The organism is Bacteroidales bacterium (genome assembly GCA_013141385.1).
GTDB lineage: Bacteria > Bacteroidota > Bacteroidia > Bacteroidales > Tenuifilaceae > UBA8529.
In genome coordinates this window covers 1-57,671 of the sequence record JABFRB010000038.1, presented here as the reverse complement: position 1 = coordinate 57,671, position 57,671 = coordinate 1, and the positions used below count along the sequence as shown (strand labels likewise).

At 33.2% G+C, this 57,671-nt stretch carries 54 protein-coding genes (1 of these 54 running past the window's edge); 13 read left to right on the top strand and 41 right to left on the bottom strand.

Annotation, left to right across the window (positions count from 1 at the left end; genetic code table 11):
* The 18 genes from HOO91_18735 to guaB all read right to left on the bottom strand — a co-directional run.
* A protein-coding gene (locus HOO91_18735) for an amino acid adenylation domain-containing protein (protein ID NOU19598.1) crosses the window boundary here: on the bottom strand, positions 1-83 show its 5' end (the start). Its footprint begins 3,184 nt before the window's first position; the window shows 83 of its 3,267 coding nt (coding positions 1-83); it begins with the start codon at positions 81-83; its stop codon lies beyond the left edge, outside the window.
* Between the two features lie 62 nt (positions 84-145).
* Positions 146-1,249, bottom strand: coding sequence for an acyltransferase domain-containing protein (locus HOO91_18730; GenBank protein NOU19597.1), 1,104 nt, complete (start codon positions 1,247-1,249; stop codon positions 146-148).
* Between the two features lie 439 nt (positions 1,250-1,688).
* Complete coding sequence (locus tag HOO91_18725; protein ID NOU19596.1) at positions 1,689-2,450, bottom strand: hypothetical protein; 762 nt, start codon at positions 2,448-2,450, stop codon at positions 1,689-1,691.
* Between the two features lie 144 nt (positions 2,451-2,594).
* Complete coding sequence (locus tag HOO91_18720; protein ID NOU19595.1) at positions 2,595-8,393, bottom strand: SDR family NAD(P)-dependent oxidoreductase; 5,799 nt, start codon at positions 8,391-8,393, stop codon at positions 2,595-2,597.
* 74 nt (positions 8,394-8,467) lie between these two features.
* Positions 8,468-10,069 (bottom strand): radical SAM protein, encoded by a 1,602-nt coding sequence (locus HOO91_18715; protein ID NOU19594.1) that lies wholly within the window; start codon positions 10,067-10,069, stop codon positions 8,468-8,470.
* Positions 10,070-10,349: 280 nt separating this feature from the next.
* Complete coding sequence (locus tag HOO91_18710) at positions 10,350-11,345, bottom strand: Gfo/Idh/MocA family oxidoreductase (GenBank protein ID NOU19593.1); 996 nt, start codon at positions 11,343-11,345, stop codon at positions 10,350-10,352.
* An 11-nt stretch (positions 11,346-11,356) separates the two neighbouring features.
* Complete coding sequence (locus HOO91_18705) at positions 11,357-11,722, bottom strand: DUF3795 domain-containing protein (protein ID NOU19592.1); 366 nt, start codon at positions 11,720-11,722, stop codon at positions 11,357-11,359.
* An 83-nt stretch (positions 11,723-11,805) separates the two neighbouring features.
* Positions 11,806-12,891, bottom strand: a complete 1,086-nt coding sequence (locus HOO91_18700; GenBank protein NOU19591.1) for a radical SAM protein — start codon at positions 12,889-12,891, stop codon at positions 11,806-11,808.
* Positions 12,892-12,967: 76 nt separating this feature from the next.
* Positions 12,968-14,053, bottom strand: a complete 1,086-nt coding sequence (locus HOO91_18695) for a UDP-glucuronosyltransferase (GenBank protein NOU19590.1) — start codon at positions 14,051-14,053, stop codon at positions 12,968-12,970.
* An 8-nt stretch (positions 14,054-14,061) separates the two neighbouring features.
* On the bottom strand, positions 14,062-15,408 hold the full coding sequence (locus HOO91_18690) for a hypothetical protein (GenBank protein NOU19589.1): 1,347 nt from the start codon (positions 15,406-15,408) through the stop codon (positions 14,062-14,064).
* Between the two features lie 5 nt (positions 15,409-15,413).
* Positions 15,414-15,680 carry an acyl carrier protein gene (locus tag HOO91_18685; GenBank protein ID NOU19588.1) on the bottom strand — a complete coding sequence of 89 codons (267 nt, stop codon included), beginning with the start codon at positions 15,678-15,680 and terminating at the stop codon, positions 15,414-15,416.
* Positions 15,681-15,725: 45 nt separating this feature from the next.
* Positions 15,726-16,343, bottom strand: coding sequence for an adenylyl-sulfate kinase (cysC, locus tag HOO91_18680; protein NOU19587.1), 618 nt, complete (start codon positions 16,341-16,343; stop codon positions 15,726-15,728).
* A gap of 632 nt (positions 16,344-16,975) precedes the next feature.
* Positions 16,976-17,545 carry a UpxY family transcription antiterminator gene (locus tag HOO91_18675; GenBank protein NOU19586.1) on the bottom strand — a complete coding sequence of 190 codons (570 nt, stop codon included), beginning with the start codon at positions 17,543-17,545 and terminating at the stop codon, positions 16,976-16,978.
* Between the two features lie 962 nt (positions 17,546-18,507).
* Complete coding sequence (locus HOO91_18670) at positions 18,508-20,097, bottom strand: hypothetical protein (protein ID NOU19585.1); 1,590 nt, start codon at positions 20,095-20,097, stop codon at positions 18,508-18,510.
* A 24-nt stretch (positions 20,098-20,121) separates the two neighbouring features.
* Positions 20,122-21,480 (bottom strand): peptidylprolyl isomerase, encoded by a 1,359-nt coding sequence (locus HOO91_18665; protein ID NOU19584.1) that lies wholly within the window; start codon positions 21,478-21,480, stop codon positions 20,122-20,124.
* 177 nt (positions 21,481-21,657) lie between these two features.
* Positions 21,658-22,521: a hypothetical protein gene (locus tag HOO91_18660; protein ID NOU19583.1), complete on the bottom strand. Its 864-nt coding sequence runs from the start codon at positions 22,519-22,521 to the stop codon at positions 21,658-21,660.
* A 23-nt stretch (positions 22,522-22,544) separates the two neighbouring features.
* Positions 22,545-24,518, bottom strand: a complete 1,974-nt coding sequence (locus tag HOO91_18655; protein ID NOU19582.1) for a peptidylprolyl isomerase — start codon at positions 24,516-24,518, stop codon at positions 22,545-22,547.
* A 62-nt stretch (positions 24,519-24,580) separates the two neighbouring features.
* The gene (gene guaB / locus HOO91_18650; protein NOU19581.1) at positions 24,581-26,050 is read right to left on the bottom strand and encodes an IMP dehydrogenase; all 1,470 of its coding nucleotides are present in this window, start codon (positions 26,048-26,050) and stop codon (positions 24,581-24,583) included.
* Between the two features lie 264 nt (positions 26,051-26,314).
* Here guaB and HOO91_18645 point away from each other — a divergent pair, with 264 nt between their 5' ends.
* The 6 genes from HOO91_18645 to HOO91_18620 all read left to right on the top strand — a co-directional run bounded on the left by HOO91_18645 (position 26,315) and on the right by HOO91_18620 (position 34,495).
* The gene (locus HOO91_18645; protein ID NOU19580.1) at positions 26,315-28,228 is read left to right on the top strand and encodes a RecQ family ATP-dependent DNA helicase; all 1,914 of its coding nucleotides are present in this window, start codon (positions 26,315-26,317) and stop codon (positions 28,226-28,228) included.
* A gap of 130 nt (positions 28,229-28,358) precedes the next feature.
* Entirely contained in the window at positions 28,359-30,407 is a 2,049-nt protein-coding gene (locus HOO91_18640) for a tetratricopeptide repeat protein (protein NOU19579.1), read from the top strand.
* Positions 30,408-30,642: 235 nt separating this feature from the next.
* A complete protein-coding gene (locus tag HOO91_18635) occupies positions 30,643-31,257 on the top strand; it encodes a DUF5063 domain-containing protein (GenBank protein NOU19578.1) in 615 nt (204 codons plus the stop codon).
* Between the two features lies 1 nt (position 31,258).
* A complete protein-coding gene (locus HOO91_18630; GenBank protein ID NOU19577.1) occupies positions 31,259-31,831 on the top strand; it encodes a 3'-5' exonuclease domain-containing protein 2 in 573 nt (190 codons plus the stop codon).
* Between the two features lie 33 nt (positions 31,832-31,864).
* Positions 31,865-33,049: a class I SAM-dependent rRNA methyltransferase gene (locus HOO91_18625; GenBank protein NOU19576.1), complete on the top strand. Its 1,185-nt coding sequence runs from the start codon at positions 31,865-31,867 to the stop codon at positions 33,047-33,049.
* A 225-nt stretch (positions 33,050-33,274) separates the two neighbouring features.
* Entirely contained in the window at positions 33,275-34,495 is a 1,221-nt protein-coding gene (locus tag HOO91_18620) for an ABC transporter substrate-binding protein (protein NOU19575.1), read from the top strand.
* Positions 34,496-34,537: 42 nt separating this feature from the next.
* Here HOO91_18620 and HOO91_18615 read toward each other — a convergent pair whose 3' ends face one another.
* The 17 genes from HOO91_18615 to HOO91_18535 all read right to left on the bottom strand — a co-directional run bounded on the left by HOO91_18615 (position 34,538) and on the right by HOO91_18535 (position 43,813).
* On the bottom strand, positions 34,538-34,759 hold the full coding sequence (locus tag HOO91_18615; protein ID NOU19574.1) for a DUF2132 domain-containing protein: 222 nt from the start codon (positions 34,757-34,759) through the stop codon (positions 34,538-34,540).
* Between the two features lie 105 nt (positions 34,760-34,864).
* Positions 34,865-35,434, bottom strand: a complete 570-nt coding sequence (locus tag HOO91_18610; protein ID NOU19573.1) for a DUF4256 domain-containing protein — start codon at positions 35,432-35,434, stop codon at positions 34,865-34,867.
* 188 nt (positions 35,435-35,622) lie between these two features.
* The gene (locus HOO91_18605; GenBank protein ID NOU19572.1) at positions 35,623-36,159 is read right to left on the bottom strand and encodes a GNAT family N-acetyltransferase; all 537 of its coding nucleotides are present in this window, start codon (positions 36,157-36,159) and stop codon (positions 35,623-35,625) included.
* 162 nt (positions 36,160-36,321) lie between these two features.
* On the bottom strand, positions 36,322-36,693 hold the full coding sequence (locus tag HOO91_18600; GenBank protein ID NOU19571.1) for a DUF1801 domain-containing protein: 372 nt from the start codon (positions 36,691-36,693) through the stop codon (positions 36,322-36,324).
* Complete coding sequence (locus tag HOO91_18595) at positions 36,694-37,200, bottom strand: DUF998 domain-containing protein (protein NOU19570.1); 507 nt, start codon at positions 37,198-37,200, stop codon at positions 36,694-36,696.
* A 96-nt stretch (positions 37,201-37,296) separates the two neighbouring features.
* Entirely contained in the window at positions 37,297-37,713 is a 417-nt protein-coding gene (locus HOO91_18590) for a DUF1761 domain-containing protein (GenBank protein ID NOU19569.1), read from the bottom strand.
* Between the two features lie 118 nt (positions 37,714-37,831).
* The gene (locus HOO91_18585; GenBank protein ID NOU19568.1) at positions 37,832-38,989 is read right to left on the bottom strand and encodes a putative glycolipid-binding domain-containing protein; all 1,158 of its coding nucleotides are present in this window, start codon (positions 38,987-38,989) and stop codon (positions 37,832-37,834) included.
* 28 nt (positions 38,990-39,017) lie between these two features.
* Positions 39,018-39,536, bottom strand: coding sequence for a hypothetical protein (locus HOO91_18580; GenBank protein NOU19567.1), 519 nt, complete (start codon positions 39,534-39,536; stop codon positions 39,018-39,020).
* 219 nt (positions 39,537-39,755) lie between these two features.
* Positions 39,756-39,935 (bottom strand): HTH domain-containing protein, encoded by a 180-nt coding sequence (locus HOO91_18575; protein ID NOU19566.1) that lies wholly within the window; start codon positions 39,933-39,935, stop codon positions 39,756-39,758.
* Positions 39,936-40,040: 105 nt separating this feature from the next.
* A complete protein-coding gene (locus HOO91_18570) occupies positions 40,041-40,475 on the bottom strand; it encodes a VOC family protein (protein NOU19565.1) in 435 nt (144 codons plus the stop codon).
* A 123-nt stretch (positions 40,476-40,598) separates the two neighbouring features.
* Positions 40,599-41,150 (bottom strand): dihydrofolate reductase, encoded by a 552-nt coding sequence (locus HOO91_18565; GenBank protein ID NOU19564.1) that lies wholly within the window; start codon positions 41,148-41,150, stop codon positions 40,599-40,601.
* A 135-nt stretch (positions 41,151-41,285) separates the two neighbouring features.
* Positions 41,286-41,861: a dihydrofolate reductase gene (locus tag HOO91_18560; GenBank protein ID NOU19563.1), complete on the bottom strand. Its 576-nt coding sequence runs from the start codon at positions 41,859-41,861 to the stop codon at positions 41,286-41,288.
* A 35-nt stretch (positions 41,862-41,896) separates the two neighbouring features.
* Positions 41,897-42,106 (bottom strand): hypothetical protein, encoded by a 210-nt coding sequence (locus HOO91_18555; protein ID NOU19562.1) that lies wholly within the window; start codon positions 42,104-42,106, stop codon positions 41,897-41,899.
* A 43-nt stretch (positions 42,107-42,149) separates the two neighbouring features.
* Positions 42,150-42,641 carry an SRPBCC domain-containing protein gene (locus HOO91_18550; GenBank protein ID NOU19561.1) on the bottom strand — a complete coding sequence of 164 codons (492 nt, stop codon included), beginning with the start codon at positions 42,639-42,641 and terminating at the stop codon, positions 42,150-42,152.
* 184 nt (positions 42,642-42,825) lie between these two features.
* On the bottom strand, positions 42,826-43,278 hold the full coding sequence (locus tag HOO91_18545; GenBank protein NOU19560.1) for a VOC family protein: 453 nt from the start codon (positions 43,276-43,278) through the stop codon (positions 42,826-42,828).
* 27 nt (positions 43,279-43,305) lie between these two features.
* Complete coding sequence (locus HOO91_18540; GenBank protein ID NOU19559.1) at positions 43,306-43,671, bottom strand: nuclear transport factor 2 family protein; 366 nt, start codon at positions 43,669-43,671, stop codon at positions 43,306-43,308.
* The gene (locus HOO91_18535) at positions 43,646-43,813 is read right to left on the bottom strand and encodes a hypothetical protein (GenBank protein NOU19558.1); all 168 of its coding nucleotides are present in this window, start codon (positions 43,811-43,813) and stop codon (positions 43,646-43,648) included. The genes HOO91_18540 and HOO91_18535 overlap by 26 nt, the downstream gene beginning before the upstream one ends.
* Before the next feature lie 137 nt (positions 43,814-43,950).
* Here HOO91_18535 and HOO91_18530 point away from each other — a divergent pair, with 137 nt between their 5' ends.
* Positions 43,951-44,922 (top strand): helix-turn-helix domain-containing protein, encoded by a 972-nt coding sequence (locus HOO91_18530; GenBank protein NOU19557.1) that lies wholly within the window; start codon positions 43,951-43,953, stop codon positions 44,920-44,922.
* Positions 44,923-45,274: 352 nt separating this feature from the next.
* Here the strand turns inward: HOO91_18530 and HOO91_18525 are convergent, their stop codons facing one another.
* From HOO91_18525 to HOO91_18500, 6 genes are all read right to left on the bottom strand, one after another.
* On the bottom strand, positions 45,275-45,583 hold the full coding sequence (locus HOO91_18525; protein NOU19556.1) for a helix-turn-helix transcriptional regulator: 309 nt from the start codon (positions 45,581-45,583) through the stop codon (positions 45,275-45,277).
* A complete protein-coding gene (locus tag HOO91_18520; protein ID NOU19555.1) occupies positions 45,567-45,908 on the bottom strand; it encodes a type II toxin-antitoxin system RelE/ParE family toxin in 342 nt (113 codons plus the stop codon). Before HOO91_18520 ends, HOO91_18525 begins: the two co-directional genes overlap by 17 nt.
* Positions 45,909-46,242: 334 nt before the next feature.
* Complete coding sequence (locus HOO91_18515; protein ID NOU19554.1) at positions 46,243-47,289, bottom strand: RES family NAD+ phosphorylase; 1,047 nt, start codon at positions 47,287-47,289, stop codon at positions 46,243-46,245.
* 1 nt (position 47,290) lies between these two features.
* Entirely contained in the window at positions 47,291-48,229 is a 939-nt protein-coding gene (locus tag HOO91_18510) for a sce7725 family protein (GenBank protein ID NOU19553.1), read from the bottom strand.
* Between the two features lies 1 nt (position 48,230).
* A complete protein-coding gene (locus HOO91_18505; GenBank protein ID NOU19552.1) occupies positions 48,231-49,097 on the bottom strand; it encodes a sce7726 family protein in 867 nt (288 codons plus the stop codon).
* 265 nt (positions 49,098-49,362) lie between these two features.
* On the bottom strand, positions 49,363-50,094 hold the full coding sequence (locus tag HOO91_18500) for a hypothetical protein (GenBank protein ID NOU19551.1): 732 nt from the start codon (positions 50,092-50,094) through the stop codon (positions 49,363-49,365).
* 271 nt (positions 50,095-50,365) lie between these two features.
* Between HOO91_18500 and HOO91_18495 the strand changes: the two genes are divergently transcribed.
* From HOO91_18495 to HOO91_18470, 6 genes are all read left to right on the top strand, one after another.
* Positions 50,366-51,751, top strand: coding sequence for a histidine--tRNA ligase (locus HOO91_18495; protein NOU19550.1), 1,386 nt, complete (start codon positions 50,366-50,368; stop codon positions 51,749-51,751).
* A 339-nt stretch (positions 51,752-52,090) separates the two neighbouring features.
* A complete protein-coding gene (gene hutH / locus HOO91_18490; protein NOU19549.1) occupies positions 52,091-53,587 on the top strand; it encodes a histidine ammonia-lyase in 1,497 nt (498 codons plus the stop codon).
* Positions 53,588-53,697: 110 nt separating this feature from the next.
* The gene (locus HOO91_18485) at positions 53,698-53,847 is read left to right on the top strand and encodes a hypothetical protein (protein NOU19548.1); all 150 of its coding nucleotides are present in this window, start codon (positions 53,698-53,700) and stop codon (positions 53,845-53,847) included.
* 381 nt (positions 53,848-54,228) lie between these two features.
* Positions 54,229-55,074: a caspase family protein gene (locus tag HOO91_18480; GenBank protein ID NOU19547.1), complete on the top strand. Its 846-nt coding sequence runs from the start codon at positions 54,229-54,231 to the stop codon at positions 55,072-55,074.
* Between the two features lie 242 nt (positions 55,075-55,316).
* Positions 55,317-56,276, top strand: a complete 960-nt coding sequence (locus HOO91_18475) for a hypothetical protein (protein ID NOU19546.1) — start codon at positions 55,317-55,319, stop codon at positions 56,274-56,276.
* Between the two features lie 421 nt (positions 56,277-56,697).
* Complete coding sequence (locus HOO91_18470; GenBank protein NOU19545.1) at positions 56,698-57,543, top strand: caspase family protein; 846 nt, start codon at positions 56,698-56,700, stop codon at positions 57,541-57,543.
* The last annotated feature ends 128 nt before the right edge of the window (positions 57,544-57,671 follow it).

Here is a 57,671-nt window from a genome sequence, read left to right as displayed (position 1 = left end):
AGAGGTGCAATTTTCATGATCTTTTGATCAGAAACAGTTAACTCGCTGAATTCTTTATTGATATCTGACGTACTATTATGCATGTAATTACTATTTAAGTTCGAACATTAAAATAAGGTCATCAATTTATTGATTTTCAGCAATATTAATCTTTTACTTTATATAATTTCTCCCAGTTAATATTAATTCCAATTTGAGCCAATTGCTTAAGAGTTGTAATAAAACAGTCTAAATCAGATTCAGAATCCGGCAAGTGGGGCAAAGAAGATAGCACCATTTGCTTCTCTTGTTTTCCTGGATGATTTTTCAATAGTAAACCAAGAGTCTGACGAGGTCCTACTTCAAGCAATACCTGATAGGATTTATTTAATATCTTCTGAATACCTTGTTCAAAAAGAATTGGTTCCCTTAATTTACGTGCCCAATAATTAGAATCAATAAGTTCGTTGTCTGATATCCAATCGCCTGTTAAACTCGAAATATACTTTATTTTCGGTGTATTAATTTTTATTTTACCTGCTAATTGAGATACTTGACTCATAATTGGTTCAACCAAATAAGAATGAAATCCATAGGTTGAATTGAGTATCAGACTCTCTACATGTTTATCTTTACGAATAATAGCCTTAGTTTTTTTTATGGCTTCTAGGGTACCCGATAAAATGCAGACTTTCGAACTATTTATTGCAGCAAGATCTATTTCGTTTGGCACCAGATATTTCCGAGCCTCGTTTTCTGAAAGTGGAACAGCCATCATGCTGCCAGACGGCAATGTTTCGATATATGACGCTTGCTCTAAAATGAAAAATATAGTGTCTTCAAGTGAAATTGAACCGGCTATACAGGCTGTTGCCCATTCACCCATACTATATCCAATCATTGCTGAGGGTTTAACACCTAATTCGATATAGGTATAAGCAAGTGAATATTCAATTGCAAATAATGAAACTCCAAATAATGAATGTTTCTCTAATTGATTTTTAGAATCCTGACTATCTGATGAATAATAAAGAAAATCAATAAAACTAACGGACTTTGTTGCTTTAACAATCTTATCGCATTGGTTCAAAGTATCATGAAATATCTGTATGTTTTCATAAAGTTCTTTTGCCATACCAATATAATGTTCCCCATAACCTGGAAACATGAAAACAATCTCGGATCCTTCATTTGCAATTATTTTCTTTTCAGTAAATATATTTGTCTCGCTAAGTTCTCCAATGATGTCTTTGCTATTTTGAATAACCATATAATTGTGTTTGATTTAAATCTTCATTAAGAAATGACTTCCCCTTTGCATATTATGTGTAAATCTAAACTCAACTTGACAAATTACTTACTAATCCAACTAAAATAATTGTAGTATCTAATAGATAATACAAATCCCATTATTTGGATGTAACTTTTAATGTAAAACTTATGGATTGATCTTTAGATCTTGCATTCTCCCTTTTGAATTCTAAATACTTACTTTATCAATTAGAAGTCATTTTCTCTAGGATTTATTACAATTACATTTGCCTGATATTGGAAATTATGTAAATTGTAATTGAAGTGTAGTTTTATTTATATTATGCTGACTTACTCAACTTATTCTCCAATATAAATGAGTAAAACCTGAAACTAATCTTTTTCAAGTCTTATCTCACAAAATATCTTACAACATTTATTTTGTCCATAGTTTTAACTTACAAAAATCTTTCAAAGAAGTTGACATTATTCCCAATTTCATCAAAAACTATATTCTGAGCTTCCAAATTTCTTACAAACTCAACTGAACCTATAAATTCATCCTCATCAATACTTCCATTTTTTAAATCTAATCTGGATATTGGCATTCTATATCCAGCTCCATGATGATATACAACATCATCGTATACCCCAAACCATAGAGGATGAATATTTGTTCGATTAGTTCTATTCAAGGGATACCAGTTTACTTTATGGTCATCTAGAATTTTCAACAAATTACCTCCAGTATCGCTAACCTCTGAACCATGACAGTTTTTCCACGAATAACCAGGATACCAGTCTCCTTTTATTTTTTCCCAAAAACCTACAGTTGTTGCCGCAAATGAGGGGTGAGGGTTCATGTCTCCATCATTCTCTTTTCTTTGAACGGCAATTAAAGCATATTTATTTAGTTTTTCTTCTAAATATCTACCAATTGGTTTAATAGGAAAAGCATCTCCATCTAAAAAAATTATCACATCTGTAGGCTTCGCTTCTAAACATACAACTTTTGACAAATAATTTAATTTATCTGCATGATTATAACTAAGAATTGAATCATTCTCATAGCACGATTCAAGATAAAAATCCTTGCAGTTCCGAGTTTCCGGAACACACGCTACTATTTTATACGGTCTATCAAAATTCTTTTTAATGTATTCTAATTGGGGTTTTATCCACACTTCTGTTTGGTAATGCACCGTGCAAATGTAAATCATAATGCTTATGTTTATATTAACAACACAAACAATTACGATTATGCAATATTTTTGTTTCGTTATTTTATGGTTTTTTATTCGTACTTTATATTGATATTTTTATTCAACAAAGACAATATCTAAAAAGTATTCTAATTCGTCCTATTAATGGTTGTTTATTTCTATTTTTTCAATACTTCTATTTGAATCAAGGGCATCAAAAGGTAATTCGTAATTAAATTTGCCTGCAAGGAGTTTAGTCTCTTCACTAAGTTGGATTGGTAATTGTATATTTCTCCAAACATCTGCTAATTCTGGATTAATATCATCATGATTAAAAATATTTGGATCACCATCTCCATCAATCATGCGTTTCCCTTTATACGGATACAACATATCCTCTTCAAAATCTATTTCTAAAAAGTCACAGATGTTAGTAATAATTGGTTTAGGACTCTGTACCAAATCTTCATAACGGACTAGCATAAACTTTTCGCTATTTATGCTATTAAAAAAATTCAATAGATTAGAATTAAATGCGTACCATGTCTCTTCTGCAACTTTATATGGATCAGTGACCTTCTGCATATGCATTGTATATGTCCTATTGCGAACTATTGAATCAATAACTGAATATGGGTGACGAATAAGAAATATGTATTTAGGGTTTTCAAATATTTTTTCGGCACGGTTTAAAATTACCTGGCTTGATGAATATTCGGGTGACTTATCAACTAACATACGGGCACCCAATTTATCCTGAATAATACGGTACACTTCACTAACAGGGGTATCTTTCTCAATTAAACTATTCAAGTATTCTAAAGCTTCTTTTTGGCTATAACCAAAAAGTTCAATAAAAGATCTCAAAACTCCACCGTGTAAAATAGTATGTTTATGCCTTGCTTCAGCCCATTCTTTAACAGTATTATACATCAAAATTTTCATCTCCGGAGGACTGAATAAATTACTATTACCAGCCAATATAAGCCGCATTAATGTTGAGCCAGACCTCACAGCAGAATAGACAAATGCCATGCTTTTATTCTTGGATTTTATTTTATCATCCGAAAAATTCTTCGCATCAAAATTCTCTGTAAAAACTGATTTTTGAACCTCCTCTTTTTTATTTTCATTATTTAAAATGCTAATTGATTCTTCTATATAAATAGCTAATTCATTTATCGATTTTTTACTCAAAATTTCAAATTCATAAACTGGTAAATTAAAATCCCTTTTTAAATCTAAATATAATTGACCCGTAACAGATTTGATATCAATATCCTCAAAACATACATCCGTATTTTTTTCAATATTGATATTTAGCGCATGAGATATTTTATCCCTCAGGTATTGGCCTATCTCTTGCAAAACTGGCGAATTATCTGTCCCACTTTGCAATTCCGAAGCTAAAATGGCTTTCCTTTCGTCTAATAAACCCTTTATTAAACGAGTCATCTTTTCGATTGTGAGATTATCAAATAAATCTTGTAGTGAAATTTCAATGTCATCAAATATATTTCTGATCCTGTTCAATAACATTGTAGCTAACAAGGAATGTCCACCAATTTTTATAAAATCATCATGAATGCTAATTTCATTTGTCCCAAATAATTTGGTCCACATTCCCATTAAAATACTCTCTATTTCATTGCTTGCATAATCAGTACGTTTATCACTTATTATACTCGGCTGATTACTATGAATTTCTGTGGATTCAATCTTTTCGTTCCAGAGGCTACCATAAATTTTAGTTTGATTTAACTTTGAATATTCTCTGGTACTGATAATTGTTTGCGGTACTTTTAGCGATAAAATCTGTTTTAATAATTCAATCCCCTCCTCTGATTTAATCCCAAATTCTTTATTAATTTCTCTCAATGATGTAATATCTGATGGTAACTTAGCCGATATTCCCATCCCTACCTCACTCCACATGTCCCAATTAATTGCCGTTATAAGCGTACGTGAATTTGAGAAATGCTTTTGGGCAAAAGCATCAACATATGCATTTGCAGAACAATAATCAGCCAACCCATACAAACCTAGAACAGATGCAATAGAAGAACTGAATATTAAAAAATCCAGATCGTCATTTTTAAATATTTCATACAAGTTGGTTGTACCTTGAATTTTGGGAGGAAATACTTCTTTAATTTCTTCCGGGGATTTAAACTGAATACTACCACCTCCTTGAACTGCTGCGTTATGAATTATTCCATTAATATGTCCAAATTTTTCTTTACAAAGCGAGGCAACATCTGATAACTCATTGAAATTTGAAACATCCCCCTTACATACTAGGACAGTAACACCATATTTAGTTTCTAATTCAATAATTGTTTTAATAGCATTAACGGTATTGGGATTCGTATCCGCTTTTTTCACGTAAATATCCCATTCACTACGGGAAGGGAACTTGGAGCGTGAAACTAATATTAGATTAGCATTATAGTTTTTAGCAAGATATTCTGAAAAAACTAGCCCAACCCCACCAAGTCCTCCGGTAATTAAATAGGTGCCTTTATTACGCAATATATTGGCATTGGCGATTGTAGATGTTAAACTAATCTTTTCGTAGGTCTGCTCCCATCTTTGTGTTCCTCTGTAAGCAATGTAATTCTCATTAGGGACATTTGTAAAATCATTTAATAAATTCTCTAACAAAGAGTCATTTAACTTATTAGAACAAATTTCAATGCAAGAGCATTTAATATTTTTATATTCTTTAGGAGTTGTTTTAATCGGTCCTAGTATTACAGATTTCTCGGGGCTAATTTGTTCATCACCATTTACAATGAACAAATTACTAGTTAAAACAAAAAGTTGAAACTCGCTGGCTTTTTTTGTCTCCCCAATAGCTTGAATTATGTAAATAAGATTAAAAAAGTGGAGTTTCAGATAATCACTATTAATTTCGCCAGTGTCCGAATTATTTGTTACCGATTCAAGACTCCAGAGATGTACAATTTTCTCCGGAATCAAACTTATTTCTGATAGTCTACTAAACAAAGCCTGATAATCGCTTTTACTATTTGGATTAATATAAAATTCAGTCGTTTTAGTTTGCTTAAAACCATCACCCTGCCTGATAATTATAACTTTTTGTCCAAAACCTTCAAGTTTTTCAACTATTTTGTTACCAACATTTTGTCCATCAATAAAAACCATCCAGATCTTGGGAGCTCCGGCTAATTCAGTTTGAATATTACCTGAGAACTGGTAGCTCTGTTTCCAAGTTGGTATATAAAACCATTCCGATAATTTATTCTTAGGAATTAAGGAATCTTCATTGTCAATTTCAGTTTCTTTTGTTTGCTCAATTTCATACCAATACCTCTTCCTTTCAAAAGGATAAGTTGGTAAGGGTATCCTATTTCTTTTTTCGTCTCTATAAAATGATTTCCAATCAATTTTAGCCCCATTTTGCCATAAACTACCTAAAGTATTGTAAAGCGAAAATAATTCTGAATCCTTGTCTTCAGAAGGAGAAAAAGAAAAGAATACCACATCATTACTATTTAATGAAGGATGCTGCTTTAACATGGAGTATAGGGTTTGTTTTAATCCGATCTCCACGTAAATTTTTTTGGTATTTGTTTTTGAAATATATTTTATAGCATCGTTAAAATCAAAAGTATCACTAAATATCTGTAACCAATATTCGGGATTTTTGAGTGTATCAATAGAAATTTCATTCTTTGTAACACATGATATATATGAAATTTTGGGCGATGATATGTTAAAGGTTTTTATAACAGCGCTAATATCATCTTTCAAAGAATCGAAATATTTTGAATGGTGAAAAGGATAGCGACAATCAACAAGTTGGTAGCTAATGTTCTTAGTTTCTAGGAATTTCATCATCTCCTGAGTAGCGTGAGTTGTTCCTGCCAACAATAGAGTAGACGGGTTGTAAACAGCAGCTAATGATAAATCATCGTTCAACTGATCTATTATTTCCTCTTTCGAACACAAAACGGTTAACATTTTACCAGAAGGAAGGCTCTCTAGTTTGTTAAATAATTCAACAATAAGTTTGATTGCATCTTGAAGTGATATTACTTCTGCAATACATGCAGCGGCTAATTCACCAGTACTACAACCTATCATTAAATCTGGGTTTACACCCCAACCTATCCAGACTTTTGCTAAAGCGTATTCAACGAATAAATATATTAATGTCGAATTCAAGTCAGTTTTTTCAACATTCTTATTGTCAGAATATAGAATGCTTTTGATATCGATTTTGTACAATCGATTTAGCAAATCAAAACAATTATCTATCTCTTTCTTAAATGATGGAATATTTTTGTAAAATTCATACGTGATGTTATCCCTATAATCCTCGGATCCAGAAAGCAGAAAGACAATTGAAGATTCTTCATTTTCATTAAAGATTGTGTGAGATAAATCTTTTGAGTTTAATGATTTAACCAAAGACTTTTTGTCCTTACAAACGAAAGATTGTCTGTAATTAAATGCTTTTCTGCCAATGTTCATTGAATAAACAACATTGTCGACACTTTTTTCGGGATAGCTTTCTAAATCTTTACTTAAATTAAGTTTAATTTGCTCTAGGGCACTAGCTGTTTGAGCTGATAATGTTAATATTTCTAATTTATCAGAACCATTTGAAATTATTAATTCTGGAGCTTCTTCCAGAATGAAATGAGTATTTGTTCCTCCTAGTCCAAAATTATTGACAGCAGCTCTTCTTGGAAGGTTTTGGCTTTCCCAATCAATTAAACTTGTATTAATGTAGAATGGCGAATGCTCGTTTAGTGTTTTTTTGTCAACGCTATCTAAATTTATTACACCAGGAATTTTTTTATTCTTCAGAGATAATGCAACTTTTATTATTCCTGCAATTCCTGAGGCCATACCTAAATGCCCAATATTTGATTTTACAGAAGTTACTGCGCAATATTTCTCTTTGTCAGTATATTTTTTAAAAGTGTTTGATAAGGCGTTTAATTCTACTCTATCGGCTAATCTATTGGCAGTCCCATGAGCCTCAATATGCGAAATAGAACCTGCATCAACACCCGAATCAACTAAGGCATCATTAATTGCCCTGCACATGCCTTCGGTCGTTAATCCATGATAACTTAATTTTTGAGGCCCAAACCCATCGTTGTTACAACTCGTCCCTTTAATAACGGCATGTATATAATCTCCATCCTCCACCGCCTTTGATAAAAGTTTTAATACTACTATACCCAATCCATTTCCAGGGATAGTACCTCTTGCATTCTTATCAAAAGAACTAGAAGAACCATCAAGTGATAACTGTCCATGTTCAGCAGTAAAATAACCCTCTTGTGGAATATGCAAATTAACACCGCCCGCTAAAATAATGTCACACTCTTTGCTGCGTAAACTCTGACAAGCTAAATGAACTGCTGTTGTTGAACTAGTGCACCAATTTTGAACATTAAAACTAGGTCCCCTCAAGTTCAATTTATAAGCAACAAATGTTGCCATATAATCATTAATACATTTGTTCAAATTGTAGGAAATATCTTCCTTGTCAATTGTTTCATGTATTTTTTGTATCACATACCTATACAAATAGTTTGATATATTTGAACCTGCGTATATACCAATCTTACAACTATTATCGCCAGTAGCGTATCCACTATTTTCTAGAGCTTCCCATGCACATTCTAAAAATAAACGGATTTGAGGATCCATTAAAATTGCCTCATGGGTATTACAATTAAAGAATGAAGCATCAAACTTGTCGAGATCCTTTATAACAGATGCGGCTTTAACAAAATTTGGAGAATTAATAGTTTTTTTATCTCTTCCCTTTTGCAAAAGCTCTTCTTCAGAAAAGTGAATAATTGAATTTTTATTTTGAATTAAATTATTCCAAAACTCACTATAATTATCTGCATCAGGGAAACGACAAGCCATTCCGATTATTGCAATATCCCTGCTATTAATATTTTTATCCATTTATTAATACCTCTCTATTATTTTAAAGGATCATTGACTCATTGAAAGTTCTAAAACAAAGTGTTTGTAAGTAATTAAATTTGAATAAGACTGGATTTTATTCTCTCTAAAACCTCATTACTAACGTCAACATTTTTTCTACTGATTAACTTTTCCTTAACACCATCATTAAAACTATTAAAATACATTCTTAATTGATCTAATGAATAACCATTATGAAGGAAAACTAAGACATATTCAGCTAGCATAGTGTTTAATATACTAGTTGTTAATGGATTGTTTATTAGTATTTTTTCTATTTCATCCATAGCCCTATTTGAATCCATAGTATTATGTTTCCAGTTAAACGCCCAACCGGATAATCCGTACTTTTCTTTTTCTTGCCATATTGGAGTCATTGGGGAACAGAACCAGAGGTGAAAATTAGAAAAAGTTGGAGGAGATTGGTTCAAGAAATCAATTGTTTCTTTTATAGTATAATCTGTTTCGCCAGGAAATCCCATAATTAGGGTAGCTATCGACATAATACCATATTTATTCAATAAATCTACTCCTTTTCTAAAATCCTTCACTTTTGCCTGTTTATGCATGTTATCTAAAATCTGCTGACTTCCAGATTCTATTCCAAGATGGACTAATTCACAACCGCTCTCTTTCATTAGTTGCACTGTTTCCTCATCAGAAAATTGACAACGATAAAATGCATTCCACTTAAAATTATACTTCTTTCGAATCATTAGCTTTAACATCTCTTTATACCGAGGTTTAGGAATGTTAAGCGTATCATCTATAAACCTAATATATTTTACCTTACCTATCTCTGCGATAGAATCCAATTCTCTTTCAACATAATCAAGGCTTAAATAGGTATGTTTCCCCATACGTGCAGGAAAATCGCAAAATGAACAGCTAAATGGACATGATAATGATGTTCTTATAAATAGATAATCTGGCAAATCTTTTTTGAATAGTTGCCAATTTATCATATTTTCTTCAAGGGTAACTCTCTCATCCTTTGAGGAAGTTTGGATAAGATCCCCATCTTGCTTATAGTATAAATTATAAATATTATCAAAAGAGGTGTTGTTTTTAATGGCTGTTAATAGATCCCCTAAAGTATCTTCCCCTTGTGGAGAATCAACATAAAAATCGGCGCCTAAACTTTTAAGAAATGCTATCTTGGCTGATTTTGTTTCTTCAAACAATAATTGACTATTAAGGTATGGTCCCCCGATAATAATTTTTACTTCTGTATTGTATTTTCTGATAAAAGAAACAAGATCCCGGATTGGGAATTGGTTACCATATGTAGTTGTTAGGATAGCGATTGTTAAAACGTTGCTGTTTTGTAATAAATCAGCTAATTTTTCTTTTTCCTTTAAAAAGGAGATAATATAATCAAAACTAAAGCCGTGATTATCAAGATAACTTCCAAGATAAGCAATAGTATTGCTTAAGGTTTCATCAAGATTAACAAGTTTCTCAGACTTATAATTGTTATGTAAATATTCAATTAATTCAAATATTTCATAAGGTTTACCATTGTGTTTAAGATATCGTATATTAAAGTTTCGAGAAACTGAAGACTCCGGCCCAATAGTTTTTAATATTTTCTCCATTTTTCCTATCTCGAAATTATAGGATCCTATAAGAAGACAGTCAATATTTGCTTTCATGAGAATATATCTTTAAAGTTAAGGGTTAATAATCAAAATATTACACTGGCTATTATTAGTCATGTTTTCACATAACAAAAAAAATAATACTCTATAAATTTGTTGGCAAAAGGAAGTTAAATCTGGGTTTATTCAAACAATAAAAACTATTCCTCAGTTATTTATGCTCCTCTTTAAAATCATGAAACTGACCTATTAGATATTCTACTTGAGGTAATCAAACTTTATTTTGGTTAGCAGTTCTTTAGACTACTATTATCAATGTGAATTATTTACAATTTCAACAAGATGTTGTATGTATTTTAGCCTTATTATAAATTTTTTCCATTAATTCTATCCTTTCAAAAGATTCATGAATTGGAATATTCTTCTTTTTTTTCTCAATTACATCAATAAAAAAATTTAATTGATTAAAAAAATAATTTTGTGATTCAAATACATAATCTTCATTTTCAACAGAATTAAGATTATTAATTTCCATTTTCAATTTCTGGAAGCCAAATGTTGGTCTCCAGAAATTTTTAATTTTAATCTCTGCTTTTTCGAAATTAATAAAATGGTCTGCCTGATAAGGATGTGCATAGGAACAGAAAAGTTCAGAGGTAACACCATCTTGGAATATTAATTTTGTTTGGAATATATGATCTCCCCCATTTGGACCATTAAAATCACATTGGGTGTCAAAACCTAATGGTTCTAATCCTAAACAAATCTGGGTCAAATGGCACCATAGTAATCCTTCTTCAAAAAACACACTTCCTCCCTTTTCTGGAAACAGCCTAAAATCATTAGGTTCATTAATATTATAAGAAGCTTTTGTTTTAAGAGATTTCAAAGCACCATATTTTTTATTCTTAATTATTTCTAATAATTTATCACTAAAAGGATGGTGTTGTGACATGAGGCCTTCTAAAACTACAACTTCAGGATGATCATCTAGACATTCTTTAATTCTCTTTAAATCTTCAGAATTTAGGCAAAGTGGTTTTTCTATTAATACATGCTTACCTGCTTTAATGGCTTTAATAGTCCAATCAGCATGTAAACTATTGATTAAGGGTATATAAACAGCATCAATTTCTTTGTTGTTTAAAAGTGTATCATACCCTGAAAAATAATTGGGAATGCTATATTTCTCTGCAATACTTTTTGCTTTTTCATCACTTCGAGAAGCAATTGCATAAATATTAAGACGTTCTACTTTTTTTGACGGCTCAATTAATGAACGCCCAATAACATCTGCGGTTCCAAGTATTCCAAGCTTAATACATCCCATTACATAGTATTTTATAAATTTAAACTTTTCTGAATTCTTAATGCTTCTGACTTAAGGTTTGGCCAATTTCGCCAAAGAGCTTTATCACATTTTTCTAGATCCTTGCATTGGAAACATGCCTCTAAATGTTTTTCCTCTGCACAAATACGCACTGTACATTTGAGGTGAGCCTTATTTTGTGGCATTTCTTTATTTTTACACCCATAACAGAAAACTTCGTCTGCAGTAAAAGATTCGCCTTGCTCAAAAGTCCAGTCTGAGGCTATCCTTTTTTTAGCATCAATGTCATTGCTAACTGTTGCTGTAAAAATGTGACATTTATTACCACATTCAGCACCACAATAACCCATATTCTTGAAATCAAATTTAGTTTCCATGGCTTAATGTTATTAGATTGAGTGCTAAATTCATAATAGATTTGAATCCAAATTATTTATATTAAGGATAAATACAGATTAGATTATTTACCGTTTAAATAAAGTAATATGCATTTTGAACATATTGGAGTTAATCCTTGGCTAATAGCTTCTCGTACCTTATTGAATTTTTCGCCCTTCCAAATTTCGACCAAACTATTATTGTACAAATTCCCAACTACAAATTCACGGAATGGTTGACAGGTTGTCACGTCACCATTTGCTAAAATATCCATCCTATTAGATACTGCATAACAATTGGAGCTGTACTGTACAGGCATTTTTTTGCCAACTAAATAATCTCTAAATTCTGGAATTTCAAGTGGAGGTTGAAGCCTGATTCTTAATTTTGACTCATGATCAATTATTTTTTTCATTTGTTCTTCAAGAACAGGAATTAATTCTGGTTTTATATGATAAGCATAAGTATACCAACTATTTTGTTCCCTTTTATTCAAATTATCTAACCAACTGAAATGTTTATTGTAATGTTCATCCATTTCTTTGCAGGTATCTGGGCCAATGTACCATGGAAAACCGAAGTATAATGAGTCTACACCAAAATTTTCACAATATTTAGCAAACTCAAACAAATTCGGTATAATATCATCATTCAGAACACAATGAAATGTTGTTAAACCTTTGAATAGTCCCTTTTTTTTGAGTGAAATCAACATTTCAGCATTTTGAACTGTTTTGGCAAAAGTCCCTTTACCGCGTACAATATCATGTTCATGTTCAAATCCATCCAGACTCATTACTACTGCTAAATCCTCAGAGATAGGAAGCAGTGTATCAACTTTCTTATCTAATAAAATTCCGTTAGTACAAATTGTTAACCAACGATGATCTTTAATCAACATCTTAGCAATATCATCCCATTGTTTATGAATTAATGGTTCTGCTCCCCACATATATAGTCTTGATTTTGCCTCCTTTGTTTCAAATAGTGTCTTTTCTATAATTGAAGCATCAAGTTCAATCTCTTTCTCCTCCTTATCCAAATAACGAAAATCACCATTTTCATTCCATAAGAAACAAGTTTTGCATTTTAAGTTACATCTTCGAGTAACTTGCATCCCAATATCTAATGGTAAGTCAGAAGAATAAGTTGGGTTCAACTTTCTCATTCTACGTGTTTTCGCAATAGATTTAATTGATTCTTTATGTCTCTCGAATGTTTTTTCGTCGAATTTAACTGTTGTTTTAGGCTGCATATATTTCCTCCAAATAGTTTTTTAGTTTAGGTCTTATTTTTAATAAGTTATTATGCAATTCATCAAGAATTGCCATTGAAAAATTCGATTCTTTCCAATTTTTATATGAAATTCCGAATCCTAAATACTCCCATAATTTAGAATTAACGTTCTCATACTCACCAAATGGGTCTAAAAATATTATTGGAGTTGCAGATGAAAGTGAATCAATTATGGTTGCCCCTCCTGGCTTACTAATTATTGCTTTATTTTGTGCTATAAGATTGTATACTTCAGAATATTGCCGATTGTTTTTATATTGTATTTGGCTATTTCCATTTACTTCTCCTAATGGTGGAAAAATATAATAATTATGGCTATCCTTTTCCCAGGCTTTCCAATTTGGGTCAATCATGAAATAACGGTGCTTATTCTTATTATCAGATATGTCGTTGTTATCATAGGCTATAATATCTAAACCATAACCGAGTTCCGTTAATTCAGGTATAACGTTTTTATAAGTACCAATACCCCATCCACCACCATGAACAATAAATCTATCGTTCCTTTTTTCAAACATTAAGGGGGGCTCGCCCTGAATATCTATAATTGAAGTAACGGCTCTGTTTTCCCAGTTAAACATCCAAATATGACGGTAACATGAATGAGAGGTATCCCTTCCCTTCCAGGATATAGACTCCGTTGCGTCCATGTGGCATATATCTACCTCAATCTTAAAATCAATTGCAGATAAATATTGCTCAATTATTGGCACCCAAAATCCAGAAAAAACCAAAAAATGAGATCTCTTTTCATTAATCCATTTTGTAAGTGTCGCCTCTAGCACAGGTATATCAAAACTATCAAAAATATTACCTGTAACCTTTTGTCCCATTAAGGCGAACTTAAAATTTTTATGAAATTGAACTTTTGCTTCGGGTATTTTATTTTGCTTTTCCTTTAAAAAAAGACTCTCAAGCACAACAACATCAGTATTGAAACCCTTATTTTGCAGTTGAGAATTAATTGTTAAAGCTGGAACATAAATTCCGAGGGTAACTCCAGAACTAAGAATTGTTATCGTACCTTTTTCCATTTTATTTCTTAATTTACTACTTTGATATTGAATTCATTAAATGCAAAATTCAGTTTTGACAATAATTCATCTTTCTTTTCTTCATTGTCTTTTGCAATTAGAGAAAAATAAAACCTGCCTTTGCATGACATAGAGTCTGTAACATTATCACCAACATTAATATTTATAGCATTTGCAGATAATGGCAAAATCCCCAAGTTATTTTGACTTGTGAAAAGAATCCCAAGTTCATCGAGTCTATTTAAAAGTTTTTCGAACGAAATTTTGTTTTTTAGAATTAATGAAAGATACATCAGATTCCCTTTTACCGAAAAATTTGCCAAATGCTGATCTATTGCATAATTTATCAATCCCATCGATTTGCGGGCATTGATCTCAATAATGGGGATTACATTATCATCTTGATCAACCATTGAATCAATGCACACAGGGCCAAAATATCCTTCTTTATAAATTTCTCTCCCAATCCACTCAACCTGCTTAAAATATTCCGTTTTATTCAAGAAACTAAGGAATTTGCTGTCTGATGTTTGTATTCCAGAAAAAGCAAACCCATTGTTTCGCATTACCTGAACGGTAACTAGTTTTATTTCCCCGGATTTATCTATCAAAAGTTGCGTTGAAAAATCTGCTTTCTTATTCAGCAAAGATTCAATAACAAAGCATGTCTTTTTTCCATTCTGCTCCTGCTTCTGAATATGGCTACATATACGGCTAAGCAGTTTTTCGGAGTTTATTAGCATATTACCTTTACCCGAAACCCCCATTGGATCTTTTATAAGAACATGGGATGAAGAAAGCATTTCTTTACCTATCCTTAACAGATATTCAGATGAATATGCTAATTCCTCTTTTTTAATACCTCCAATTTCCTTTGAAAGAAGTGTAGAAAATACTTTTGAGTTTACTTTCTTCACTATCTCGATGCTCGGAATACTATTTTCTAATTGCAATTTCTGCAATAGCAATTCAGATTCTGGCAAAATGGAATACGGAGAAAAGGAGTTTATAGATGATGTTAAACCACGGAAATATTCAAGGTTTTGACTCCCTGAAATCAAATCACAAATTGATGCTACACCTGAACCTTTTTCATTTTTGGGTTGAACATCATTACTTTTGAATTCAAAGCCTAGTAGACAAAGATATTCCTTATGAAATTGGTCAAATGGCAGCCTAGTGATCAGAACATCATTTGAATTTGCACAAAATGCAAATTGTAATTCATCGAGTACTGAAAGAACATTATCACTCTGTAAATCCGAAATAGATGGAAGTTCAGAAAAGCCTAATTCTTTCCAAAACAGTTCAGAATTAAAAGTTCCTAAGTATAATGTATTGTTCGATTCTTTCACTATGATTAATTTCTCTGTTCAATACGCTGACCAACCTGCTTTTCTATAAATTTTACTAATTTCCCGAAGGAACGCATTTGAGTAAAATCAAGGTTATCAAAATCAACTTCAATATCAAATTCATCCTCTAACTTCAATAAGAAATTAATCATTTGAAGCGAATCCAAACCCACATCATTAATCAAGTCAGTAGAATCATTGATTTCATTCACAAGAGACTTATTTTCCCTTAGTTCTGCTAAAATCACTCGCAATTTTTCTCCTATATTCATAACTTTAAATTTAAAATGGTTATTAATTGATTGATTATTTAATTTTCAAACAGACAAACTAGAAACCTCGCTATTTTGAACCTGTTTATTTTTCAAAACAGTAATTTTTGGAAGAATAAAATTATAAAGTTCCTCAGCAGATTCCTGTATTGTTTTACCATAACTTTTAATTACAATATCTGGTTTCTGTGGAATCTCATAAGTAGCGGAAATTCCTGTAAACTCTTTAACCTCACCAGCTCTAGCCTTTTTATACAACCCTTTTACATCTCTCTGTTCACAAACCTCTAAGGGAGCATGAACATATACCTCAACAAAATCCTTATCTCCGATTATATTCCTAGCAATATTTCGAACTTCATTGGTTGGGCTGATAAAACTATTGATACAGATGATTCCAGTATCAATTAATATTTTTGAAACCTCGGCAACCCTCCTTATATTTTCATTTCGATCTTCTGTCGAAAATCCAAGATTAGCATTCAGACCTGTTCTTAATATATCACCATCAAGTATTTTAGTAATATATCCATTTTGATAAAGCATTCTCTCTAAAGCACCGGCAATTGTAGTTTTGCCAGCACCGGACAAGCCTGTTAACCAAATTACTCTACCCTTTTGGTTAAGTATATTTTCCTTTTCAACTTTAGTAATAAAATCCATTTCAATTATTTTAGTTAGACTCTATCAATTATTTTCTGAGATACGATTTGGGTTGCTATAATTATTCTTGATTATATAATTATTAATATATACCTAACAATCTATCACTTGCTCCAAACTTCATAACCAGATTGACTTCATCGAACACTTCGTTATATCTCATCAAATGCGAAAACGAATTTACAGACTCAAAATAACTGCTGTCATGAAAGTTTCTGCTTTGCCTGTGTATGATGATAGATAGTTGTTTTTCTATTCTAATCACATTATCCATTTTAAAAGAGACACCTAGAAGGGAAATAAGCGTTTTAGGCTGATTATTAAAAGAATAAAATATGTAACCTTTTAGACTCATTTAACGTTAATATTACTGTTGATAAATAATACAAAACATATTGAAAAAATCACCTTGTAAACAATATTTACAGCATACTAAACCTTGAAAGGATTTACAATTGGACAACAACGACAAATCGTAAATACTTTCAAACAGACTTGATAATGCACATGGAATTAACTTGTGACTATTTATTTCAAACAGTTTTTTTAAAAAGGTTTATTGATAAATATTATAACTTAATTAATTTTTGAATCAATTTGTTGTTGATCATTCAAACAAGTATCCCTTAAAATTAATTTGATTTCTGCACCATATTGGTGTTGATATCAATAAAAAATGTTTGATTAATATCTTTTAACTTTATTCCAAATCTCGTTTTCCCCTTTTGCTTTACCAAGATCCCCGAATGACCAGCCAATGGACCATAAAGTATTTGTACCTGTTCGCCCTCAGAGAAATTGGTTTCGACAGTAACCCCTTGATTAAGTCTTAGCATCTCCTTTATACATTCTATCTCTTTTACTTGAATTATTGATGGTTTTCCTGCGCAATGAATATATGTTACAATTTTGGGTACCTGTTTTATAATCTGCAACTCATATTCATGTGTATTCACAAAAATATAACTTGGAAAAAGTACTTGATCTATAACTTTTTTTTGCCGATTCTTCCAAGTCTTTAAGGTTTTGGTCATGGGGAGAAAAACCTCGTATTTTCTTCTTACAAGTTCTTGGTAAACATACTTCTCCGCTCGAGGGGCAGTATAAAATATAAACCAATTGCTTTTAAAATTAGATTCTATTAAATAATCATGTTCAACATCCTGTTTGATTGGGCTTAATAAAACATCATAGTTTAGCATTAGTTTCTCTATTAAATACAGCTTCGCCTAGTCAATTAGCATATAATCTATTAACCTTCAATTTTTTCACGTTTCGTATTCAAAAATCTATATCAAGATAAATAATATAAATTCCTTCTGTGACAAACACCAACAATCATCTTAATTATTTATGCCACATTATATTACAAATATAATTGCCTGTATTAGTTTTTTCAACAAGAAAAGTCAGTCTTCTTAATCCAATCTAATTGTATTACATGTTCAGCGACAAATCTATAAATTTTTTTATTAAATCATAAACAAATCAAATATATTTTTAAGATACAATAGGTATAAGTAAACTAACAAATATTAATATACATTTTTAAAATATATCATATAATCTGTTTTTTTAAAATTAAGTAGTATAAAATACTAATTATAAAATTTATTATAGCATATATGGTCAATTTTAAGATGACATAAATCGTAAAGATTTTTGCTTTAATTCAAAATATGTTTAATGAATTTACAACAATAAAAACTCAATTGTAACTTAAATAATTAATTATTTGATTATTGTATAAATATTAAGATGAATATTATTTCAAATGAGTCATTTATTTAAATGATCTCTGCATAATCTCCGCTTTTTCATAAAATAATTTAAGTCGAATGATGATTGATTTACTTACATCCTTAGGATTTCATTTTATTCAGCAAGATATGATATATTAAATCAACATACTATAATTCATGATATTATGACTGAGTCATACTTATATTAATACAATCCTGAAAATTGTAAAGATCGTTTATTTTATCGGTGAAAAAGAGTTAATTGTGCCAAGAAACTTGTCAAAACTTACCTCCAAGTTGTGTCAGAGTAGAATAGCGGATTAGAGTTTGTATTTTGCTAACACATTATTATTCATAATATTAGATAATTAAACTAATTTTTTAATATTCTTCAGTCGCACAATGCGTTTTTATATAACGCACTATTGAATAATATCCTTTTTAAATCCAGGTTTCGAATCTGTTAGAACCAAATCCAATCCTTTAGGAATTATATCAAATTTATTTTGGGGTCTAGTATCATTGAGCCAGTGAAATCCTTTAAGAGTAATCTCTTCGTAATTTACTTTTTCTATTGGATAAAAAACTGATAATGGTTTAATTTTTAATGATATTTTTGATATCTGATTATTTTTAAATGATACAACTAAATCAGAACTTTCTGACTTATTAACCGCCGCTATTCTACCCTCATCTCTAAAAAACCGAATAGCTTCTGCATTTCCATTAACATCCAGTTTTGCAATCTTCCCATCATTGAAGTGAGCAATCATTGTTTTACCCTTAATCTGATTAAATTGTATTTTTTCTTCTTGCTGAGTAAAAAAGGCCGCACCTTCAAAATCCATTCTTTTTATTTTATTCCCAACTGTAGAAAATGCCTTGATGAAATTGGCTGTTATTTGGTTATTGTCATTCCAAAGTACAGGGTCTACAAACATGCTAATTGTTGAATCTTTTGTGTTATAAAGAAGAGAATCACAAAGTCCTTGAATATCTTTTTTATAAAATTTCACAGCACCGAGCGCTTTGATAATCCTAAAGGTTGAATCGGGTAGGGTTGTATCTCGAAATGAGTTAATAAGAAATTTATTTGTTTTTAAAAAAAGAGTATCTCCATCCGAAATCATAAGTAATAAAGGCTCTTCGGTAACTTCTGCCTCTTTTGTCTTATCGTTAAAGAAAGCCCTACCTCCATAAACAGTTACCTTTTGGGTAGTATCAACAATTGCAACTTTTCCCACAATTTTAGAATATCCATTTTTTTTATCGTAAAAGATATCTTGACCGTATAGCTTTTGTACACCATTAATAATAAAAGCGTTATTGAAAAAATTTGACTTATCGTTTTTTCGATCATACCAACCCTTTTCGCAATAAACGTAGCTATCCTTATTATATATTCTTGTTGGGCCATAAAAGTATGCAAGTTCATCTTGAGTGCTATACTCAAGGGAATCGGTATACAAACGACCATCCTTTCCCTCCATCTTAACGTTTCCAGAAAAGTAGTATTTTTTTAACTTAGAATAGTAGTAGCCTCTTTGGCTTACTAACTTATTTTCAGCATTTGTTAATACTCCCGATGTATTATAGTAAGCAAAATTATCTTTTGTATTAAAGTATATGGTATCAGTTTTAAGCTCAGCGTCCTTCTGTATAAGTTTTACCTCCTTGCCAGTAACTTTACCCATTGAAGTATTCCCATCGTAGTATAAATAATCGCCAAATAGTTTTGCATCCTCTTTTGTCACAATCACATTGCTATAAGCTTCAAGAATGTTTGATTTTCTTACAAGATAAGCACTATCACATGTCATGGTTGTTTCCTGATGCTGGATATTTACATTACCCAGATAGCGCACAACTTGCTGTTCATTACGGATAAGGTTTTTCATCGATTCAGCATTAACCTTAATAACTTTATCCTTTTGAGCAAAGGAATAGCAAGGCAAAAAAAAGAGCAGTACAGTAACTGTAAACTCTAAAATATGGCTAGTGGTTAATTTCATTAAGGAATATGCAACCGATTAATGTTATTTAACCCATCCATCGGATTTAAATTTACATCCCTTATAAGAGGGATCTATCTTTATGTATGTTGTTTTTTGTTTCTCCTTAACCCATTTCATGAACAGATCATGCTCTACGCTCTGTTTGGTCAAACGTTGAATAACATCATAATCGTCATTAAGGTTGGCTTTATGTGAAGGTATTATTTCTTTTAGTTTGATGATTTTGAATATCACATTTGCATTTTCATCGCGTGACTCGAAAGGAGTACTAGTTTCACCTTTTTTTAGTTCTTTTATCACATAATAGTCTGAAGGTTGAAGTTGCTCTTTTTCAAAATACTGTGTATTAGTATTTGGATTTACGATATAACCACCATTCAGTCTTGATTTCTTATCTTCTGAGAATTTCAAACAAGCTTTCTCAAAAGTCAAACTATCAAGTTTAATTAATGTAACTATACTATCAAGTTTATTCTGGGCTTCAACTAACATATCCGAAGTAAACGATGGTTTTAAAAGTATATGCCTAACATTTACCTGATTATTTCGCTTTTCGATCATCTGAATTATGTGAAATCCGTATTCTGTTTCAACTATCTGACTAACCTGACCCTCTGCAAGATTGAAGGCTACATCTGCAAAGTTTTTTACTAACTCATCACGTGAGCGAAATCCAAGTTCACCCCCTTTTTTTGCAGAAGCAAGATCTTCTGAATATGCTATAGCAAGCATAGTAAATCTCTCCCCTTTAAGAATTCGGCTCCTTAAATCGAGTAATTTTTCCTTTACCCGAAATTTTGCTTCAGAAGAAGATGGTGGGTAAAGTGATATTTCTTGTAATTTAAATTGCTCTGGGATTATAGGTAAACTATCTTTAGGTATTGTTTTATAGAATCTTTTTATTTCAGATGGTGATACAGCAACCTTTTCAACGATCTTCTGTCTCATTTGCTGGGTTAGTTGCTGTTCCCGAATAACTTCGCGCAAATCATCTTTTATTTCAAATATTGTCTTTTTAAAATAGTTCTCTAATGCTTTTTCGGAACCAATTTGATTAACAAAATATTTTAGTCTTCTATCAATTTCTCCTTCAACGGCAGCTTCATTTGGAGCAAGACTATCTATTTTGGACTGGTGTAATAAGAGTTTTTGAATTAAAAGTCCGTCAAGAATATCACACTTTACATCACCTTCGGGTAGATTGCCTTCCATTTTCATACGCATTACCTCCTGCTCAACGTCTGAACTTAAGATCATATCCCCCCCAACAACTGCAATGACCTGATCAATTACCCCTTGAGGGAAAGCGTTTCCAGCAATAGATAGAATAAACAGAGATAAAAAAACTGTCCTTTTAATTAAACTATTAATATTTTTCATCCAAACAAAATTAAATTTGATTACTAATTGGTTACTTACGCACTAATGATTCTAAAAATTTAGACAAGTTTCAACAATAAAACTCTTTTTATGAAAAAAGCAAGAAATCGTTTGTGATTAAGACTCATCTTCGAAGCTATGTTTAATGAGTATATCATGCCAGTCTCAGATATTTTGCTATAAGAATGTTTGAAATTTCTTGTGATCTAAAGCATCATTATAAATATTGTTTTCTAAATCGTTTATAAGTTTTTGTTTCCGTTTGTTAAGAATTACACTTTTAATATTTGTAAGCTCGTAATCTAAAGGGGATGTTTGACCTTTAAACATTACTTCACGAACACTTATTAGATATAAAAAATTACCATCCTCCAACTCTATACTACGATTACCTCTAAGATAATTATCCTGATTTTCAATGGAGTAAGGAAATTGTCGTTGGAGAACATTAAAGGGTAACCATTTATCACCAAAGTAATCATACTTTTCAGCTACTTGATACGCAAGATTATCAAGCATTTTGACATCTTCTTCTCTGGTAGATTTGTAAAGTTCTTTTATCTTATTTGAATAAGGTGTGTCTTTCCTTAACTTGATAAAAAGGGCTTTAACAATTGTTTCATCTACTAAAAAGTTTGATATATTGTTATAATAAAAGGACTTAACCTCTTCGGATGAAATAGCCGTATCAAGTTTTTGCAGAACGAATTCCTGTTCATATTTAAAGATCAAAAGTGATGAACGATAATCCTCAAGCTGTTTTGTAACATTCTTTTGCTCTTCATTCAACTTTTCTTCTGACAATTTGAGCATAAGATTATGTCTAATCCATTGATCTACATATGCGTTCAAAATTTTAACACTATCCCCTTTTGTCAGTCCTTTGGGGACAACGCCTGTTACATCCGATTTATATAAATATTTATCGTATACAACTGCCAAAGGCTTCTGCTCTTTGCCGTTTCGATTAAAACATGAAACCATCACTACAACAGTTGTAAATAGAAATATCTTAAAAAAAATTTCCGCTTTTAGACTCATCGCTTTTAGTTTTAAAGACCTAACTATTGCCCTAAACTTTCTACCATTTGATTAATTGCTCCTTGATTAATTTCAACAGGATACTTTTGGTGCAATGACTTTAACCATTCCTCCTCAAGTAATTGTTGGTAATCAGATATAGTTTGTCCTTTACAATCAATTAAGGATTTGATATCTCCGGTTGTTACATTTATTATTTCATTGAAAATAAACTCACCATCCTTGCTAACAATGGGTGAAATACCGCCTTTCCACGATTCGTAGCCCAGAATTTCCTTATCATCTGGGTTTACTACCAAATAATTAATATTTACTTTGGTTTGCCCTTTATTAAACTTATTAACTACATCGTCTGGTTTCATTCCTTTGTCTTTTCGGCTAGCTGCTACTTTGCTAACTTTTGCAAGAATTTTTTCATCCGCACAGGAATATGTAGCATAGTGAACTCTCTCACCCCATTTATAATTATCCTTATTTTTTTGAAAAAAATTTTCAAGACCTAAACTATCATTTGATGCTTTTGACCACACCTTTAAATCGCTGATATTAAAGAGTAAGATACCATCATTATACTCTTGCATTAGGTATTTGAATTCGGGAAATTTTTGTTCTAAAACTGATTGTTGATAATTGTAAATCGTTTGGTTTACCCAATCGCTATAGCCTTTTCTTACTATTGTGTGTAAAGAGCCTTTAGGTGAATTTCGTTGATATGAAGTTAAGAACTTAACGAATTCCACTTGATCATGTTTTTGATTGGCAATTACAAATAAAATTTTATTCTCGTTTAACCCAGATGGTTTCCATGTGCCCTGGTATATACTAGAATCTACTACTAAATCAACTTGTTTTAGGTTAACGGTATCCTCTTTAAAATTGTTTTCAACTTTAGTTTTAGTAATCATCTTCTCCACAGATATTGTATTTCGCATATCTGAAAACACTTTTTTCTTAATGTCTGGTAGCATTTCATCGAAAGAACCAATCTCTTTCCTGCCTAAACGTTTAGCAATGTGCCAGCCAAAAGAACTTTGGAAAGGCTCAGATACTTGACCATCATGATCGAAGCCAAAAGCTACTTTTTCGAATTCGGGTATTATACTACCTGAGCCAAACCATGGCAATTCACCGTTATTCTTTGACGATCCAGGATCTTCTGAATATTTATTTGCCAGCTGACCAAAATTCTCGTTATTTAATACTTGCTTATAGATTTCATCGATTTTTTCTTTCAATTTTGACTTCTGTTCTTCAGTCGCATCTTTCGGAACACCAATCATAATATGTGTCACCTTAACTTGTCCTTTGGCTGCTCTTTTGTCGAGAGTCTTTATAATATGATACCCAAAACGAGTGCGAATAGGCATCGAAATTTCGCCAATTTTTAGATTATAAACCGCAGATTCAAATGGGTATACCATTTGAAATGCCGTAAAATATCCCAGGTAACCATTATTATTTGCCACAGAAGGATCATCACTTGTTGCACGCGCTACAACCTCAAAAGATTCCCCATTTATAATTCTAGTTCTTATGGCAATGGCTTTATCATAATATGTTAATGTATCGGATGAAACGATTTGTTCTGGTACAGATATAAGAATATGGCTTGCACTAACTTCATACTTTATCCTTTCGAATGCTTCACTAATAAGTTTTTCTTCAGTTTCTTTGTCAGTTAAGTAAGGTCTTGCAAGTTGCTGTCTATAGCCTGCTAATTCATTTTTAAACGATGATGAAGTGTCGAGTTTAGATTCTTTTGCATCAAGAACTTTTAATCTGAAATTGATGAACAGGTTAAGATACTCATCAACCGATTTGCGATCAATTGTTGTTCCTGCCTGGTGATTTTTAAGATAGATCCTTACGAATTCACTTGATGGGATTTTTTCGTTACCAATATTTAGTAATGTTTGATCGGCTTTTTCTTGAGCGTTTGAAACAAGTGTTCCAAATAAAAATGACGTTATGATAATTTGGCGAATCTGCTTCATCATTGCAATTTTTTTGGTTTAACCTTAAGGGCGTAAGTATAGCTATTTATAAATTATTTAATTGTTTATCGACTATAATTAGGTGCTTCACGTGTAATAGATACATCATGTGGATGACTTTCAACCATTCCAGCGTGTGTTATTCTTACAAATTTAGCATTCTTGAGTTCAGCGATATTACTGGCACCACAATATCCCATGCCTGCTCTTAATCCGCCAACAAGTTGATAGAAAACCTCACCTAAAGTCCCTTTATAAGGAACACGGGCAGCAATTCCTTCAGGAACTAATTTTTTGATATCATCCTCAACATCCTGAAAGTACCTATCTTTTGAGCCTTGTTGCATTGCTTCAATTGACCCCATCCCCCGATACAATTTAAATTTTCGACCATCGTATATAATGGTTTCACCGTTGGATTCTTCAACACCTGCAAATAAGGATCCTGCCATTATTGTATCAGCTCCTGCTGCTAGGGCTTTGACTATATCGCCTGAGTAGCGTATTCCTCCATCGGCAATAATTGGTATATTTTTGCCTTTTAGGGCATTGGAAACATCAAATATGGCATTAAGTTGAGGAACTCCTACACCTGCAATTATACGCGTTGTACAAATTGAACCAGGTCCAATTCCAACCTTAACTGCATCGGCACCAGCATTGCATAATGCGATTGCGGCTTCAGCGGTTGCGATATTACCTACTACAACATCCAAATCAGGGAATTCTTTTTTCACTAATTTCAACATTTCAAGTACGCCCTTGGTATGTCCGTGTGCAGTATCTATAACTATTGCATCAACCTTAACGTTATAAAGTGCTTTTATCCTGTCTAAAGTGTCATAAGTAACACCAACCCCCGCAGCAACTCGCAAACGGCCTTTGCTGTCTTTGCTCGAAAACGGGTTGTCTTTTACTTTAGTAATATCCTTATAGGTTAATAGCCCAATAAGTTTAAAATCATCATCAACAACTGGAAGTTTTTCAATTTTATACTCTTGTAATATTGAAGCAGCCTTCTCAAGATCTGTAGTTTTTGAGGTAGTAATCAAACCTTCGCTGGTCATAATATCCTTAATAGGTCGACGCATATTAACCTGAAATCTTAAATCACGGTTAGTTACAATACCTATAAGCTTATTACTATGATCAACAACTGGAATGCCCCCAATATGAAATTCTTGCATTAAGCTTAGCGCATCGCCAACTGTCCCCTCAGGATGAATGGTTACTGGTTCATATATCATCCCATTCTCAGCACGCTTTACCTCTTTTACCTGTTTGGCCTGTGCCTCAATGCTCATGTTTTTATGGATAACACCAATGCCGCCCTGGCGAGCAATAGCGATTGCCAAAGACGATTCGGTAACAGTATCCATAGCCGCAGATACTATAGGTGCTTTGATATCAATATTTCTTGAAAATTTTGTGGTAATATCCACGTTGCGGGGTAATACCTCCGAATATGCTGGTACTAGCAAAACATCATCAAATGTAAGTCCCTCGGCAACAATCTTTTCGTCATAAAATGACATCGCTTTGTAGTTTATTTATTAAATGCGGCAAGTTACAAAAAAATGCCGTACCAACAAGCCTTGAATTATCCTTGACCAAAGATATAAACGAGTAAGATATTGTTATTTAATAGGTATAGAATCAATCATTGAATTTAATCCAACGTTAAACTTAACAATTTTTAACTATTTATAAATCAGCTATTGCCGATTTTATAATTTTCAGACATCCATGAAATCAACATATTTATGTTAAATTTGTATTAGCCTAAGAACACCAAATAATTGAACCAATTCGAACAAATACTTCATCGGTACTGGGGTTATACAACCTTTAGATCTATCCAAGAAGAGATTATTCAGTCAGTGTATGAAGGTCATGATACTCTAGCCTTAATGCCAACTGGGGGTGGGAAGTCTATTACCTTTCAGGTACCAGCTCTTGCTAAGGAAGGAATTTGCTTAGTTATAACTCCACTGATTGCACTAATGAAAGATCAGGTTGAAAACCTGAATCGAAGGGGTATAAAAGCCGCTGCAATCCACTCGGGAATGAGTCGTCATGAAATTGAGATTGAACTCGATAACTGCGCCTATGGTGATTACAAATTTCTTTACCTATCGCCCGAAAGGCTCGGTACAGAACTTTTCAAAGTAAGACTTCGAAAACTAAATGTCAACCTGATTGCAATAGACGAATCGCACTGCATATCACAATGGGGTTACGATTTTCGTCCATCGTATATGAAAATTGCAGATCTCAGAGATATTCTCCCTAATACCCCATTTCTTGCGCTAACCGCAACAGCAACGCCTGAAGTGGCTGATGATATTCAAAATCGGTTAAAGTTCAAGGAAAAGAATCTCATTAAAATGAGTTTCGAGAGGAAAAATCTAGTTTACCTTGTTAGAACCGTTGAGGATAAAAACAAATATCTACTTAAAATTATCAATGGTATTCCTGGTACTGGGGTTATCTATACCCGAAATCGGGAGAAAACTAAAGAGGTTGCTTTGATGCTAAAAAAAGAGGGTATTTCGGCAGATTTTTATCACGCAGGATTATCAGGAGAGATGAGGAGTACCCGTCAGGATGATTGGCAAAAGGGCAAAACAAGAATAATTGTATCTACCAATGCTTTTGGCATGGGCATTGACAAGCCCGATGTTCGGTTTGTAATTCATATCGATTTACCCGATTCGCCTGAGGCCTATTTTCAAGAAGCAGGCAGAGGGGGTCGGGATTTAAACCGTGCGTATGCGATATTGCTCTATAATGAATCCGATAAAGCCAAAATAGAACAACGTATTGAGGCCAATTTCCCTGAAACAGATGAGATAAAACGTACTTATCAAGCGTTAGGATCATATCTAAACGTTGCACTTGGCGCAGGAAAAGGGGAAGTTTATGATTTTAATCTTTTTGATTTCGCCTCAACATACAAACTAAATACTGTTAAAGCCTATAATTCTTTGAAATTTCTTCAACGTGAAGGCTACATTGAACTTACCGATGAACTTGATAATCCTAGCCGGTTAATATTCATTGTTAACAAGCAAGAACTTTACAAGTATCAGGTGGCAAATGCTGAAATGGATAAGTTTATCAAAATTATCTTACGAGCATTTGCGGGCGTATTCTCACAGTATGTGAATATTGATGAAGCATATATTGCAAGAGTATCGGGAATTCCAGTTCAAACAACAATTGAAAATCTTAAAAAACTAAGCAAGCAAAAGATTATTAACTATATCCCAAGGAAAAAGACACCTTTAGTTATTTTTACCGAGGAGCGATTAGATGATAAAAATCTTTTACTCAGCAACGAGAATTACCGTTTACGCAAAGAGCGTTTTTTAAAACGCATAGATGAAATGCTGAACTACGCTTCCAATACTACTAAATGCCGGAGTCAGTTTTTACTAGATTATTTCGGAGATGTTGATTCAACCCGATGCGGAAATTGTGATGTATGCAATTCTCGAAACGAACTCGATATGAGTAAAATTGAGTTTGATAAAATATTGACATTGATAAAGGATAAGATATCCATCGAACCACTGCCACTTGAAACTCTTGTTGATTCCATTAAACAAAAACCCGAAAAAACTCTAAAGGTCATCCATTTTTTATTTGATAATAAAAAGATTATTAAGGATAAAGAAGGTTTTCTTACATGGTGGGATGCGAAAGATTAAAGGCTACATATATTTCTTCATTACATTTTATAACAATTATCTACTTTCTCTATAAAATTTGTGACTATTAAGTTTAAAATGAATATTATTTCTATACTTTTTTATATTTGTAATCAAAACTACCACAATCATGATTAAATTAAAAGGAAGGTATATCGTTTTGTTTACATCCTTTATTTTGTCCTTCTCTCTTCTTTATTCGTCAATTTCATATTCACAAAAACTTGCCACAATTGATAGTTTACTAAAACTACTTGATAAAACTAAAGACTCTTCAAAAGTTGCTATTCTAAGACAATTAAGTTGGGAATACAGAAGCATTGATACATCAAAGGCGATTTCATTCGGGAAAGCCTCATTAAACGAGGCTATTAGGTTAAATCTAAAATACGAGCAGACCGATATCATGGGTCGTTTAGGTGTATACAAACGTAATCAGGGTAATTACTCAAAAGCAATGGATTATTACTTCAAAAGCCTTGAAATTGCACAAAAGAATAATTTTTTAAAGTTCGAAGCACTTGGGTATAATAATATTGGAGACATATACAACAGACTAGGCATATACGATCAGGCATTAGATTATGTGCATAAAGCGCTTAATATCTCTACTAAACTTAATGATAAGTATAATCTAAGTTATATCTATCACATGTTTGGACTTATCTATATGAATAGTTCAAATACAGATTCTGCATTGATTTCATTTAGAAAATCACTCTATTATCAAAAGGGATTGAAGTTACGAACTGGTATTGCTTCCTCATACCAATATATTGGAATGATTCATTTTAAAAAGGCGAACTATGATAGCAGCCACATTTATTATAATAGGGCTCTTGAAATATTTAATCAAATGAATGATCGAGTTGGTATTGCTAATGTTTATAAATGTATAGGCGAGTACTATAACCAGCGGGGAAACTATAAAAGTGCTTTGGAGTATTTTACAAAAAGTATGCAATTGATTAAAGTGTTTGGTGGCATTCCTCAAGTTAACAGAGATGCAGCCGAAGGTCTTAAGTATACATATACAAAACTTGGTGATTTCGAAAAAGCTCTTTATTACCATGAGTTTGCAACTAAAATAAAAGATAGTATCTCAAATAATATTTATATTCAAAAGATAACTCGGCTAACCGAAAATTTTAAATTTGATATTAAAGCTAAAGAGCATGAGATAATACAAAAGCAGAAGGAGGAAATTCTGAATGAAAGAATCCGATATCAACGAAACCAATTGAATTTCTTTATAATAGTATCTGTTTTGATGGTAGTTCTTGTAGGAATAATAATCTTCTTTTACCGCGACAAAAATCTAGCTTATAAAGCATTAAATCTAAAGAAAGATGAAGTTACTGAATTGAATAATGGGTTAATTATTGCAAATATTGAGATAAAAGTTCAGAAGAAAGAAATTGAGAATCAAAGAGATATTTTACAAAAACAGTCGGACGACCTTACGCAGCTTAACTTTACAAAAGATAAGCTATTCTCGATTATTGCTCATGATCTGCGAGTCCCATTTAACTCAATTATTGGGTTTTCGGATTATATTAAGGCAAATTTCCATCAGTTAAGCCTCGAAGAGATTAAAGAGATGAATGGCCTTATTAATCAAACAGGAATCACTACTTTAAGAATACTCGAAAATCTTTTAAATTGGGCCAAAACACAAATTAATCAGGTAACCATTTATAAGGAAAATGTAAATATCTCCACTGCTATTAATGAGATTATAAAAGACTTTTACCCACAAGCCAACAACAAAAAGATAAAACTGATTTATGAAACAACAAGTACATTAAACGTTTATATCGACCGAAACATGGTTAATACCATCCTAAGAAATCTGATTTCAAATTCTATCAAATACACAAAATTGGGTGGTGAAATATTTATTATGGCTAGCCAAAAAGATGATTATGTCGAAATCTGTATTCAAGATAATGGTGTTGGCATGAGTACAGAAATTAAAACGAACTTATTTACCTCAAATGTTAACCCTTCAACAATTGGCACATTAAATGAAAAAGGGACTGGTTTAGGGTTAGCAATATGCAATGAATTCGTTAAAAAACTCGATGGAAAAATTTGGGTTGAAAGCGAAGTAGATAAAGGAAGTACTTTCAAATTCACTCTTCCTCTGGCTTTCAAGGAAACACTTGTTTTACAATAACAATTAACATGTTTGATTAGCATATAATGAACAATTATAATTCTCTTCTCAAAGATTCTCCACATGTAATATCGGTTTATTCTTTATCTCAAAAAAAATCTTACAGCTAAACTTTTAATACTAAATCGATATCAAACAAATAAAAATTTTACTTATCGCAACCTGTAACATCTTTCATATATTTGCGTTTTTAAATGAGTTCGGTGTTTTGTAATACAAACAAAATTAGGTAGAGATGGATATTAAGAGCATAGTTTACAGCAGGAATGTAGTTGAGTTTGCAACCGTAGCAAGGGAATACTGTGCTTTTCTTGAAAACGTTAAAACGCATAGCAGAAAATCGTTTATCTCCGCTTCACAAAAACTACTGCCCCTACTCTACTACAAAACCTCTATTCTACCTGAAACAGAACCTATATTTGATGAGGGGAACGAGAAGTTTGTTACGGAAGATTTTTATTTCGATGTCCAAAATAATCTAAAGCAGCTGCTTGGCCCCCATGATGATTTTTTGGAAATCTATGATCCAAGAGCCGATGAGGGCGAAGGTCTTTATACTGCAAGCATATCGGAGTATTTAACAGATGTATGGCAGGATTTAAAGAATTTTACTATGCTATACCAAGTGGGAAAAGCAGAGGTAATGAACGATGCCTTATGGGAATGCCGCTCTAATTTTCAGGAGTACTGGGGGATTAGGCTTGCAAATACCATTAGGGCAATGCATATTTTACTTTTTTCTGGAATTGATCTTGAACAAGAGATTGAAACCGACGATGAAACCAAAGAGCCTGATACAAGCAATTGGTTTATTACAAAGCGACAGAACGATTTAAATAGCGAAAATTGAGATGTTTGCAGAATCGATAGAGAACGAAGAGATACTTAAACTTCCCAGAATATCATTCCCCGGCGAAATTAGGGTAATTAATAGCGAAGAAGATTTAAACAGTTGGCTCCCAATTCTTACTCAAAGTAGTATATTAGGTTTTGATACCGAGACAAAACCCTCATTCAAAAAGGGAAATACCAATAGTGTAGCGTTGCTCCAACTGTCATCGGATGATATTGCACTTATTATTAGGATAAAGAGCATTGGTTTACCAAAAATTTTGGTTCAATTCCTTCAGAATAAAAATATACTGAAAATTGGTGCTGCAATTCATGACGATATCAAATCCTTACAAAAAATCCACCCCTTTACCCCTGCCGGATTTATTGATCTTCAGAATTTAGTTAAAGAAAAGAATATCGAGAGTAAAAGCGTTAGGAAACTTGCTGCTATAGTTCTTAATGTTAGAGTTTCAAAAAACCAACAGCTTTCGAACTGGGAATCAGATATCCTAACTGATGCCCAACTCCAATACGCAGCTACCGATGCTTGGGTGTGTAAGGAGATATACATGAAAATGATAAAGAGCTAATTCTAATTAATCGTATTAATCATAAATTTGGCAATGGATTACATTAAGTTAACATTAAAACCTGGGAAAGAGCAGTCATTATTAAGATTTCATCCTTGGGTTTTTTCAGGAGCTATTCAAAAAATTAATGGTAATCCAACCGAAGGCGAAATTGTTGAAATTGATGATTCAACAGGGAAATTCATTGCTTTGGGTCATTACCAGCCATCATCTATTTCTGTAAGAATAGTATCTTTCACAAATACCCCTATTGATAAGAAATTCTGGAGGAATAGAATTCAAAATGCCATAGCACTGAGGAAAATGCTAGGGCTTTACCAAAGCGATCACACCAACACTTTCAGGCTGATACATGGTGAAGGCGATAGTATGCCAGGGCTAATTGTAGACATATACGGGAAAACGGCTGTAATGCAATGCCACTCTTTTGGAATGTATAATATACGCCAAATTCTAGCCGAACTTATTATTGAGCAATTCGAAGGGGCAATAACATCAGTATTCGACAAAAGTGCAGGAACACTCTCTTTCAAAGCCCCAATCAGTCCTGTTGATGGGTATTTAATTGGTGAAAAATCAGCCGACACCCTGCTAGAGTATGGTAATCGATTTGAAGTTTCGTGGGTAGAAGGTCAAAAAACAGGATTTTTTATAGATCAGCGTGAGAACAGACTTTTGCTCCAACAATACTCCAAGGATAAATCCGTTTTAAATACCTTTGGTTACACGGGAGGATTCTCCGTTTATGCATTAAAAGGTGGAGCAGAAAGGGTTATTACAGTAGATAGTTCCCAAAAAGCAATTGAATTAACTAAAAAAAATGTTGCACTTAATTTCTCCGAAGAGGTCAACCATGAGGCTATTAGTAGTGATGTTTTCGAATACTTAAGATTATCGGATGAGAAATTTGATATCATAATTCTAGATCCCCCCGCATTCGCTAAACACAACGATGCATTAAGAAATGCGCTGCAAGCCTATAAGCGATTAAATGCCTCCGCAATCCGCAAATTAAATCCCGGTGGAATTCTTTTTACATTTTCCTGTTCCCAAATAGTAAATAAGGAAAATTTCCGAAACGCTGTTTTCTCAGGGTGTGCAATAGTTGGCAGACAAGTAAAGATTCTACACCAGTTAACACAACCAGCAGATCATCCAATAAATATCTACCATCCAGAAGGAGAATACCTAAAAGGGCTTGTTTTGCAGGTTGAATAAATCTCTATAATCCATAAAAAAAATCAAAATCAAATTATCTGTAAATATTTAATTGTCAAAAAAATATGCATCAGTTTTTTACTATTGCATTAGTTCTGTTTTTTTATTAATATAGTTTAATTCTATTTTTTAAATTATAAATTAAGAAAAAAATGCTATGTTTCATTATAAAAAAATCGATAAATACCATACAACATTCAAACAACGCATACTGTCTACATATCAATGTATTCCATAAATAAATATATTAGTAAAACAGATTCGAGTTTTTGTATTGTTGCCAGAAAGGTTGCTTGTTTAGTATTAGTAATCCTTTTTTACTCATCAACACTAGCCCAAAATTTTAAAAAGGAGAAAGTGGTATTGCAGCTAAAATGGAAAAATCAGTTTCAGTTTGCTGGATATTATGCTGCTTTAGAGAAAGGTTACTACAAGGAAACTGGACTAAATGTAGAGATTAGAGAAGCTAATGAATCAACCTCAACAACTAATGAGGTGTTAAATGGTGGTGCACAGTATGGAGTTGCAAATTCAGAACTGGTAGTGTATTACATGGAAGGCAAACCCTTAGTGGTTCTTGCTTGTATGATGCAAAACTCGCCATCGGCATTACTTGTAAAATCCTCCTCGAACGTTTTTGTCCCAAAAGATTTAGTTGGTAAATCAGTTGAAATCGATAAGGACAAAACGGGAATAGATATATTCACAATGCTATCTAAGGAGGGGGTTAACGTTAATCAGATTAATGTAAAGAGTGTTACATTTTCGCTAAACAATCTATTAGCAAACAAAATTGATGCATTAGCCGTTTATACTACAAACGAACCGTTTTTTCTCGATAAGTTTGGCATTCCTTATAGGCTGATTTATCCCAGAAATTACGGAATTAATTTCTACTCGGATTGTTTATTTACGTCCAAAGAGGAAGTTGACAACCACCCCGATAGGGTTAGAAAGTTTAGAAATGCCAGCATTAAGGGATGGAAGTATGCACTCGATCACCCAGAAGAGATAATAAATATTATTCAATCAAAGTACCAATCCATAAAAACTGCTGAGTATCTTTTACGTGAATCGGAGCAAATTCGCAAATTGATAAACCCTGAGTTCATAGAAGTTGGACATTCAAACAGGGAGAGATGGTTAGATATAGTAGAAATTCTCTCCCAACAAGGTTTTATCGAGCATTACAAGGATATTGATGAGTTTTTATATAACCCATATGAGTCAAAAGAACCAATAAGTAAACTTGTTCTTGAACTTATTCTAGTTTGTTTGGTCATAAGCCTAGGCCTTCTTATCTACTATATTATCAGGTTAAGAAAATCGTTATCCGCTAATAACATAGAGTTAGAAAAATTTATCCATCAGGGTGAACTTCAAAAAATTGAGCTAAAGCGATTAAGATCTGAGGTTAAAAGGTTAAATGATATAGTGAATTCATAAAATCTGTGTATCCAACTTTTCAACTACTAATACAATAAGGTGTTACCTCCTATTAATAGTATATAAATAGAAATCCTCAACCGTTTTCCTTGCCCAGTCAGTTTTACGAAGGAATTTCAGGCCTGATTTTATGCTTGGATCTTTACTAAAACAGTTTATTCGAGTTCTCTTCGATAGTTCATCCCAGCCATAATAATCAACCAAATAGTTAAGAATTGACTCTAAGGTCTTGCCATGAAGGGGGTTATTGGGTTGTGATTCCATTGAAAACTAAAATTATTCGGAGCAAAGATAGCTGTTTTAGCGTTTTGCTCTATGAAATGTTAGGGTTTTCGAAGCCTTGTCTGTATCTACAAGAATGAGATAAATTTAGACCCTGAGCGAGCCGCGAAACCCTCTAACACCATAGTAAGATTCTGCACCATTGTGATACACAAATACATGGTCGTAACGACGATCACAAAAGAGTGCACCACCGAGTTTTCTAATCTCAGCAGGTGTTTTCACCCAACTCGATGTTTTAGTATCGAACTTTCCAAGTTTCTGCAACTCACGATATTGCTCCTCCGTTAAAAGTTCAATACCAATGGCAGCGGCCATATCAATAGCATTATTTTCTGGTTTATGTTCTTTCCTTGATTCCAACCCTTCACGATCATAACAAACACTTCTGCGGCTTTTAGGGCTTTCCGCTGAACAATCATAAAAAATGTATTCTCCAGTATCTTTATCAAGACCAACAACATCTGGTTCACCGCCAGTTCTTTCCATCTCACTGAGCGACCACAGTTTTTCAGCATTACCTTCCAACCTTGCTTGTAGTTTAGCCCATTCAAGACCTTTATGGCGATTTATGTTTTTCTCAAAACGAGCTTTTAATGCTCCTATTAGTTCTTCACGTTGTTCCGATGACAACTCCTTTTTATTTTCCATTGTCATAATGTATTATTCTGATTTGCTTACAATATCTTGCAATTGGTTATACCCCAACGGTTGCTAAAAACGGAGTGGTGGTAAATAGCAACACATCTATCCACTGTTAAACTATTACTAAAGCACTAAAAATCTTCATACCTGCATTTCAATCCCATTGGATAAACCACATATTAGCAGTTCATTGTTTGTTATTAGTCATTCAATTCCATTTCTAATAATGCTACATTTAAGTTTCTGTTTTGAATTGGCAATTCAGTTGAATTTGTAGTTTGGTAGTTTTCAATAAATTCAAATCCAAATGACTTATAATAGTCTATGATTTTTTCATTATCCGCCCAAGTGTCCATTCTTATAAACTTTAAGGCGTTTTGTCGGGCATGTTGTTTTGCCCAATTCATCACTTTTTCAAATTGATTTTGCCCTTTAAAGGCTGTATTTACAACAATTCTGTGTAAATAAATCGCATCATTCTTATCTTTATCACGCCAAATAAAAGGGTCGTTATATTGGATGCTGAAAATGCATAAAACATTATCGTTCTGGACAATTTTATATTGAAGTTGGTTTTCAATATCTTTTTCTAATCCATATTTATCAATTTCCGTCCAAACTTTATACCCATTTTTTCCGTTTTGCTCCATAGCTTTTTCAAAAAGCCAGATTACCTTATCCCAATCATTTTTGGTAGTATTTACAATCTTTATATCGTCAGTTTTATTTGTTTTCATAGTAAGTATTAGTATAGCAATTCTTCTTACAATGAGCGCCAACAACTGAAACCATAACAAGCAGATGATTGCGTGATACCTAACTGTCAGCCAACACAAATGCACATGTGGGCGACAAAACCATAAATTATATAATTCACCCGCTAGTTGTTATAGTCTTTGTTAGTGATTCGTTTTTTTATTTCTTTTTTTTTCATCAAGTCTGAATTTGCAAATGTCTTCAATAAGTTTCTTAGGCAATTCTTTATCAAACGAGAACTTTATTGAACCTTTTGCGAATACAAAATCACGAAGTTGTTCTTTAAATTTAGCTATCCCTGAAGGCGTTGGATAAAATTCGATATGATTTGGGAAAAATGCAAAGTACACCAGAATACCATTGTATTTGTATGCGGGCATATTATAACTTATTATCTCCTCTGCTTCCGGAATGGTTGATTTTATATTGTTTCGCAATTCTGAAAATTGTTTTGAATGCTCTTTAGGAATATGTCTAGAATAATCATCAACAGACACAAATTTATAATTTGCCATTTATTTGTCAACTTTTATGTTTTCAATTTTGCCAAGGGTTGTGGCACAAACAATAACCCAAACTGCACAACAAATTATTACTAATCTGCCAAACCAACCTATTGGTGTTTCTGGAGTTAACATTCCATTGGTTTTACTCAGATATACTCCCATTGCAGATATTAGAGATATTTCGGTTGTCCAAACAAGTATTGTACTTATTAATATCGGTTTATTAAATGGCTTAAACCCTTGTTGTTTAATGAATTGCCAAAAAATAAACATAGTTGCTAAAATCATGAAACCTAATAATCCTGCTGCCGCTCCGTGTATTTGTCCACTTAGTGTCATTTTTTCGGAGATGGTACCTGCAGGGTCTGTATTAAAAAATCCAGACAGTAAATTCCCAAATGAGGATAAAATTAATAACCAACCACCAATTTTCGCTCCAGTTTGCGATATTTCTTTTACGATATACCATCCCAAACTTAGAAACGATATTCCTAAAAGTATAAAAGCAATGTTCAAATACTTTATATTACTCTGTTACAGGAATGAGATATTCCTATAAGGTCTTTGTTCTAAAATTTTCAAGAATATAATGTCAATTAAGATTCCCATTCCTCACCAACTTGCAATTATTGCACCCATTGTAACCATTACAATCAGAGAACAAACCACTTCAAACAACCATAATTTATAATTTCGCCCCATCCAAATAACCTCGATAGATGAAGAGGTTACCAAAAAACCAAACCATAGCCAAACAGCTAAAATCACTCCACCCCAAACTCCATTTCCACCTAAATATGGTGAGGAGGACGCAAATAAATATATTACTGCCAAAACTAAAGCGGTTATAAATTGAACCAAAAAATTCCACAACATTTGTGGGATCATATCTTTAAACTTCTCGTTACCTGTTGGATGAATATTCGCTAATTTCATCCATAGCTTTCCAGTCAAAGGACCGTGGAATAAAAACCCCAGAACAAAAGCTACTACTGCTGCAACACTTACAGCTGCTAAATTGATTGTCATATTAGTTTTCTGTTTTAGTTGTTAGTAATATTTATTTTTTTCCTGTTTTCTCTTTAATATTGGCAGTTGTCTTACAATGACCTCCAATGGATTCCTTAATTGTTAGCGGTTGTTATTCTTACTTTCGTGTACCAAAAAATTCTGCTTCCATCTTAAATGTTTTTCCACCGTCAGAACTACTTTCACCCATCCAATGAAAAGAATTAGTTTTAATGTCAGTAAAACTCCATCGCATTATATTTCCACCGTCGTCCCTTCCCTCATGTATTATGTCATTGCCTACTTTTTTTGCAACCAGCTGATCCGATGCACCACTTACTGGATTGATCCAATGTATTCGCCAAGCTTGTATGGAAGAATCATAAAATCTAAGTGTACTTCCATAACGATTTCCTTTCCTCGATGAATAAGGAGTTCTCTCACTTCGTTTTGGTGCTATCCAAACATCTTGAACTGCTCGTCCTTCTAATATCCAAGAAAAATGCCACTCTCCTTCTGTTTGTAATTTGTCACCATTATCTAAATAATCAATAGCTGTTACTTTCCAACTGCCAATGAGCCAGTCATACAATTTAGCATTCTCTCCTAATTCAGAAGAAGGTTTATCTGAAATCAGAGCGGAAGAAAAAACTTCTTGCTCGTGTAATTTTGTTTTCAAATTGTCTGTTGGAAATACTCTCTGCCAAATGCCAGGGTAGTTAAGTACAAATCCATTTTCATCAACTTCAATATTGGAAGTAAAACCTGAAACCAGGTTTTCATATTTATAAAATCCATTACCAAGATTTGTATATCGCTGTTTCACCGGTTTACATTGCGTTGTAGGTAAATCAATATAGATTACATTGATTTCTTTGGATGAACCTTCTGGCAAATTCAACCTGTTAATTGGCAATGTGTTTGTAAAGGGGGTTAAGGAAATGTCAATATCGGTACATTCATTAAAATTAGATAAGATTTCACACTTTTCATTCACCCATTGATTATTTTTATTTTTTTGGAATGATAGTGTAAAAGAAGAGTCAGACAGTAATTCAATATGAAAAGCTTCAATTTGCCACTTAAGATCAATCGTAAGTTTGTACGAAACCTGAAATAACTTTCCGAATCCTTCTCCGGTTATGTGTCCATCTACAATAATAGAACTATCTGACTTAATAGTTGTAAATTCAGTAGTATTAATATAACTACTTTTCCATACAATTGTTTGGTTCTTGTCTTTTATTTGAGCATTCATGATAAATGGTAAAAATGTTAGAATTAAAATTATTTTCATGTTACTTAGTTTAGTATCTGTCCATTCATTACTGTGCCATTCCAATTTTCATTTCTTGAACAGCCTTTTCGCCTTCTTTGGTTATGCCCATTATTTCAGTAAAAACTCCAATCTGTTCACGTGTATCGAAAAACACAATTTTAGCTATTGGCGTGTCGAAACTGCTTACCACAGTAAAGCCTTTATTCTCAAACTCTGAAATTATATTATTAAGGTTAGTGATGGGTGTGCTGTATGCAATATGATGGATTCCGCCTGTTGGATTATTATCAATGTAATCCTTAAAAATACTTTCCCCTGAAATTGGCTGAATGAGTTCAATAAATGTCTCTCCTGAATAAGTCATAGCAATCAGGTTTTCTGCATCAGAAGGTTCACCATAATAGGTTGCTTCATACTCTTTTAGGTGAGATGTAACTGTCGGGCTAAAATTGGTAACACCAAGCATTTCCAGAAAGAAAGTTTTTGATTTCTCTACATCTTTCACCACCCAGGCAATTTGCGTGGGTGTTAGTTCATTGGTGTATTTTTTGATAGTCTTATCCATTTATTTAATTTTATTGTAATTTTTTATTCATGGTTGTATCCCTTAGCATGATCACTAGCATATTTATCCTCGCATTTGATATATGAGATACACTTGAACCAAAATGAAAGTCAGTCCAATAATTCTAACTGACAGATATGACTCATCGGTTGACATAATGCCAACCGATGAGTCCTATAATCCGCTTAATTCCAAATCAAGAGACAAGGTTCGCTTGATTTATTTAAGTGAAGCTTTCAATTTCGTTATTGTGTCTGCTCCGTAATAACTGCATCCGGCTTTTATCAAATCCGGTTTAATATCGAGTGCTTTAATTGTTTTTGAAACTACGGCGCCGGATACACCCAACTGTGCCGCAATTTTACCGGCTGTTAACAATTCTGGTTTTTCGTTTTTCATACCATCAAGTTTTTAAGTTGTTTTATATAGAAGAGTAAAAAAAATGCATTTTCCCTGATTACATTTTGCCAAACCCTATGTTAGGCGTTCGTTGTTTTTCGTCAGTTACTTTTGTCCGTTATATTTCGAAAAATCTACCATCCATTCAATACCGAATTTGTCTCTGAACATTCCAAAATATGTACCCCATGGACTGTCGCCAATAGGCACTTCAATATTTCCGCCTGCTGAAAGTCCGCTAAATAACTTGTCGGCTTCTTCACGACTTTCTGCGCTAACAAATATTTTGGATCTGTTTTCATTTTCATTTACTTGACCCATACTTTCCGGAACGTCATTGGCCATTAAAAAGTTTTTTCCAATTGGCAAAGCAATGTGCATTATCTTATTTGCATCATTTTCTGCCATCGGGAATTCAAAGCTTGATAAATCTTTGAAGCGTTTAATCATCGCGAACTCCCCGCCAAATACTGATTTGTAAAAATTGAATGCTTCTTCGGCATTTCCATTGAAGTTAATGTGTGGATTGATAAGTGCCATAATTTTTATTTTTTAAATTGTTTTTCTATGATTTATTTTTCTTTTATCTAAAATCTTTTAGGCGAAATATTTGTGTGCATGATGTCGCAATACAGTGACGCCTAACGGATGGCGGTTAGTAGTTTATTGTCCTAATGGCTCATAATAAAGCGTGATTGCACCAGAGCTAAAGGTTTTAGACTTTATAAGTTTAAGAATAGTTCTGTCGTTTATGTTTTCAAACAACGGTAAACCGCCTCCTACTATAACAGGGTGAACACAAAACTGAAATTCATCAATCAAATTGAGTTTCATTAGTTGAATAATTAAACTTCGACTGCCAACTAAAATATCTTTGCCCGATTGTTGTTTGAGTTCTAAAACTTCTTCTTCAAGGTCTCGATTTGCTAGCTTTGCGCTTTCCCATTCTACATTTTTATGCGTGTGGGAAAAAACTATTTTTGGGGTTTTATTCATTATCACTGCAAATTCGTCCGTTGCTTTTTCACCGGTAGGGTTTTCCGCTACCGCTTTCCAATATTCCATAAGTTGGTAAGTTATCCTTCCATATAGAACGGTGTTTACGTTGCTTAACAGGTCGGCATAATGCTGAAGTAATTCTTCATCGGGGATACCTGCCGTATGGTCGCAAAACCCGTCAAGTGTCATGTTTATTGCTGCAATTACTTTTCTCATATTTTAAAATTCGTGTCAGTTAAACTTTGGGTGTCGTCCTACAATGACCGCTAACACTGAAATATGAACAGTCAATGAGTTTCATCCTTCGGAATTGCCATTACTCTTGTTTTCAAATTAGTTTTGAATTAATAGCTAAATTTGATTGCTTGTTTCGTAATGAAGGCAAACTACTCCGGAAGCAAATGTTTTGCTCGTCAGGAGTCTCAGTTTAATTTCGTGTGAAAGGTTTTTGAATAGAGGATTGCCTTGCCCAAGCAAGATTGGGTTGATGAATAGCCAGTACTCATCGATTAAATTTTCCTCCATTAATGAGTGCGCAAGGGTTGGACTACCAAACATGACAATCTCTTTTCCCTTTTCATTTTTCATTTTTCTGATTTCTTCTGGCAAATTCTTATTAATAAGCTTCGCATTCTTTATTTCGGAGCTTTCTAGTGTCTTTGAAACAACAATTTTTTGAACGCTGTTGTACCATGCCGAATGTTCAATGTCGTGTTTGGTTGCATTTGGCTGATCGGCTGCCGTAGGCCAATAAGCCTCCATTATTTCGTAAGTTCCCCGTCCATAAAGGGCTGTGTCCGATTTCAGGGTTTGCTGTCCGGCAATGTCGAACATTTCTTTATCTGCCAAAACCCAATCCATTTGTCCCTTCGAATTTGTGGTAAAACCATCCAGCGAAATGTGCATGAATGAAACTAATTTTCTCATTTTCAGTATTTTTTTGCATTCGATTTATATTCACTTCATATCAGAACTTCGGCATAAAAGCCATTCTGGTTCAGCAATCCAATAATGGTTTCATTTGAAATGTGTTCAACTTCAACCCTCAAAATCTTATCGCAATCTTCCAAATCAAAATTGATTTTGCCATCAGGAACATGACAAATAATCTGATTTATAATCAATTCGGAGTGCTCAGGCTGCTCTACGTTTGTTTTGAAAACCTCAACCATATCGTTTGTAGCTACTGTTTGTAGTTCGTTGTTTTTTTGTCACTTATTTTAATTTCCATTTTTTTACTATCTCAGCATTAAAGCCATCTCCGGCTTTAGGATTAGGTTGTCCCTTGCCAATAGTTATCAAGTCGTAAAGGCTTTTTTTTATGTAGTTGTTCCAAGCATCATAGCAAATTTTATAGCATTCGTAATCTGGAACCAATCCTTCGTGGGTGAATAGCAACTTAGTCTTGCCACCTTTGCTGGAAATTCTAAAGATTAGTTTCGTGTTTGTCCATTCATTTTTGTCTTTTGTAAAACTAAATTGATTGTCAACCACGTGGTAAACTAATTCTTTGTAGGGAACTAATTTGATAAGTTTTATTTTACATAGATGAACATCTTTGTAGTGGTAAAAAAACACTTCATCAAGTTTCTCTGTATCACCTTCAATTTCTTCGGACCACCAAGCACGAAAATTTTTGACGGCTTCAAAAACTACTTGTGGTTTTTGCTCAACCCAAATGGTTGCAGTGTAATCTTGCTTATCCATACTTGTCAATTTTGTAAAATTTAAATCTTATTAGGTTTCACCTTCTTATACATATAAATTGTGACAGGTCTGTATTAGTGCATTGAAATGCCCAATAGAAGTACAGATGTTGAGTATGCAATCGTCAGCCCTACTATTGCCAAACCAATGTTAGGGACTCGTTGTTTATATTTCCCGGATATGGTTATTTCAGATACTCCTCAATAACAATTTTCTTCTGCTTCATCATTACCTCCCAGGAATTTGGCCTACTCATCAGTTCACCCAAATTCTCAGGTAACACTTGCCAGCGAAGTCCAAATTTGTCAATACACCAGCCGCATTGAGATTCTTCGCCATCATTGGTAAAATAATTCCAATACTTATCAATCTCTTGCTGATCCTGACAGTTGATAGTAAATGACAAGGCATCGTTCAGTGGATGATGCTCTTTCTCAGTACTCATTAGAGAATACTTTTGTCCAAAAATTTTCACATCACATATTTCTGTATTTCCACTAGGTGTTTCGCCAAGAGGCATGATGTTTCCCTCTTCAAAATTATTGCTAAAAATATTTTTGTAATATTCTACAACTTTTGAAATTTTACCACCTTCGGTATTAAACCAAAGACTGGGAATAATTTTGTTATAGTCCATAGTTTAAAATTTAAAGGGTTATAAATTTTAAAATGCACCATTCTCGTTTGGTATACTATTCATGACTTCATTTGAAACTTCCCATTCTTCAATAATTTTTTCATCTTCGAATCTGAAAAAATGAACGAGCGCAATCCAATTAGGTGCATTATCAAATTTTACTTTAGCATGAACTGCTACTAAGCTGTTCTCTTCTAAAGTCCGCAGAACAACAAATTCAGTTTTTACATTTTGCATACCCGATTTGATGGCTGTTAGAAAAGAATTTCTGTCGCCTTTAAAGTGCATATTGTGATGTATAAAATCGGTATGAATGTATTTTTCAAAAGCCACATCTACACGTTGAGATGTAAGCATTTTTAAAAAATCAATGGCTATTTCTGTTTTTGTCATAATTAGATTTAGATTTAAAAGTTAGATTTTCCGCTGATTTTTGCTCATCTGCCTGCTTATCAAACCATAAAAACGGGTTGATCTTTTGAATCCCGACATCCTTCAATCTTTGATTTATTTCAGTTTCTAATTTTGATTCCATTGTTTTAGTTTTTGTTTTTTATAAAACATTTTCCTGAAAACAAAGTTCAAACATTTTGGTTATTAGATGAGTAACAAAAAAGTCAATTTTCGGGGCATTTAAGACAAAAAGGTATTAAGTTTGCAAAAAGCAGAAAAATGAAAAATTTAGGATTGATTGTACCCACTGATTACAAGCTGTTGAGTATAGCTGCAATTTTAGATGTATTTGAAACAACTAATCGTGTATCTGCTGAAAATAATCAGGAAATACCGTTCAGAATTCATGTAGTACGAACCCCTGAACTAATTGAAACAGAGGGAGCGTTATTTCATAATTACCCGGTATTGTCATTACAGACGGACCTCAAGGCAGATATTGTTCTGATACCTTCATTTACTACGACTGATATGTCGGACACGCTTTTAAAGAACCAGAAATTTATTCCATGGATCAGAAGCCAATACCTTGAGGGAGCAGAAATCGCAAGTTTTTGTACCGGGGCATTTTTATTTGGTGCTTCGGGTTTACTCGATGGAAAAATGGCCACCACACACGTTGATGCAAGTAGCCGGTTTGCAGCCTCATTCCCATCTGTTATTTTAAAACCTAATCAGGTAATAACTGTTGATGGACGGTTTTACACCAGCGGAGGATCAACTTCAACCTTCCATCTGTTATTGCGAATTGTTCAAAAATACTGTGGAAACGAGATGGCTATTCGTATTGCCAAGATTTTCGCCATTGATATGGATCGCTATAACCAAAGCTATTTTGGCACTTTTGTACCCAGCCATAACCACAATGACGATTTGGTAAAAATAGTTCAGGATAGAATCGAGACTAAATTTCGCGAGATAGAAACGATTGAAGAGATTATTAAAAGTATTCCCTCGAGCAGAAGAAATATCGTTAGGAGGTTTAAACTTGCAACCGGGGTGCCGCCAATTGAGTATTTGCAAAATGTGCGTGTTGAATCGGCAAAGAAACAGCTGGAACAATCCAATCACAATATTAATGAGATTGTTGAACAAAGCGGCTATTCCGACCCAAAATCGTTCCGAAAAACGTTTGTTAAAATTGTTGGAATGTCACCTTTGGAATACAGGAAAAAATTCAAGGTTGCGTAATTTAATTGACCCTTAGGTATAATTGAGCTATTTCGGTGTCTTAAACTTGCTGCCATCAATTGCATATTGGTCAAGTTTGGAAATTTTTGCCTAACTCGCAAAGAACACTCGATTGAAACCGTTTTCTTATCCTCTGTTAGTAAAGTTAACAAAAACTGCTAACCTCCAAGAATGCATTCACGTAAAAACGAGTGTAAAAAAATCTCTATTCTGTACTTGATATAATTGAAATTGATATGAAATGGAAAATTACAAGTGAGTTTTATACGTTTAGCTAATCTCAGGCACAAGCCTGATAGAATGTATTCGACCTAGGCGCGAAGATTAAGCCGAACAAGGGATTTCTCTACAATTAAAGGTCTATGGAAATATTAACTTTACCGCCAAGACCTTTCTCTACAAATTCAAACAAAGTGCCTAAAGTAATGTTACTACCATCATTTTCTACTCTAGAAATATAAGTTCTCTTCTTGTCAATTAGCTTAGCAAGGTCTTCCTGGGTTAGGTGACGTGATTCGCGTGCTTTTTTAAGTAGTAAGCCTATTTTAAAGGCCTCGGCTTCTCTTTCAAGATTATCTCTTCTTTCAGTCCCCTTTTCGCCGTAAACCTTATTCTTAATCTCCGACCAAGATGTAAGTTCTTTATTATCCTTTGCCTTCATAGTATTCTTTCATTAAATTTAACGCCATTTCAATTTCTTTCTTCGGAGTCTTCTGGGTTTTTTTATGGAAACCATTCAGCAGAATTACTAACCTACCTTTGTCGAAGAAACAGAATACTCGCCATATATTATCTCCAAGCTGAATTCGTGCTTCATAAAGGCCTTTAATTCCTTCTAAATGCTTAAGATAGTTGCTAGGAATTCTTTCAAGTGTTTCGATTGCTTCAAGTACTTTGAACACCTTGTCCTGAACCTTTTTCGGTTGTTGAATCAAGAACTCTTCAAAGTAGTGTTTATAAGCAACAATTTCACGGATTTTTTCCATAAACTATCTTCCGATTGAACGCAAAGGTAACTTATAAGTTACACACTTACAAAAAAGATTGGGAATTTCGACAAAATTATGTACCACATCGTTTACAAGTTGATTGCGTTTGTGAGTTTGAACTACATCTTCATTCCTCCGTTAGCAAAAAGCTGCGAACTCACAAGAACATATTCGCTCGAAAATGAGCGCAAAAAAGAACTCTATTGTTTAATTGATATGAAATGGAAAATCACCAAATGAGTTCTATACGTTTGGCTTATCTCAAGTACAAGCCTGATAGGATATTTTCGACTTAGGCGTGCAGGCTAAGCCTGAACGGGGGAAAGCAAGATTATAGCTTTTTATGTTTCAAATCAATACTTTCTATTTCGTAAACATCAGCATTAATACACTCAAATTTATCGGGATAGAAAATAGCTAAATTATAACCTTTGCTATATAAAGAACTCTGAAATTCAACACCATCAAAACCTATTGATTTTATAAATTCTGACAAATATTGAGTTGGAATATAATCGATTTCTTTATCCAAACGACGAATTGGAAGAGATAATTCCTTTTGAAGCGTTTTAATAAAAGGTACATATACAATATAATCATCAATTGCCTCCTCTTCTGACCAACTAATTGGGTCATAACTAGGTTGTCGTAAATTTAGTACTTTAACATCTTCAACAAGTCTAAAATCTCCAATTGAAACATAATCATATAAAGTTGCACGTGCTTCATAAATCGAAGTGACGACATCATCTGCTAAGTATAAATATGAAATACCTTTAGGGTTAGCTCTACCTGCAGTTGCTTTTTCCTTGGGAGGATTACCCATGTTGCTTTTATTATAACCTAGTTTGTCAGAAATTCTACTTCGGTAAAAAATACGACCTTTCTTTAATAAGGTGTGAAAAGATTCGTTTTCAAAAAACTTTTTAAGTTTTGGTAATTCAATAGTGTTTTTAATGTGAAATCTATTAATGTATCTTATTTCATCTTTGAAACTTGACCATATATTATGTATCTGCTGGGATTGTTCAAGATGAAGCCCATCTTTAAGTGTCGATGAAACTTTATTGGTAAATAGCTTTTCAAACTCCTCAAGTTCATCAGAAACAATTGATCTTAGTAATTCTGTTTTATTTTGAACAAGATTGCTAAATATTGAATTATTAAAATCTTCTTCAATTGCACTAATTATGTCAGAACCAAATTCATCATTTAGTTCATAAAGGTTTAAAATATTTCTAAAGAAAGGAATTAATTCACGAGGAGTATATATAGAAATATCCTTTGTAGAACAAAAATCACAATCTCCTTTTCGTGTATCGGTTGATATAATATTGTATAAGTAAGGACTTGAAAAACAATTACAACAGCAATTCATTTTAAATCAGTTTTAATACGAGTTCAATATGGTGCATTATTGAAAGTTTTTTAATACTACCTAAGCCTGGGAAATGACCACTTTGGTCTAGTTCTCTGAAAATATTCATTGCTTTTGTTTCAATACGATTATTATCACTCCATTTTATTAATTTTCTTAAAGCTTCAATAAATTTTCCTCCGGTATCAGAATTATCATCATTTGAATCTGAAACAAAATGTTTAATTCTTATTTTGTTTTCAGTGTCTGTATATGATATATGTATCGCCACAGCAAAAGGGAGGAAGCCTGATTCAGAATAATTATCACCAATCGTTAAGAAATCGGAAAAGCCATTATAGCCATCTTTTGAATAATACAAATGTTCTTCTGAAAATTGACTATCCTGTACTGTTAAATAATCAGCATTCTTTGTTTGAGATATAAAAAAATCTTCTAGACCTACAAGTGTATTGCTGTCAAATTCCCGATAATATCTTCTGCTCGTTTTCTGAAAATAAATAACATTATAGGTAGTTGAGTAATATTTTGAAATGCTACTAATTAAATTTGAAATATTAGGTCTTATTGCATTATGTATTAAAGTTACGCCAATAAATTTCAAATTGTATCTATTTATTAATTCAACTAAACTTATAATATCTGTTTTTTCCTCAACTATTACTGCAAGCTGATAGTTTGAGTAACTGCGTAGTTCTTCTTGAACAATAAGAAGTATATCTTTAGTTGATTTAGTTAAGTCCCCAATAGTAGGATTAATTATTAAGTTAAAATTAATATCCTTTTCCATTAACTCTTTTAGAGTTGTTCTTAAAGTAGAGGAATTCTTAACTGGTTCAATTATTGGAGATATTTTTTTCGAATATTTTGCTAGAATATCACTGGTTTCACGAAGCGCAATTAATTCAAATTGCTTTCCTCTAAGGTAAGGGAAATACATATTATATTTTTTGATTTAAGAAACTATATAATTCAATATATTCATTTTCAGTCATGTTTAGTGAATAACAAATGTGCTTTAATTCGTATGGAGTTTGTTCAGATTTTAAGAAATTAGGACATTTCAACTTTCTTTCTTTTAATTTTTGAAATGCGTATTTTTGGAATAAAGCAACATCAATCGACCGAATTAAATTTAAACACTCCTTGAATATTTGGGTATTAGGCACATCAGGAATACCACCGAATAAATCATAAATAATTTCAAGATATTCTTGCTTTCGAAGGGTTTTGAATATTGTTAGATGATTAAAGGTGGATACGTTTTCTTGAGCAATCTTAATCTCTTTAAGCGCATTCTGCTGTGTTATTTCTATAATGCCAATAGTTGAGTTATTATACTCTGAAATGAGTTTGGCAATAAATTTATGATTTGATACTATATAGACTTTATTTGCAAATTGACAATAATCAGATAGTTGTTTCTTTAATTTTTCTAAAGAATCAAATTCAGTTTTTATTTCAAAAATACGTGCCTCACCATTTAAAAGAACAAAATCTGCTATGGAGTTTCCAATTTTAAATTCATTAATGATTGTGGTAGTGTTTAAACTATACTTTCCAAGAAGCAATTTATTTATAAGTACATTTTTATATAAATATTCACTTTTATAATTATCCTGCATTTCTTTGTACAAGTACTCTAGTAACTCACCCCTATTGTAAATCGTGTTTGTTTTTAAATGTTTATTAAATCGCTTGTCAACAAAAGAATAGTCTTTCTCTCTAACAACTTTTTTAAAGTTAGATGGGGAGAAGATCTGAGATAAACTTCTTAAACTTTCAATATCATTCTTTAACTCTATCATTACACAAATATAAATATTAATAGCAAAAATGGTAATATTAAAAATTTATAAAGATTAAACTATCTTGTTATCAATCGTTTAATATAAAACATCTTACGCAAGGAGCGACAATAAAGGCCAACGTTCCGCAAATTGATTGCGTTTGGAAGTTTGGAACTACATCTTTATTCCACTATTAGTAAAGCAACCAAAAAGCGTTAAAAACTCCAAATGCGTCATCAGCCCCAATGCAATAAACTTGCTGTCGATTTGCGCTTTTAAATACTTAAGACTTTTTCTTTATCGAATAAATTATTATCCAAATACTAAATCCATGTATAAAAGAATTTAATAAATAATTAATCCAAACCTTACCCATAATGACAGGTATTAATCCTAATATAAATTGATAAATCCATATCAAACCTGCTAAAAAAATCAAAATGAAAATTAAAACAAATAAAGTGTCCCAATTAAATGTTTTCTCAGCAAATATGAAAATGATAGGAAAACCAATTAATACGACAATTAGAATAAAAGAGGAAGATAAGGTATGCCAAAGTTTAGACCTTGAAACAAAGGTCGTTTCCTTTTTTTTAGGAGTTGATTCTTTTTTCAGTAGTTGAATATTTGATGTGTCATTAAATGGTTTAGAATTGATTATTCTTTCGACAAAGACGGTGTCTATATGTATTTGTGCTTTATGTTTCTTAATGTCAAAATCCTCTTTACTGAATAATTCAAAGAAAGACTTAATTATGTTTTTTCTCTGTAAAATATCTTCCTCTGCTTCATTTAAGGAGGAGAGTATCGCAGGATTTTCGGGACATTCTCTTTTTAATTTTTCTATATTCAATAATTGATTAATCTTTTGATTGTTTGAATAATAAAAAGAGAATCCTAATAAATTGTCTATAAAGAATATAACTAAAACAAAAACTATTATCCCGAAAAACTTCGTAGTTGTCGAATTTGTTTTATCAGTAAAGAATTTTAATATTTCCTTTAGTATATCCATTGTAAGTATTTATTATAATGCAACATAACTCATTCATATATAACCATAAAGTATACTTATGCCTGAAATTAAACTGTATAAAAACCTTCTTGTTAATCCCTATCCCAAAATTAACCAAAATAACAACCCATCCAAAAGAGATTTTTCTTCTGTAGGTTTAATAATCATACTAAGTTTTCACCCACTTTGGGTGCTTTGTGGTTATCTCGTTTGCTATCGATAAAATCACCATTATTTAATATATTTGCAACCTCAAATAATGAACAAAACAATGTCGGCTCAAAAACCCTCTATACCCAAAGGAACTAGGGATTTCACACCAATTGAGATGGTTCGGAGAAACTATATCTTCGATATTATCCGCTCAGTATTTAAAACCTATGGGTACTTGCCCATCGAGACCCCAGCAATGGAGAACCTTACAACTCTGCTTGGCAAGTACGGTGAGGAGGGCGATAAGCTGCTATTCAAAGTCCTAAACTCTGGCGATTTCACAAAAGATATCGATCCAAAACTTTTAATACATGGTAACCCCAACCCATTATCTATCGCAATTTGCGATAAAGGTTTAAGGTACGATCTTACCGTACCCTTTGCTCGGTTTGTGGTAATGTACCAGAACGAGATAACATTTCCCTTTAAAAGATATCAGATTCAACCTGTTTGGCGTGCCGATAGGCCGCAAAAGGGTCGTTACCGTGAGTTCTACCAATGCGATGTTGATGTTATAGGCTCTAACTCGTTGCTAAACGAGGCTGAGCTTGTGATGATTATCAACGAGGTGTTCACTAAATTGGGCGTTCGCACGGTTATAAAAGTTAATAATCGTAAGATATTAACTTGGATTGCCGATTTTATTGGCTTCCCCGATAAGCTTATTGATATTACCATTGCCATTGATAAGATTGATAAGGTGGGTCTTGAAGGTGCAATTGCTGAACTGGAGGGCAAAGGTGTTTCGAAGGAGGGTATCACAAAGTTACAACCAATCCTAACTTTAACCGGGAGCAATCCTGGAAAGATTGAGAGACTTCGCAAGATGATTGTGGATTCGGAGGTTGGGCTGAAGGGCGTTGCCGAAATGGAGGAGTTTTTCGATTATCTTGAGGCACTTGGAAGAATCAAAACCGATGTTGAACTCGATCTTTCGCTTGCACGTGGGTTGAACTACTACACCGGTGCTATCATTGAGGTTAAAGCAAAAGATGCTGAAATTGGCAGCCTCTGCGGTGGTGGTCGCTATGATGATTTAACAGGTATCTTTGGGTTAAAGGATATGAGCGGCGTTGGCGTTTCGTTTGGGGCAGATAGAATCTATGATGTGATGCTTCAGCTAAATCTTTTCCCAGAAAATTTGATATCATCAACCCAAGTTATGTTTACCAACTTTGGGCGATACGAGGCCTCATACTGCCTTAACGCAATACGTAGCGTAAGGGAAAAGGGCATTAGCGCAGAGCTCTACCCCGATTCAACCAAGCTTAAAAAGCAGTTCGATTACGCAAATAAGCGAAGCATTAAGTTTGTTGTAATTGCAGGAGAATCGGAGATGCACAACCGCCAGTTCTCGGTTAAGAACATGATTACAGGCGAACAAGAGACGATACCATTCAATAGTTTGACAGAATACTTGCTTGGAAAAATAAACCAAGCATAATTTATCGATTTTCAGAAAATGCTTACAATTTCAAACAAAAAAGCAAGAAACAAAAAAGTGAACTCCACCAGAGTTCCCTGAGAACTTCTCATATCAGCCCAATAATTACTGCACGCTAACTTTACTTAAGGTTATTTAAACGCTAGCAGGGCCTTCGGACTCTGCTAGGTTAACTGACTTGTTTGACCTTCCAGATTCGTAAGAACTGGAAGCGTCAATAGTAAAATCGTTAAATCAACAACATTGATTGTAGAATTATAAAACATGCTTTGGGCTTATTTTATAATTCACATTGGCATAATAATATCAAAATCAAAACTTTCAAATTTCATTACTAAAATGAGTAAAGTACATTATATCTCCCCAAAGCCATTAACCTACGAGCTAATGGAGGATTTGGCAAACAATCATTATAAACTCGAACTATCGGATGAGGCGATTGGTTTGATAACCAAATGTCGTGAGTATCTCGATAACAAGATGCTGAATGAACATGCGCCAATCTACGGGATTACAACAGGATTTGGCTCGCTTTGCAATCGGAATATATCAAAGGAGAAGCTATCGCAACTTCAACGAAATCTTGTGATGTCGCATGCATGTAGCACTGGAGATGAAATTAATCCAGAGATAATAAAACTGATGCTTTTCCTTAAAGCACATGCGCTATCGCTTGGTCACTCTGGCGTTCAGATTGTTACGGTTCAACGGATCCTCGATTTTTATAACAATGATGTGCTTCCTGTAGTATATGATAGGGGTTCGTTGGGTGCATCGGGTGATTTGGCGCCACTTTCAAATCTCTTCCTCCCACTGCTAGGATTGGGAGAGGTTAGATATCAAGGCAAAAGGTATGAGTCCTCAGAGATAATGAAGAAGTTTGGCTGGCAGCCAATCGATCTGAAGTCGAAGGAAGGATTAGCACTTCTCAACGGAACGCAATTTATGAGCGCACACGGTGTTTACGCCATGCTTAAAGCATTTAGAATAATCAAATTTGCCGATATTATTGGTGCACTTTCGCTTGAAGCTTATGATGGTAGGATTGAGCCATTCCATGAAAATTTACAGAAAGTTCGTCCACATCAAGGGCAAATTGAAACAGCTCTTAATTTTAGAAAGATATTGGAAGGCAGCGAGCTAATTGCACATCCTAAAAAACATGTTCAGGATCCATACTCCTTCCGCTGCATGCCTCAGGTTCATGGTGCTTCAAAGGATGCTTTGAACTACGTTGCAAATGTTCTACTAACCGAGATTAACTCCGTTACCGATAACCCAACTATATGGCCCGATGAGGATTTAATCCTATCGGGTGGTAACTTCCACGGTCAACCACTAGCACTATCCTACGATTTTATGGCTATAGCGCTATCGGAACTTGGAAACATCTCCGAAAGACGTGTTGTTCAGCTAATATCTGGGCTAAGAGGCCTACCCGAATTTCTGGTTTTCAACTCAGGTCTTAACTCAGGTTTTATGATACCCCAGTATGCTGCTGCATCAATGGTTAGCCAGAACAAGCAACTTTGCACACCCGCCTCGGTTGATTCAATAGTCTCGTCGAATGGGCAGGAGGATCATGTAAGTATGGGAGCAAATGCGGCAACAAAACTGCTTAAGGTTGTTGATAATACAGAGAGGATTCTGGCTATTGAGCTGTTCAATGCTGCGCAAGCTTTAGAGTTCCGCCGTCCGGCTAAAACATCACCATATTTAGAAGATTTCATGGCTCAGTACCGCGAAATTGTTCCGTTTATTGAAGAGGATAGAATTATGTATATTGAGATGGATAAAACGGTTGAGTTTATTAGGAATGGTTCGTTCGGGAAATAAATTTTAAATGATTGTTCGCAATAATTTCTGATGAAGAATAAATAATCCAAATTGTCATTGCCTTACGGCGAACTCGCGAAATACGCTCGGTTTCTGCGAACCGTTAGCTCATGAGCGAAGCGAATAATGCAGGAACTGACCGAAGGGAAATCAGCGGAGCTAATCCAGTTATTTATAATCTAGATTCCGGGACTTCGCCCGGAATGACAATGGAATGTGTTTTGTTTATAGGTAATATAAAAGGTACGGATAAATTTTAAATAGATATAGAATTGCAAAGAACCTCGCTCATTCGGGTGGGGTTCTTTTTTTGAATATTACTCAACGCAAAAACATCGAATAAAACACAACAGAATTTTTCAGCAACCAAGATCTTAACATGTTGTCAGCAATCCCACAAACTAATTCCAATGAGATCTTTGTGGGTATATCTTACTAAGAATCGTTTTTTTCTATATTTTATAAATTCTAATTTAGATTAATTTGCTAAATATGAATTGAATATAATCATCATCCTTTAAATAATAAAACATTTTAATAAGATATGCTAAATTAAAATTGCTTCTTTTTACAAAATGGCGGTACTTAGTTTTCGAATTAATTACTTATTCTTTATTAACCTAACCCTAATCAAATTTATTATGAAAACTCAAAAATGGATTAAATTAGCATTTATTGCTTCATTAGCAGTTGTGCTTTTTCAAAGCTGTTCAAAGGATGAAACTAACGTTCCTGTTTCTGACAAACCTTCTTTTACAGTAAGGCCAGATTTTGCAACCTTGGATACCAGACCAGCTGAGGTAATTGCACAGTATCAGGTTACTGAAAAAAACGCTGAACCTGTTAAACTTCTCGATCATGCCACAAAAGCTAAATACGCTGTGGTTGTAGGTATTTCAGATTATGCTGGTACTGTAAATGATCTCCAATATTGTGATGATGATGCTGTTGATTTTAAAGCACGTTTACAAACCGAGGGATACAGCGTAACCATCTTATTAGATTTAAATGCAACCAAAGCAAACATTGAAGCTGCTATAAACACATTAGCAAGCCAATCAGTTGCTGGCAATGAAATTGCATTCGTATACTCTGGTCATGGCAGTAGCGGAAATATTATTTCAACCGACATGTACTATATAAACAACTCATGGTTTAAAACAAAATTTGCTGCTGCTACAAGTACTAAAATGATGTTTAGCTTTGACGCCTGCCAAATAGGTGCAATGACTACAGCGCTTAACGCTCCAGGTAGAATCGTTATAGTTGCTTCAGGCACAAGAAATTATTCTTATGATGGTGATGCCACCATGAAGAATGGAGTATTTACATACTATCAAATGAAAGGTTACGATACACAAGGTTATATTTATGTTGAGAATGATTCACAATATGCTTGTGACCAAATGAAACTATGGGCGGCTTCAGTGCATGTTAAAGTTACTCCATCTTATGTTGATTCTTACACTGGTAATTTTGATTTATAGAATCTATTAGTTTTATACATAACTGGACTTTGTATAGATTAAGCATTAACTGTTTTACCTAAAACTTCAACCTACAAAAAAGGAGTTGAACCCTAGAGATCCGGACTTATTAAAAGTTCGGATCTCTTATTAAACTCAAAACCGCTTTATCTAAATAAAATCATTGCCAACTTTCACTTTGCTCTGTCTTTTATAGAATAAATAGATTTCAAATAAATGCAAATTTCTTAAACCCTAAAACGATGAAAAACAATTTATCTAATTCTATTGTCTTTGCAACTATATGTTGCTCGCTGCTAACAATCAGCTGCAGTAAAGAAGCACCAGAAGGCGATAAAACTGTTACCCAAACTACAGTAGATCAAGCCAATCCTAAGAACGAAAGTTCAGGAATTATCACCCCCGAGGATCAATTAATCTCTTTTTCAGCCAAACATTATCAAAAAAACGATTCCCAAAACTCTAAGTACGGATGTCCCGCACATAAGAATTTTGTATATACATGTGCAAAAAAATTAGGAATTATAGAAAGCAGGGCAATAATCATGCGTAATGCAGCAGAAATGCCTGATACTTATCAGTCTGGACTTGATAACGCATACAACCAACAATGGTCACATGCATATATAGTTACGAGTTTATTTGGGAGTATGCAATGGCTATGGGGTGATGCTGATGACGATTTCTACGACAACCTGAATGGAGATGGTGGAGAACTCGAAAGTCCAGAAGGTTACAACGGGATGTATGCTGGATATTACTATGCAATAGGCAATCGTGATCTTGGAGATTGGTATGTAGGGTATGCTTGTCATTATATAACCGATGTTTCCTTTGTGCTTCACACTTCATTCCCTGGTGCTTACATGGCTTTACACCATTTTGATTATGAAGCATGGATAGATAGTAATTGGACAGCAGGCCATAACTTTTCACAGGTTGTAAATAATGTAGCAAGTTCGAGTTTTTATACTATTACAGATGCTAAAGCAGGTATACGTAGTGCTGTAAGAGCATCCAACTACACCTTTAGCACCAATCCAAAACTTGCGTGGGATAACTATGTATCAAGTGGATTTCCAACAGGTGCTGGAACGGGTAATAGCAATTGCGTATACTATACAAAGAAAATGATTGAAGAGGCAACAAAATGGACTGGTGGTGCCATTAAATATGCTTTGAACAAATACAATAAATGGTAGTAACAAATAACTAACCCGAAGTAACTAACACATAGAAACTATTTATTTAATTGCCTTAGACGTCAATACCAATATATTGAAATTGATACAGCACACTAAACAACCTCGCTCCCTAGAGCGAGGTTTCTTTTTAATATTATACAAGAAAAAATAAAGCATGTATTTGACAGACCTATGAACTAATTCCAATATTAAACATAAGAGATACACCTTGCCAAGAATCGCTTTTTTCTATATTTTAAAAACCAATAAATACATTAATTCGCTAAATATGAATTGAATATAATTAGCATTTTTTTCAATAATGCATATATTTAATAAATTATGCTTAATAAAAATTGCTTTTTTTTAAAAAATAGCGGTACTTAGTTCTCGAATGAATTAATTATTTTTTATTAACCTAACCTAATCAATTTTTTTTATGAAAAATTTAAAATGGATCAAATTAGCATTTGTTGCTTTATTAGGAGTTGTTCTTTTTCAAAGCTGCTCAAAGGATGAAACTATCGTTCCTGTTTCTGACAAACCTTCTTATACAGTAAGACCAGACTTTGCAACTTTGGACACTAGACCTGCTGAAGTAATTGCACAGCATCAAGTTATTGGAAAAGACACAGAACCAGCAAAACTTATTGAAGAAGGTACAAAAGCTAAATACGCTTTAGTTATTGGTATTTCTAACTATTCTGGAACTGCAAATGATCTTCAATATTGTGATGATGATGCTATTGATTGGAAAAACCGTTTGATAACTGAAGGTTACTCAGTAACATCTTTAATTGACCTAGCTGCAACAAATTCCGCTATTCAATCTGCATTAACTACTCTTGCTAGCAGATCAATTGCAGGTAATGAAATAGCTTTTGTTTACTCAGGTCATGGTAGCAGTGGAAATATTATTTCAACCGATATGTACTACATTAGTAGTTCCTATTTTAAAACTAAATTTACTAATGCAACAAGTACCAAAATGTATTTCACATTTGATGCTTGCCAAATTGGCGCAATGAAAACCGCTTTAATTAAAACTGGTAGAATTGTATCTGTTGCTTCAAACACCACTCTTTATTCTTATGATGGTGATGCTACAATGAAGAACGGTGTATACACATACTACCAAATGAAAGGTTATGATACACAAGGTTACATCTACGTAGAAAATGATTGCAGCTATGCTAACACCCAAATGATAGCTTGGGCTAATGCTAGAGGCCTTTCAGTTGCTCCTTCTTACTCAGATTCATACACTGGAAGTTTGAATTTATAGTATTCAATGTCGTTGACTTAAGAAAAAAAGATAAAAATTGTTCTTTGAAATAGTAGAGTTTAGGTTATGTTTATTACATTAGGGGTATAATATAGGTCTCCCAGAGAAAGCCTACGAAAACTATGAAT

Bases quoted from the DNA above. Each gene is read 5' to 3' on its own strand.
- HOO91_18660 (NOU19583.1), bottom strand. From the start codon at position 22,521: ATGAGTCTAAAAGCGGAAATTTTTTTTAAGATATTTCTATTTACAACT.
- HOO91_18535 (NOU19558.1), bottom strand. From the start codon at position 43,813: ATGGAATCAAAATTAGAAACTGAAATAAATCAAAGATTGAAGGATGTC.
- HOO91_18610 (NOU19573.1), bottom strand. From the start codon at position 35,434: ATGACAATGGAAAATAAAAAGGAGTTGTCATCGGAACAACGTGAAGAA.
- HOO91_18670 (NOU19585.1), bottom strand. From the start codon at position 20,097: ATGAAATTAACCACTAGCCATATTTTAGAGTTTACAGTTACTGTACTG.
- HOO91_18615 (NOU19574.1), bottom strand. From the start codon at position 34,759: ATGGAATCACAACCCAATAACCCCCTTCATGGCAAGACCTTAGAGTCA.
- HOO91_18545 (NOU19560.1), bottom strand. From the start codon at position 43,278: ATGGACTATAACAAAATTATTCCCAGTCTTTGGTTTAATACCGAAGGT.
- HOO91_18675 (NOU19586.1), bottom strand. From the start codon at position 17,545: ATGCTAAACTATGATGTTTTATTAAGCCCAATCAAACAGGATGTTGAA.
- HOO91_18495 (NOU19550.1), top strand. From the start codon at position 50,366: ATGTCGGCTCAAAAACCCTCTATACCCAAAGGAACTAGGGATTTCACA.
- HOO91_18695 (NOU19590.1), bottom strand. From the start codon at position 14,053: ATGGAAAAAGGTACGATAACAATTCTTAGTTCTGGAGTTACCCTCGGA.
- HOO91_18520 (NOU19555.1), bottom strand. From the start codon at position 45,908: ATGGAAAAAATCCGTGAAATTGTTGCTTATAAACACTACTTTGAAGAG.
- HOO91_18525 (NOU19556.1), bottom strand. From the start codon at position 45,583: ATGAAGGCAAAGGATAATAAAGAACTTACATCTTGGTCGGAGATTAAG.
- hutH (NOU19549.1), top strand. From the start codon at position 52,091: ATGAGTAAAGTACATTATATCTCCCCAAAGCCATTAACCTACGAGCTA.
- HOO91_18720 (NOU19595.1), bottom strand. From the start codon at position 8,393: ATGGATAAAAATATTAATAGCAGGGATATTGCAATAATCGGAATGGCT.
- HOO91_18665 (NOU19584.1), bottom strand. From the start codon at position 21,480: ATGAAAAATATTAATAGTTTAATTAAAAGGACAGTTTTTTTATCTCTG.
- HOO91_18710 (NOU19593.1), bottom strand. From the start codon at position 11,345: ATGGGATGTATTAAGCTTGGAATACTTGGAACCGCAGATGTTATTGGG.
- cysC (NOU19587.1), bottom strand. From the start codon at position 16,343: ATGGATTTTATTACTAAAGTTGAAAAGGAAAATATACTTAACCAAAAG.
- HOO91_18480 (NOU19547.1), top strand. From the start codon at position 54,229: ATGAAAACTCAAAAATGGATTAAATTAGCATTTATTGCTTCATTAGCA.
- HOO91_18580 (NOU19567.1), bottom strand. From the start codon at position 39,536: ATGGATAAGACTATCAAAAAATACACCAATGAACTAACACCCACGCAA.
- HOO91_18600 (NOU19571.1), bottom strand. From the start codon at position 36,693: ATGGCAAATTATAAATTTGTGTCTGTTGATGATTATTCTAGACATATT.
- HOO91_18605 (NOU19572.1), bottom strand. From the start codon at position 36,159: ATGAAAACAAATAAAACTGACGATATAAAGATTGTAAATACTACCAAA.
- HOO91_18560 (NOU19563.1), bottom strand. From the start codon at position 41,861: ATGAGAAAATTAGTTTCATTCATGCACATTTCGCTGGATGGTTTTACC.
- HOO91_18620 (NOU19575.1), top strand. From the start codon at position 33,275: ATGTATTCCATAAATAAATATATTAGTAAAACAGATTCGAGTTTTTGT.
- HOO91_18570 (NOU19565.1), bottom strand. From the start codon at position 40,475: ATGGCACTTATCAATCCACACATTAACTTCAATGGAAATGCCGAAGAA.
- HOO91_18475 (NOU19546.1), top strand. From the start codon at position 55,317: ATGAAAAACAATTTATCTAATTCTATTGTCTTTGCAACTATATGTTGC.
- HOO91_18555 (NOU19562.1), bottom strand. From the start codon at position 42,106: ATGGTTGAGGTTTTCAAAACAAACGTAGAGCAGCCTGAGCACTCCGAA.
- HOO91_18510 (NOU19553.1), bottom strand. From the start codon at position 48,229: ATGTATTTCCCTTACCTTAGAGGAAAGCAATTTGAATTAATTGCGCTT.
- HOO91_18500 (NOU19551.1), bottom strand. From the start codon at position 50,094: ATGGATATACTAAAGGAAATATTAAAATTCTTTACTGATAAAACAAAT.
- HOO91_18625 (NOU19576.1), top strand. From the start codon at position 31,865: ATGGATTACATTAAGTTAACATTAAAACCTGGGAAAGAGCAGTCATTA.
- HOO91_18515 (NOU19554.1), bottom strand. From the start codon at position 47,289: ATGAATTGCTGTTGTAATTGTTTTTCAAGTCCTTACTTATACAATATT.
- HOO91_18715 (NOU19594.1), bottom strand. From the start codon at position 10,069: ATGAAAGCAAATATTGACTGTCTTCTTATAGGATCCTATAATTTCGAG.
- HOO91_18700 (NOU19591.1), bottom strand. From the start codon at position 12,891: ATGAGAAAGTTGAACCCAACTTATTCTTCTGACTTACCATTAGATATT.
- HOO91_18470 (NOU19545.1), top strand. From the start codon at position 56,698: ATGAAAAATTTAAAATGGATCAAATTAGCATTTGTTGCTTTATTAGGA.
- HOO91_18635 (NOU19578.1), top strand. From the start codon at position 30,643: ATGGATATTAAGAGCATAGTTTACAGCAGGAATGTAGTTGAGTTTGCA.
- HOO91_18565 (NOU19564.1), bottom strand. From the start codon at position 41,150: ATGAGAAAAGTAATTGCAGCAATAAACATGACACTTGACGGGTTTTGC.
- HOO91_18585 (NOU19568.1), bottom strand. From the start codon at position 38,989: ATGAAAATAATTTTAATTCTAACATTTTTACCATTTATCATGAATGCT.
- HOO91_18590 (NOU19569.1), bottom strand. From the start codon at position 37,713: ATGACAATCAATTTAGCAGCTGTAAGTGTTGCAGCAGTAGTAGCTTTT.
- HOO91_18505 (NOU19552.1), bottom strand. From the start codon at position 49,097: ATGATAGAGTTAAAGAATGATATTGAAAGTTTAAGAAGTTTATCTCAG.
- guaB (NOU19581.1), bottom strand. From the start codon at position 26,050: ATGTCATTTTATGACGAAAAGATTGTTGCCGAGGGACTTACATTTGAT.
- HOO91_18655 (NOU19582.1), bottom strand. From the start codon at position 24,518: ATGATGAAGCAGATTCGCCAAATTATCATAACGTCATTTTTATTTGGA.
- HOO91_18725 (NOU19596.1), bottom strand. From the start codon at position 2,450: ATGATTTACATTTGCACGGTGCATTACCAAACAGAAGTGTGGATAAAA.
- HOO91_18685 (NOU19588.1), bottom strand. From the start codon at position 15,680: ATGAATATAGGAGAAAAATTGCGAGTGATTTTAGCAGAACTAAGGGAA.
- HOO91_18575 (NOU19566.1), bottom strand. From the start codon at position 39,935: ATGAAAAACGAAAAACCAGAATTGTTAACAGCCGGTAAAATTGCGGCA.
- HOO91_18730 (NOU19597.1), bottom strand. From the start codon at position 1,249: ATGGTTATTCAAAATAGCAAAGACATCATTGGAGAACTTAGCGAGACA.
- HOO91_18530 (NOU19557.1), top strand. From the start codon at position 43,951: ATGAAAAATTTAGGATTGATTGTACCCACTGATTACAAGCTGTTGAGT.
- HOO91_18485 (NOU19548.1), top strand. From the start codon at position 53,698: ATGAGCGAAGCGAATAATGCAGGAACTGACCGAAGGGAAATCAGCGGA.
- HOO91_18640 (NOU19579.1), top strand. From the start codon at position 28,359: ATGATTAAATTAAAAGGAAGGTATATCGTTTTGTTTACATCCTTTATT.
- HOO91_18705 (NOU19592.1), bottom strand. From the start codon at position 11,722: ATGGAAACTAAATTTGATTTCAAGAATATGGGTTATTGTGGTGCTGAA.
- HOO91_18550 (NOU19561.1), bottom strand. From the start codon at position 42,641: ATGGATAAGCAAGATTACACTGCAACCATTTGGGTTGAGCAAAAACCA.
- HOO91_18540 (NOU19559.1), bottom strand. From the start codon at position 43,671: ATGACAAAAACAGAAATAGCCATTGATTTTTTAAAAATGCTTACATCT.
- HOO91_18630 (NOU19577.1), top strand. From the start codon at position 31,259: ATGTTTGCAGAATCGATAGAGAACGAAGAGATACTTAAACTTCCCAGA.